This window comes from Methanolapillus millepedarum, assembly GCF_032594115.1.
Taxonomy (GTDB): domain Archaea; phylum Halobacteriota; class Methanosarcinia; order Methanosarcinales; family Methanosarcinaceae; genus Methanolapillus; species Methanolapillus millepedarum.
In genome coordinates this window covers 805,159-862,829 of the sequence record NZ_CP131060.1, presented here as the reverse complement: position 1 = coordinate 862,829, position 57,671 = coordinate 805,159, and the positions used below count along the sequence as shown (strand labels likewise).

Here is a 57,671-nt window from a genome sequence, read left to right as displayed (position 1 = left end):
AAGTGAAACAAATAGCGTTTTTTCGATTTTTTGACCGCAAAACTTAATATAGGGAATATCGTGAATGGCACTTAATTAAGCTTGGCAAACGTGTTTTGCGCAAAGTCTTTTGTTTTCGGTGATTCGCTTTCGAACTCAAAAATCTTTGAATCAAGCTTTGCCTTTTGGCAACAGGGGTCAAAACGATGAACACAAAAAGCCTTTTCATTGCATCCGTGCTGATTTTTGCACTTATTGCGACAGCGATGGCTGTCGAAAACGGAATCGCACGGGATAATTTGAAAGAGTTGAATGTGGCATTTGTCGGGTCAAATGACGCTCGTGACGTTTCCGGCGTTTCGATTGTGGCAAGACCGGCCGGTGAAATGAGCAAATCTTCGCCTGAAATGATTTCAACAGGCGGATTTGAAATACTTCTCGCAGCTGCCGGATTGCTTTTGGTTGTTTATTTCGTACGAAGATGAGAACTCAAATATATAATTGGTTCATCTGAAATGTTACGAATATCAAACATCAAACAAGTAGCAGCAAACAAGTTGGATTCTCAAAAACGATTCTGACGATTAAATTTATATATAAAAAATATATAAAAATATACGTTTGTTGAATCTTAAGTTTTTGATTTGAGATTTCAATTAAAGCTTTTGCATCTTTATTTTATTGAAATGAGTTTTATTTACACAACTCAACCGGAGTTGAAAGAACATGAAAATGAATACAAGAAACATATTCAGCATTTTGTTGATTTTATTGGTGGTGGCCGTTGCCGTCTCTGCAGCCGGCTGCACAGACCCTGCCGATAATACCACCCCGAACACAACGAACAACACAACGAACAACACGACCAATTTAACGATCAACCAAAGCATTGTTGTCGTCGACCCGGTTCCGGCCGGATTTGCTTTGCAATCCGGTGGAAAGGTTGTTTATTCTGACGACGAAGTTGGAACTGAGGACAAAGTCATCGGCTATCAAGCTGTTTATTCCTACACCTATTCCAACAACACAACATCCAATGCTTACTTAACCGTTTTTGAATGCGCGAACGCAACAGCCGCAAACGGTTATGTTCAAGAAATGATTGACGACAACAACGCCAAATACGGCAACCAAAGCAATGTCACAACCATTACCGTGAACGGCCACAACGCTACGCTCATCACCCGCGCCGTGACCGATTCCACCAATCCGGTTCGCTATGACATTTTCTGGGCCAATGACAACTATTTTGTCGTCGTAAACGGACCGCTTGCTGATTTGAACGCCATGGAATCCTTGGCCAACGCATCCAAGCTTTAAGTTCTTGAATTTGAAAAAAGAGACTGAGGCGGAAAAATTCCGAAAGGAGTTTTTTACGCCTCTTTTTTTTGATTTAATGTTGTCGAATTTGAGTTTTATCTTTTTTATTTATGTATTGAATCTTTTTTTTAGTTTTCTGCATTTGATTCTTTCCACTTGATAAATTCATAATACATGGAGATGGTGACTTCGGAAATTATTTCTCCTTCTCCGTATTCCTCGAACAAATACCCTTGATCATTTTTTGAAAGATTACAAAACCATTGAACTAAATTTTCAGGCGCTTGATTTATAATTTTTTCAAAATCTTCATTCTTTTCTAATTCCATCAATTTCATACACTCATCATAAATAGAATAACAAGAGCCCGGAATTTTTTTGTCGGTTCCGTACTTTTCTTCAAACAAATCTAATTCTTCTTCGGTTAAATCTTGAATTCTGCGAACGATTTCTTCAAATAATTCTTTACTGATTGCCCCATTGCTGTCAGTTTTTATTTTTGGTGACTTCAATTCAATCAATTTACGACCTCCTTTTTTGAAATAACTTCTCTTTCTAAATCATAAAGTTTAAACAATTCTCAATATTTTCTCGGGTAATATTTAACTCTTTTCTTTTTTTGAGAATTTCTATGCTCTTAACACAATATATTTTATACAAAACAAGATCCTGAGGAAGTTTCACCTTTTGAATTTTTTGAGTCTTATTCAATTCATAAATATTGGTTGTAAAGCCGACCATGTCAAATTTTGTTTCCGGGGCGATTAATTTTAAGATTTGATCGTATATTGCAGCGTTTGAAAAATATTGGGTTCTTTTGCTCATGAATTCTGTAAAAATCTTAAAAAATAATATTTTGTTATTGGTGTTATCTAAGTCCAGATATCCGGCATTTTCAATTTTTACAATAATTATGCCAAATTCTTCTTTGAATATGTTATACATTTCTTCGCAAATCGATAAGTCTGATTCTGAAATATATTTTTTTAATTTTTCGTTCGGCATTTTATAATACGTTTTTCGGAGCATCCACCAAGCCGCAAAAGTCTCATTGTCATAAAAATAAACGCCTTTCCCCAAATGCAATTCTTCACCCGTTGATATTTTGAAATTATTCTCTAAAATATCCTGCGCATGAATCTTTTTTGTGCCGTGATACAAAAAGCCATTATAATACTGAACCGGATTGTTTTCAATTTCGTCAAAACCAAATCCGGCGCCGTTTGAATTCGGATAAGTTTTTGCCGGCATTGCTTTCGTTTCTGTTATTTTGGTCATTTTTTCTATTTTCAGTTCTGCCATGTTTCGCACCTCATTTTGTTGGGTCAGGCAAAACTGAAAACATTATTAAAGAATTCGATTTGATTCAAATGGCATGGTTTTTATAGAACATCCACTTCTTTTTTGTCTTTGGTTTATTTCGTTTCATTTATATAGGATTATTTTTAATTAAAAAAGCAGATAATTTTTGCTCGGCAGCATCTTTAAATTGCCGAATTATCACAAAAAACCAGGTGAGATTATGGACAAACAAACGCAAGATGTCTTAGAACTTCTTGAACAAAATGCAAAATTAACGCCGGAGGACATTTCAGAAATGACCCGGATCCCGCCCGAAGATGTGAAAAAGATGATTCAGTCTTTGGAAGCGGCGGGCGTCATACGATACTACAAAGCCATTATTGATTGGGACCTTGTTGAAAATCCGTATGTCTACGCGTTTGTCCAAATCAAAGTTTCATTGGAACGCGGACACGGTTACCAAAAAATTGCGGACCGGATCTGCAAATTCCCGGAAGTGCGCTCCCTTCGCTTACTCTCAGGCGAAGACTATGATCTTGAATTCATGGTCCGAGGACGTTCCATGAAAGACGTCGCTTTTTTCGTCTCCGATAAAATCGCAACGCTCGGGCAAGTCCAAAACACATCCACGCACTTCATTCTCAAGACTTACAAAGAAGACGGCATTGTCATGGAAGAGCCGGAAGAATTCAAACGCCTCCATGTTTCATTTTGAGGGGATTTTCTATGAAACAAAACCAATCTTATTCCTCCAATCCATCCACTCCATCCCAACAAAAAATGGATTATTCCAAATTTATTACGCACAGCATGTCGAAAGTTCCGCGATCAGGCATTCGGAAATATTTCGACATCGCCGAAGGTATTGAAGATGTGATTTCCTTAGGTGTCGGCGAACCGGACTTTGTGACGCCCTGGCACATTCGTGAAATGTGCATTCACTCTATCGAAAAAGGAGAAACGGCTTACACTTCAAACTTCGGCCTTTTAGAGCTTCGGGAAGAAATCGCAAAACGCTACAAAAACGATTACGGTCTTTACTATGATCCGAAATCCGAGATTTTAGTGACAACCGGCGTCAGCGAAGCGGCAGACCTTGCTCTCCGTTGCCTGATCGATCCGGGAGATGAAGTTTTGGTCGTTCAGCCGGCTTACGTCTCTTATGTGCCGCTCATTTATTTGGCCGGCGGCGTTCCGGTTCCGGTCAATACAAAACTCGAAAACGATTTCCGGGTAACGCCGGAAGATCTCCGCCCGAAAATCACCCAAAAAACCAAAGCCATCGTTTTCAACTATCCGAACAACCCGACCGGCGCCATTATGACTCGGAAAGATTTTGAGGCCATCGCCGATGTTATCATCGAACATGATTTGTTTGTGATTTCGGACGAAGTTTACGAATGCATGACCTATGAAGGCACTCACGTTCCGTTTACCGCTCTTGAAGGCATGAAAGAGCGAACCATTCTTCTCAATGGTTTCTCAAAATCTTACTCCATGACCGGATTCCGTCTCGGTTACGCTTTGGCTCCGGCTGAAATCATTTCCGCCATGATGCTGATTCACCAGTATTGCATGCTGTGCGCTCCGGTGACGGCGCAAATCGGTGCGATTGAGGCTCTCAAAAACGGCCGGGAAGAAATGCTTTCCATGATTCGGGAATTTGACCGCCGCCGCGTTTTAATCGTTGACGGATTTAACAAACTTGGTCTTGACTGCTTTGAGCCCAAGGGTGCTTTTTACTCATTCCCGTCGATCCGTTCGACCGGGCTCACATCCGAGGAGTTTGCTGACCAATTCTTCGCCGAGAAACATGTTATTACGATTCCCGGAAATATTTTCGGAGATACCGGTACCGGACATATGAGATGCGCTTACGCCGCTTCACGGGATGATATTAAAGACGCGTTAGGCCGTTTGGAAGATTTTTTGAACAAAAAGAAATGAAAGGACAATTGATTCTTTTTATCTTTTCATTTTTCTTCTTTCGTTTTTCTTTTTATTGAGTTGCCGGCCGCTTACAACTCTGATTGTATCTATTTTCAGATTCGATTGCATCTGCTGTTGACCGTTCCGATTGCATCTGCTGTTGCTATTTTACAGTTTGCATCTACTTGCTACTTTGCCAATCTATTTCATGAAATCCAATTCAATCAGACGCGAAACGCGTCTGATTGAATCGGGAAGGTTTGCTTGAAAGTTCCCAAAAATGAGGATTGATTTTGTTTGAAAGTTTCCAAAAATAAGGATTGATTTTGTTCGAAAGTTTCCAAAAACGGGGAATGATTTTGTTTAAAAGTTTTCAAAAATGTGTCGCCATAACGCGCGCGGCGTTCGTCCGAAAAAAACAACACGCAGCGACCGAAGGGAGCCGTTCGCGAAGCGAACTTCTTGGAAACAGACTCCCTCCGCCTTTGAAAAATTCCGAGCGAAGCGAGGAATTTTTAAACGAAACTTGGCGCTAACTTGCTGCACCGCCCCTGAAAAATTCGCGCAGCAAATTTTTTGTTGAAACGTTAACTTTAATATGATAAATTTACTGTAACATTTGAGAAATTATGGAAATTGGGATAGAAGTTATTGTTATTGCTCTTTATTTGATACTGATGTTGGTTGTCGGGTTTTTGACTCAAAAAGTCGGTACCTCCTCGTCAAAGGGATATTTGGTCGCAAACAGAAACGTTGGCGCTCTGTTAATCGGCGGAACGATTTTTGCAACATTCTGGGGCGGCGGCACCGTCATGGGTGGCGCAGGCGCTGCTTACACATCTTATAACCTCGGCACCGTTGCAGATCCCTGGGCATCCGGTGTTACCTTAATTATCATGGCCATTTTTATGGTTCCGATTCTTTTGAGTATGAAAATTGGAACACTCGGTGAAATGTACCGCATCCGCTTTGGAAAACGCGGCGCTTATGTTGCTTCTATCCTTTCCGTTCCCACACTCATCGCCTGGACCGCCGTTCAAATGGTGGCCATCGGCAAAATGCTTTCTCTTTTTATCGGTATGTCTCCGGCACTGAGCATGATTTTGGCCGGCGGCATCGTCATTATCTATACCTATATGGGCGGCATGCTTGCAGTCATTTGGACCGACAACATTCAGGCAGCTATCATTATTTTGGGGTTGATGGTTTTAATTCCGTCTTCCGTCTGTTATATTGCGGCCGGCGGCAATTCCGATTTCACGGTTAACTTAGATAACCTGGTTTCCGGACTTTCGATTGTCAAAGACAATACGCCAAACGATTTTTGGACGCTTTTCCCATCGTCTGATCCTGACCATCCGAGCGGAATCACCCGGACTTTGAAAGGGTTTCTGGTTTGGATGGCGGCTTGGTGCGGTATGGGTCTGGGAAGTCTCGCATCACTGGATATCACCCAACGCGTTCTTTGCGCCCGTGATGAAAATGCTGCCCGCGGCGGTCTTTTAACAGGATCAGCCCTCTACTGGGTTGCGGGCTTAGGTCCGATTTTTATCGGCCTTTTGGGAATTGTGATGACGCAGCTTGGTATTTTCTCAAGCATTGAAATCGGAATCTTATCAAACGATGCCGAAGTTTTGGTACCGCTTTTGGCCCAAAAACTGCTCCATCCGCTTCCGATGGCCATCTTCGTCGGGTCGCTCATGGCGGCTATCATGTCCACGTCCAGTTCTACCATTTTCGCGTCGGCCGCTGTGATTTCAACCGTTCTTTTCCCGGGATCTGTCGGCAACAAAGATTCTTCAGAATCCATTTTAAATGACAAAAAGGCTATTCGAATGACGAAGTTTTTGGTGGTCATCATCGGTGTTTTCTGTATCGGTATCAGTTTTTTGGCCGTCAATCTTTACGATTTGATGATTTTCGGCTTTACGCTCCTCTTTGCCTGCCTCTTTTGGGTGGTCGTCTGCGGCCTCTTTTGGAAAAAAGCGAACATTCCGGGCGGCATTGCTTCCATGATTGTCGGAATCAGCTTTTCCATCTTGGGTTGTATCTACTTATCCGTTCAAGCCGGAACGATTGTGATCGTGCCGGACGATTCTACCTGGGAAATTTACTTCACGTTTGTCCCATGGATTTTCTCCGGATTGGCAATGTTCATCGTTTCTATGCTCACGCAAAAGTCCCATCCGCCGCTTCCGCTGACAGATTCCGATGGTAAAGTACTCAAGTGGCCGGAACTTGAAGTCAATCTTGAAAAAGAGAGAAGCGAATTATAATCACGTTTAATGAAAATTAACTGAATGGAATTCATCCGAATCTGTTTTTTCAGATTTGGATTTATATTTTTGTTTTTCATGTTTTGTCTGCTGCTTTTGTTTTTGCTTTATTTTTTATTTTTGTTTTTATTTTTGCTTTGTTTGGTTTTGTTTTTATTTTTTTAAATTTTATCTTTTTTAAATTATGCACCATTTATACTTATCGATTTTGAAAAAAAACGAAGCGATATAAACCTCCAAATTATTTCCTTCTTTGCAGCAAAAGCCGGCTTGTTCAGCTGCAAAATGAAACGAATTCTCAGAGATTCGTTTTTACAGGAGGAATCTACAATGAAAAATTCAAAAATTTTACTCGGAAAAGCACTTCTGGTTGCCTTTCTGGTGTTGTTTGCTTTGACCGGGTCGGCTGCGGCTAAAACCTGGACAGTCGGTGGAAATGCACCCGATTTTTCAAACTTGGCACAGGCGGCTTCCAATTCGAGCGTTTCTGACGGTGACATTTTACTCATCCGTCCGGGAACCTATGCGTCAACCGCCAATATCAGCGTCGGAAAATCCATTACAATTTCCGGCGAAGATAAAGAATCCGTTATTTTGGACCTGGGAGGCTTTTCAATCCTTCCGAAAAAAGAAGGATTTGTTCTTCAAAATGTGACCGTTTTCAACGGCTCAAACGGCATCAACTTGCAAACCAATGCAACCGACGCGGTGATCAAAGATTGTATTTTTGACGGACTGACACATTCGGACGGCATCAAGCTGTTCAAAGACAATGTCACATTTCAAAACAACGTTGTTCGAAACATGAGCGGGTTTACAAACGCCGTTTATGTGAAAAGCAACGATTCAAAAATCATCGGAAACACCATTTCCGGACTTTCGGGTGCCGGAAACACCGCCCGAATTCTTTGCGTTGAAAACTCAAGCAACGTTCTCATTGAAAACAACAAAATCCAAAACAACAATGGAGAAGCTGTCCGGCTTTGGCGCGTTGACACACATGACGTCGTCATCATTCAAAATACCATTTCCGGAAATTCTCAAAAAGGAGTTTATCTGTACAATGTCGGTGAAAACAATTCCATTTTCTTAAACGATCTCCATAGCAATAACAAGAATGTGGACGTTTACGGAACCGCACCGGCAATTGTTCATTTTAACGCTTTGGACAGCATGACTTTGTCGTACGGCAGCAACAGTTGGACCGGAAAACCCGGCAACTATTGGGGAAGCGACTATTCCGGCGCTGACGCCAACGGCGATGGTATCGGGGATTCAGCTTGCGCGATTTTGACCCGATACAGCGACCAAAATCCGCTCTTGCATTCGATCGGATCCTACACGATTGGAACCGGTTCCGGCAGCGGAGATGATGGCGGGGACGACGGCGGAGACGATGGCGGTGGCAGTGGAACCGGCGGCAAAACAAGCGGTTCCATTTCATTAAACGCAACCATTGTTCCATCTCTTTCCGTCTCGTTCTCCATCGATTCTTTGGACTTTGGCGATTTGTCCGTCGGGCAAACGAGCGCGCCCAAAGAAATGATTATTACGAACAGCGGAAACTGCCATGTCATTGTCACGGCTGAAGTAACTGAATCTTCCGATTCCCTTTACAAGAACGGAATTTGGATTGACGACGAATTCTGGTCGGATTTTGAGAAAACAATTTTAAAAGGAACCAGTGAAACCAGCCATGTTGTTTTGAAAGTTCCGTCCGATTACGTAGACACCGGAAACCGGGAAGGAACTTTGATTATGTGGATTGAAGCTTGCTGATTCGAAAATTGGTTCAAAAATTGGTTCAAAAATGGATTCGAAAATTGATTTGAAAATTAATTTAAGAATAGATTTTAAAACAGATTTTAATCCGTTCTCCATTCGCCATCCCTTTTCAATAATTAAAAATTAAACTCAAAAACAAAAGGAGGAAGTCAACAAAAAATCGACAATAAATCCATAAAATAACTCCAAAATTTGTCCAGAAATCAGTGTGAATCAGAACCGATTTTCCAAATACGGTTCTGACTTCACATCTCTCAAAATATCATATTAATCATATCGATTTCAATTCCGGGTCATCCGCAATGAACAAAATGTCCAACTTTTCATTGAATTTTTCCGCCGCCAACTTTTGAATCTTGTCCCCCAGTTCTTCCATCCCCGGATTTTCGGTTGCGTAGTGTCCGGCGTCAATTAAAGTCATATGGCCGCGTTCCCGAAGCACGTCGCTGTGCTTCAATTCGGATGAAATGAACGCGTCTACATTGTTTTGTTTAGCAATCTCCAAAGACGTTTTGTTAAAACAGCTGCCACCGCAAATGAGAACCTTTTTGATGACGTTGTCGCCGGCGTATACCAAATGCGTTTTCAGACAAGCGGCCACAAATTTTGAAAACTCGTCAGCGGATTGCGCCGGGACGTTTCCGATAATTCCCGCATCGCAACGCTCACAATTTTTCAAACCCAGACGGTTTGCTAAAACGGAATTGATGCCGCCGTCAGCATCATCGTAATTTGTATGCATCGCGTAGACGGAAATGTTGTTGTCAAAAATAATTTTTAATTTTTCCGCAAGCGACTGATTGATGATGTTGACCGCGTGAAAGATCGGCGTGTGATGGCAAATCAAAATGTCAGCTTTAAATTCCGCCGCTTTTTTAAGTACGTTTTTCGTGACGTCAAGCGCAACGGCCACACGGCGGATTTGCCGGTTCTTTTCATAAAGCAAGTCAATAACAAGGCCGATTCGCCCGGCATCAAAATCATGGGCCAATTCAGGTGGCGCAATGGTTTCTAAAATTTCCGTCAAATCTTTCTGATTCATAAGGAAGAAAATGTCTGCATCCTTTAAATAGAAGATGACAATATTCATGCACACATCAAATCCATTAAAAAGAATAATTTTTAATTTCAATATCATTCAACTCATTCATTTCAGGAATCTTTATGTCACCGCCGCCCGCTACCTCTCAAAAAGTCAAACACGACGTTAAGAAAAAAAAGAATCTGGCAAAAATGCGCGCCCGCGAGCAGCAAAAGTCGGTTCAAAAAATGGAGCAGAAAAACAATGCGGTTACCTTTGAAATCATTTTTGCCGGCCGTTCCAATGTCGGCAAATCCACGCTTCTCAATAAATTGACCGGTCAAAACGTGCGGACCGGAAAACGCCCGGGTGTAACATTAAAGCCGATTCATCTTTATTTTGATGATTTCCTCATTACCGATATGCCCGGATTCGGTTTTATGTCGGGCGTCACCAAAGAAAAAGCGGAAGACGTTAAAAATAATATTGTCCGTTACATCGAAGACCATGCCGGACGGATAAAAATGGCGGTTCAAGTCATCGACGGGCCGGCCTTTTTGGAAATTGTCGAACGATGGGACGCGCGCGACGAAATTCCGATTGATTTGGAACTTCATTCTTTCCTGTTGGAAATGAATATTTTGCCGGTGGTGGCCGTTAACAAAATGGACAAAGTCAAAGAAGAGGAAATCAATGACATGCTGGACCAAATCGCTCTCAAATTCGGCTATGCGGCGCCGTGGAAAGAAAGCGGTCTTTTGCTTGCGCCTGTCTCCGCCCGCGACGATCAAATCCGCCCGCTGACTTCGACTTTAAAAAATGAAATCCACAAAATGAGACGGGACGATTTATTCAAATATTTCAGATGACAGATATCAATTGGACAAAATAGGTAAGGGGAAATAGATGGCAGATATATTTGAAGTTTCTAAATTAATTTTAGCCGAAGGACCGGTATGCGACCACTGTTTGGGCCGGCAATTCGCGAAGTTGTCCACGGGGCTTTCCAATGACGAACGTGGAAAGGCAGTCAAATTGTTTTTCGCGATGGAAGGCGACCGCCTCTTTAAAGAAACCGCGGACCCCGCTCTTCTTGAAGAGTTGGCGCCCTCGAATGCAAATGCCAACAAGACGCTCTTTGCCGCCAAAGCGCGGACGGATCTGCCGGCGCAGGAGAAGTGTTGGGTTTGCGGCGATATCTTCAAGAATTTGGATTTTTGGGCGGATATGGCGGTCTCAAAACTGGACGGCATCGATTATTCGACGCTTTTGGTCGGCACCAAATTAAGCGGTCTTCTCAGCGAAAATGAGGAAATTTTATGGGAAGCATGCGGGACGGCTTACGCCGAACAGCTGAAGAGCGAGCTGAACCGTGAAATCGGAAAAATTATTTCCAAAAAAACCGGGAAGGATGTCGCCTTTTCCAATCCCGATATGATGATTACATTTGACATCGCCAAAAAAGAAGTGCAAATCGATGTGCGTTCCGTTTATATTTATGGACGCTACTTGAAATTGGTGCGCGGAATCCCGCAAACCAAATGGCCGTGCCGAAAGTGCGGCGGACGCGGTTGCGACAGCTGTGGCGGGACCGGCAAACAGTACCAAGAATCCGTCGGCGAGCTTGCAGGGCTCCCGCTCCTGAGTTCGAAATATGCAGAAGCGTATGATGTTGTTTTTCATGGCGCCGGACGGGAGGACATCGACGCGTTGATGCTTGGAACGGGGCGGCCGTTTGTCATGGAAGCCAAATCTCCCAAGCATCGACAATTCGATTTGGCGGCACTGGAAAAAGAAATCAATGATACAAACGCCGGAAAAATTGAAGTACACGGCCTTACCTTTTGCGGCAAAGATTTGGTGGAGAAGTTAAAAGGTGAAAAAGCAAAAAAGACGTACCGCCTTAAAATCCGATTCGAATCGCCGGTGACGGAAGATCATTTAAATCATGCGCTTTTGCAGCTTCACGAGACGGAAATCAATCAAGACACGCCCAACCGTGTGCTGCACCGCCGGGCGGATTTGTGCCGCAACCGGACCGTTCATACCGCTATTTTGGAACAGATGGGCGACAAAAAGAACAGAACCAACAATCCGAATCCGGCGGAAAACAGTGTGGTTGAAAGCTGCGTGGCTTATGTTCGAATTTTTTGCGACGGCGGACTTTATGTCAAAGAATTGACTTCCGGAGACGAAGGAAGGACAACGCCGAGCATCGCGGGACTTTTGGACGTCGGCGCCAAAGTGGAAGAATTGGATGTCATCGATGTTGATTTGGAGGCGGCGGATTAATTCCGGAAATGAATTTTTTTCCGGTCTTCTCAGCATCCGATTTTATCTTGTTTGGATTCTCTTGTTTATCGGATTTCACACAATTTAAAAATTTATATGCCTTTTAAAAACGGTATATTTATTAATGTTGGATGCTATTGTTCATTCCTTCCTGTCGATAAGCTTAATATATCAAAATATTTATTCATGGGTAAAGTTCCAATTTAAATGACGACTTAAAATGAATTAATTTGATGCGCAATTTAAATTTAATTTATTCAAAATCAATATTTACCGAACGATTATCGGACAAATAAACCGTTCTTAAAGTTATTTAATTTCACAATCACAAATTCAATTTACAATTACCAATTTTCGGAGGAAAATTAAATGTCATCAAAATCAAGCGGCGAAAGACGCTGCACAAGATACAAGTTAAAGAACTCGATTCGCGAGAGAGGAACTTCTGCGCCGAGCCGCGCCATTCAGGAATTTGAAGACGGTCAAATGGTTCACATCGATATTGACGCAAGCCTTCAAAAAGGCCACCCGAACCCGAAGTTTCAGGGTTCGACCGGAAAAGTCATCGGTCAGAGAGGCCGTGCCTATGTTTTAAGCGTCAGAGATGGAAATTCCATGAAACAAGTCATTTCCCTTCCTCAGCACTTAAAACCGCAGAAATATTAATGGCGAATATTAAAATTAATCAAAATTCCGGAGCGCTTAAATGATTGTCAAAGAAGTTCTGAATGAGGAGTTTTTAACCTTGGCGGAAGTCAAGGAAATGCTCACCCAAATTATGGAAGAACGGCGGGAAGAGAGTGACGAAGAACAAGTTTACGAGTTCAGAAAAGCACTGTCTCACGCTGAAATCTTTGCGAAATTGAGCGCCGATGACGCGAAAGAACTGGTTGGAAAACTTCTCGAATTTGAGAAAATGAAGCCGGTCATCGCTGTTCGAATCACGGACATTTTGCCGCAATCGCGCGACGAATTAAGATCAATTTACGCCAAAGAGAAATTCACGCTCAAAGAAGAAGAATTGGACGCCATTTTAGACGCCGTTCGGCAATATCTGTAAGCCCGCTCTTTTTCCTTTCTCTTTCTTTTCCCTTTTTTCTTTTTTGATCCGGTTCGTTTGTATTGTTTACATTTTTATGTTTTGTCCATTCTGTATTCCGTTTTTGAAAGAGGTTTATGCCCTTCTTTTGGGAACCATTATATCTGAGTAGTCTCTATTCATTTCATCTGAATGATTAAGGTGATTTTCCATGAAAAGTAACGATTGGCCGGAAGTCGGCGATTATGTGGTCTGTAACGTCATGAACGTGACAGATTTTGGCGCTTATGTCGAGCTTGAAGAATACAAAAACAAAGAAGGATTTATTCACATTTCCGAAATCAAAGCCGGTTGGGTGAAGTATGTCCGCGACTACATTCGCGAAGGGCAAAAGGTTGTTTGTAAGGTTTTAAACATTGACAAAAACCGCGGTCACATTGATTTGTCTTTAAAGGATGTCAACGAACATCAAAAACGGACAAAAATTCAGCTGTGGAAAAACGAACAAAAAGCGGAAAAATGGCTTCAAATCTCGGCGGAATCCGCCGGTTTTGGAAATGACAGCATCGAAGATCTTTACTATTTCTTTGTTTCCGAGTTCGGAAGTGCTTATTCAGCCTTTGAGGAAGCCGCTGTCAGCGGTGAATCTGTTTTTGACGGCATGGGCATTGATAAAAAGATGACGAAATCCATCGTTCATGTCGCTCGTGAAAATATTAAAGATGCGTTTGTCGAAATCGCCGGCTATGTGGATTTAACATCCATGGCTCCAAACGGCGTTGAAATCATTCGAGACGCTTTAAAAGCAGCGGCAGAACTCGATGAGCCGGATGCGACCATTGAGGTCACTTATGTCGGATCTCCGCGGTACAGAATCCGTGTTGTTGCGCCGGATTATAAAAAGGCGGAATCCGTTCTGAAAAAAGCGTCGACAAATTCTATTAAATACATGACGGAAAACGGCGGAAGCGGCATCTTTAACCGGCACATTGAATCGGTTAAATCCTAATCGGAATCGTTTTAATTTTTTGCGGCAGATATATTTAAATAAAATATAGTTATAAGAATGATTTAAGATTATATCTCTTATTTAATATTCCGAAGTTGGTGTATTTATATTGGGGTCTTATCATTTGAAATATAATTTTAAAACATCTGCAGCAATGCAAAAATATGGATTATAATCTGTTCCGAGCACTTCCAAGGTCGTGATCGTTTTGGGAAAAAAGATTCTGAAATGTTTCAATTGTGGACGATATACGCTTTTGACCGGTTGTCCGGATTGCGGATTTGTTTGCCAAAGTCCGAAACCCGCAACTTATTCTTCGAATGACCGCTATGGAAAATATCGCCGTCTTTATCGGGCGTATCAAAGAAACAGAAAAGAGGACGTCAATCGATAATTTCCGCCGTACAAGACACTTTAATATAAAAATATTTTAATATTATTTAGAATATTATATAATATAGTGTACGGACTGATGAATGATTTTATGCCGTGTATTTCGAAGTTGTGTCAGAGATTGAAATGCACATCAGATGCCACTTAATGCATCATTCGGAGGATTTTTTTATGAAGGAAAATATTGTTGTTTACCATTATGAGCAAGATGTTTTGAATTTAACAAATCCCGTCATGATTGTTGGGCTTCCCGGGGTTGGTCATGTCGGCAAGTTTGTGGCGGACCATTTGGTTGAAGTTTTGGAGTCTAAGAAAATCGTGGATATTTATTCGGCCCACTTTCCGCCTCAGGTCATGGTTGAAAAGGACAGTACCATCAAGTTGGTCGGCAATCAAATTTATGTTGCCCGCGCCGGTCATTTGGATCTTTTAATTTTGGTTGGCGACTCCCAAAGCTCGGACACGTCCGGCCACTACAATTTATGTGAACTTTACATCAACATTGCCGCTAAATTCGGTGTCCGGCGGATTTTCACATTGGGCGGATATCCGACCGGCATGGTAAATTCGGAAGATTATGTCATCGGCGCTGTCAATAATCCGCTGATGATTGACAATCTGTCTCAAAAAGGGATTGAGTTCAAACCCTCCGAGCCGCCGGGTGGAATTGTCGGAGCTTCCGGTTTAATTTTGGCTTTTTCTCAATTTTGCGGGATTGACGCCGCTTGTTTGATGGGAACAACTTCCGGATACATCGCCGACCCGAAAAGTTCCAAAATCCTTCTTGAGAAGTTGTCTAATATTCTTGAAATTGATGTTGACTCAACCGCTTTGGATGAAAAAATCCGTGAAATGGAGAAAATTGTCGAAAAGCTCAAAGACTCCGCCGTTGGCGAAGACGGGGATTATGATGAAGGCAGCGGTCCGTATGAACCGTCTGCAGACGATGATTTGGTTTACTTCGGCTAAACGCCGAAAACCATTCTTTCTCTTTCCTTTCGTCTTCTCTTCCTTTTTTCTCTTTTTAAAAGCGCTTTTCTTTGTCGGTTTGGAAAGGTGGTATTGACGCTTTTGGAAAGTTTTCCATAAACTCAAAACGAACACAATAAAATGAATTTATAAAACTGTATCTGAAAATCAATATGCCTCAGGACTCATAGGGTTCATCACCGATTCAGAAAAGCTTGTCATCATCGGCATTTGATTTTCAATTGATTAAACTTTTATTCAACAATGGCGCCGGTGTTCGCCGAACGTACCATTCTTTTATATTTTCTCAGGTAGCCCGTGGCCGGTTTTTCAACGATATCCGGCGTTTTTCGCCGTTCTGTCATTGTTTTTTCATCGACTTTCAAATTCAAAATCCGGTTTTTGATATCGATTTCAATAACATCGCCGTCTTTTACAAACGCGATCGGGCCGCCTTCCGAAGCCTCCGGAGAAACGTGGCCGATGCACGGGCCGCGGGTTCCGCCGGAAAAACGTCCGTCGGTGACAAGCGCGACTGATTCGATTAAACCAAGGCCGGCAATCGCGGCGGTCGGTGACAACATCTCGCGCATGCCGGGTCCGCCTTTGGGTCCTTCGTAACGGATGATGACCACATCGCCGTCCTTGATTTTTCCCGACATAATCGCCGTCATCGCTTCCTCTTCGCCGTCAAAGACACGCGCCGGACCGGTGTGCTTCATCATCTTTTCACTCACCGCCGCTTGTTTGACAACACATCCATCCGGCGCCAGCGTTCCTTTGAGAACAGCGATGCCGCCTTCAGCGTGAATCGGATGATCGACGGTTTGAATGATTTTTTTGTTCAGTTTCGGGTTCGCTAAAACCAGATTTTTAACGTTTTCACCGATTGTTTTTCCGGAGACGGTCATTTCATTTCCTTTGACGCGGTCGCCGAGGCGTTCGAAAATGGCGTAAATGCCGCCCGCCCGGTCAAAATCAACCATGAAATTCGGACCGGCCGGCCGCAAATAAATCAAATGCGGCGTGCTTTTGCTGAGGCGGTCGAAATCACCAAGACCTGAGTTAATGTCAAAAGCGTGTGCAATGGCCGGCAAATGAAGGGCTGTATTGGTACTGCCGCCAATGGCCATATCGACCATAATCGCGTTTTCAAAAGAATCCTTGGTGACAATTTTTCGCGGGGTGACACCGGCTTTTACCAGTTCGACAATCCGCTCTCCCGATTCTTTTGCAATCCGAATTTTTTTAGCGTCCACCGCCGGCGCCGTTGCGCATCCCGGAAGGGAAAGTCCCATCGCTTCAGCGATACACGCCATTGTGTTTGCGGTAAACATGCCGGCGCAGGAACCGCAACCGGGGCAGGCACAATCTTCGATGTTTTTAACTTGGGCTTCCGTGAATTGCCCGCTTTTTGCGGCGCCCACAAATTCAAATGTGGAAATTAAGTCTTTGGATTCGTCATCGGTAAATCCGGGCATCATCGGACCGCCGGTCACCACAATGGACGGAATATTCAAACTGCCGGCAGCCATCAAGTGCGCCGGAACAACTTTGTCGCAGGACGGAATTAACACCATCCCGTCAAATTGGTGCGCCTTGACCATCACTTCAATTGTGTCTTGAATCAGTTCCCGGCTCGGCAGCGAGTATTTCATACCGGTGTGCCCCATGGCAATCCCGTCGCAGACGCCGATCGTATGGAATTCAAACGGAACGCCGCCCGCATTTCGAATGCCGGCTTTGACGGCGTCGGCGATTTTGTCCAGATGAGCGTGTCCGGGAACGATGTCGTTTTTGGAATTTACCACCGCAATAAACGGGCGTCCCATTTCAGAATCCGTAATCCCGAGCGCTTTTAAAAGAGACCGGTTCGGAAGCCGCTGCGGTCCTTTTTTTATGTTGTCGCTGATCATTTTGTCCACCAAACATGATTTTTTGAAGAATTAAATTAAAATTAAAGGAAATTGAAGTTAAAATTTAGATTGAAATTTAGATTGAAATAATAAATGAAACTAAAACGGATGACAGAATGTCATTCATAAAAAATGTAAATATAAACCGTTCTATAAAAGCATTTAGAATATTTAGATTAAATATGAAATGTAGTGGTTATTAATTCTAATTTACTATATCGTAATATCGTATATTACGATATAGTATATCTGCAAATAATATTACAGCAATTGTGTTTGCCATAATAAGACGGCTGCAATGCTGTGACCATTTGCCGACTGGCGTGGAAAAATCCAAAAAAAGTATTTACCGGATTGCCGACAGTATGTTCCGGTTTTGGTACCGTTTTATTCCGTCCAATATGAATGCGGTTGCCGGCGGAAACGGAAATATCGTTTTTGAAAAAATAGTTGAGCCGAATTTGAATGATTATATGGGCGGCATTTTTGAGCGGATGTGTATCGAATATTTGAACCGAGCGAACGGGTCAGACCTTCTCCCATTTTCTTTCTTTGAAATCGGACGGTGGTGGGGAAGTGACCCGAAACGAAAGATGCCGATTGAAATTGATATCGTCGCATTTTTCCGGCCGGAGAATAAGGCGCTTTTTTGCGAATGTAAATTCAAAAATGAACCTGTAGACACAGATGTCTTGGAACGTCTTGTAGAAAACAGTTTGCTTCTTGATTATGAAAACAGATATTACTGTTTGTTTTCAAAATCTGGGTTTACAAATCGGCTGAAAAAAAACAGCTCGAAAGATACAATTTTAATTGATTTAAAAAAAATGTACGAGTGATCTGATATCAATATTGTCGGAGCCATGATTTGAACGCCAAATGCATCCGTTCTCATCATGGCACCGTTTGTTTGATTTCATTTCCAATTCGTCTTCAATTTTGATTCGTTTTCAATTTTGATTTGTTTTCAATTTTATTTCATTTCTTCAAAGTCTCCCGGTCTCCAGCTGCCGTCAAAAGCCGGTTGTTCCGGTCCGTAAATGCGGAAATAGGAGAACCAACCCTTTCCGGGAGTTGTTTTGATCCACTGTTTTTCTTTTCCGGCCGGCGCTTTCGGCCCGAAATACAAATCAACGGAAGTTCCCTTAAAGTCTTTTAGTTCAAACAAAGAGCGTAAAGCCGCTTTGTTTTGATCTGTTGCAATTTCACTGCGTGTGTCATTGTCATAAATCGTTACTGACCAAAACAATTTTTGAGGAACCGGTAACGGCACAGTCAATTTGTATGTTTTGCTGCCGTCCAAATAAGTTCCCTTTTTGTCTTTTGCGCCCAGCCAATACAAAGATCCCGCTCCGGGAGACCGGTTAAACATCGCCGGTGATTCAATTTGAGCTTGGTAAAACCACTTTTCCCGGGCATACAAGTCTTGATAGTTTTCCGTATCAAACGTGCCGTTTTTGTCTCTTAAAACAGCCCATTCCCACTGCCGGTCTTTCCAAACCACGCGTTCGGGGCGGCGGTCGGCGAATGACTGAACACGCATGATTGCGTTTCCGGTTTTTGCCGCCTTTTCAAGAATTGATTTCATACGCGCATCCGGCATGAATTTTTTTCCTTTTTCAATTCCCAGCTCCGCCAACTCTGCATACATTGTCCGGTAAAGGTCATAGGCCGGCTCGTCGTTGATAATTTCAGCCAGTTTTTCCCAGTATTTGATGTTGTTTTCCCACGGAACCAGTGTGAACTCGACACCCTTTTTGTTTAAACTCACCCATTTTGTTGCCGTTTGATCTGCCTGTTTATTTAACGGGTAAACTTTGATGGATTTCATCAATTCTCTGGCACCTTCCATATCGCCGTTTTGGGGTAAGGCTCTCACCAACACCAACACTCTGTTTGTGGTTGACTTGCCGGTGTAATATCCGGAAGGAACAGTTCCTTTATATCCGGGAGGCAGTATTACGTGTTTTCCGCCTTTGCCTTTGTCCGGTCCGGGCATTCCGATGTCCATGACATGCAATTGGTTCAAATCATTGGCCGCCGACATAATCGGTCCGGGAGGTAATTCCAAAACCATCGGGCCTTGGCTTAAATCCAAGCAAATTCCTGAATAAGGCGTGTCCGAATTCGCCGTCAAGACGAATTGTTCCGGTGTACCGTCGAGAAGCGCAAATATTTTGTTGGGGACAACGCCGTTATCCAAATTTCCTTTCCACACAGCGTAAATAGAAACTGTCGGATAAAAGAATCGGTAAGCCATAATTGCCCGATTGAGGTCGGCGTCATCATATGCTTTTTGAATGGTCTTTGCGGTCGGATACCCGTTCATAAATTCATAATCTTCCAGCTTTCCCGCAGATTCGGATTTTGATTGATTCGTATTCATGTGAATTCCTTTCATAGGTGTGTTTCATTATTTTTAAAAATGACCAACTCATCCGTAAAATATGAAATGACAAGTTGTTAAAAACAATATATATTAATTTATTATATATATCGTTTTTCATAATATTTAAAATATTAATTTTTAAAAATAATATTTAAAATATTAATTTTAAAAAATGACATTTGATAACTCCCCATAAGTTTTGAAAACGAGATCAACAGAATCAGTTCCGGAAAGTTATCCGAAAAATGTTAATTTAAAAACTTTGAAAAAATTCTAAATTCATTGAAAATTCTAAAATTCATTGGCTCGAAAATTTATTTTTTCATATCATCAATTTCTTCTTCTACTTTTTCCTTTATTTCTTCCGTTTTCTCTTCGTCGCGCATCTCTTCTTCGTTTTCCAGTTTGGCTTGCTCTTCCCCGACTCGTTGCACTTTCGTCAAAATACTCTTGTTGTAAGCGTTCATAACATCTTTTCGGGTGATGATGCCGACCATTTTCTTCGGGTTGGATTTCATGACAACCGGAAGACGCGCCACATCGTTGACGACGATTCTGTCCGAAATCACATCCAATGTCTCAAACGGGTAGGCGACAAGTACGTCTTTTGTCATAATGTCTTTGATAAATTGCTTACTTCCGGGGTTTCCGGGCTCGATTCTTTCCTGCATGTCTTTCACGGTCACAATTCCGGTGAGTTCGCCGTTTTTATTCACCACCGGAAATCCGGTATGTTTGCTGCTTTGGATCACGGCGTACAGTCCTTCGATTGTGTTGTCTTCGGAAACCGTCTGAACATGCGGGCGCATGGCGTCTTTGACCACGATGGATTCCATCACATCGACTTCACGGCCGCCGCGAATGGTATAACCTTTTCTTTTGAGCATTTCCGTAAAGATGGAATCCGGATTGGCAGCGCGGGCGATTGCGTTGCTGAGAACGCAGGCGAACATAAACGGTAGAATCATGCTGTAATCCTGCGTCATCTCAATCAGAAGAATGATGGCGGTAAACGTGGAATTGGATGTTCCGGCAAAGACAGCGCCCATGCCGGCGAGCGCGTACGCGCCCGGCTGAACGGTCAATCCCGGAATGAACAGTTCGCATACCATACCGAAAGCGGCGCCGAGCATCGCGCCGACAAACATGGACGGGACGATAGAACCGCCGGCACCGCGGGAACCGATCGTGAATGAAAAGGCCAAGGTTTTCAAAACAACAAGGGCCAAAAGAAGAGCGATGGAAAACGAAAACGGGTCATTCACAACTTCTAAAATCACGTTGTGGCCGAGACCGAAAACTTGCGGGTAAAAAAGACCGACAAGGCCGACCAAAAGGCCGCCAATGGCCGGTTTTAAATATCCCGGAACTTTCAGGTCGGTGAACCGCTCCCGGATAAAATAGAAACACTTGATGAAAAAAATAGACACAATTCCCGCAATAATACCGAGAATCGGAAACAGCCAGATTTCTTTAAACGGATTGAGAAGAGCGTAATTCGGAAAACTCATGGTGTCCGTTCCGAAAAAAACGTTAAAGACAAATGTTGAAAAAATGGATGAAATGACAATCGGGATAAATGTTTTGGCTTCGAGTTCTCCATATATGACTTCGACAACGAACACGATTCCCGCCAAAGGCGCGTTAAACGCAGCGGAAATTCCGGCGGCGGCACCGCAACCCAAGTAAGTCCGAAGGCTTTTGCCGCGCAGGTTAAACACTTTGGTGACGAACGATCCGACTCCGGCGCCCATTAAAACACCGGGCGCTTCTTTGCCGGCGGAACCGCCCGTTCCGATGGTGATCACGGACGCAAACGCTTCCACGATCGCATATCTCGCTTTGAGTTTTCCGCCATGAAGCGCCGCCGCTTCAATCACACTTTCGACACCGTATCTTGTTTTAAGGAAATATTTATTGAGAAGGCCGACAACAAGTCCGCCGAGCATCGGGATAAAAATAATGCACCAGCTTGGGATTCCGAAGATTTCAAAAACAGAATTTGTACCGAAAAACGTATTCGTCAGATCATGCAAAAGAAGAGAATAAATGCCGATGAGAACACCGGTTACGATTCCGATAACAATGGCGATGAGCGCGGTTTTGACGTTTGGCGTATAATATTTCGTGAAATATTTTTTAGAAGATTTCCGAAAGGCAATCATCCGGTCCGCCACAGATTTCTTTTTTTCATCAAACCCCGAACCGACATATTCCGACAAAAGAACCAACCAACATCTTTTTTGAATCAGGAAACTTCATTTTTATAAATTAAAACGAACTAAAAGAAGATAACGAATAATCAAATTTTGTTTATATTATATAAAAATAATCCTTTCAATGACTGAAAGTTTTCATAATTTTTCATATTTGAAAACGGATGACGAATGTGAAAAAATAAAAATAAATTCGATGAAATACTGAATTTGAAATGCTGAATATTAGCGACGGTCTAACAAGTCCTCCAAATCTTCTTCGGAAAGCCCGTCCGCATTTCCGGTTATTTCTAACTTTTCCGTTTCCGCTTTACTTTCATGCATTTTCATTTCTGTTTCCGGCTTTTCACCGGTGCTTTTTGATTCAACTTCCAGGTTGCTTTCAGCGTTTTTCATTTCCGCTTTTGTTTTGCCTTCAATGTTAACCATGTCGTTTTCTTTCAGATCGATATTTTGCGCGTCGCTTTCCGTCACATTAATTCGCTTCGGCTCGCGCTTGTCCAAAAGCGGGAATATTTCGGCTTTGGCGTATTCGACCGCTTTTTCCGTACTGTCAAACAGATAAACTTCTTTTTGACGAACATGTTTTTCAAAATTTTCATTTCGCATCAAGTTCTTTTTGACGACCGTTCGAAGACCGGTGATGAGCACATATCTTTTTTCACGGTGTCGGCTTTCAATGAAATCGTTGAGCCGGGTGATAGCGGTGGAGTCGACATAAGGGACAAAACGCATCCGGATGATGATCACATCTTTTTTCGTCGGCAAAATCGCGTTGACTTTGTGGTCAAAAACGTTCATAGCCCCAAAGAAAAATGGTCCGTTAATGGTGTAAATGGCCAGCTTGTCTTTGTATTGATCGTTCAGGCTCATGATTTCATGAATCCGGTCGTCGGAGTCGTGTTCTTCAACCGTTTCGATGCTGGTTGCTTTTGTCATGTCGTAGAGGAAATTCACCATGGTGAGCAATATTCCAACTTCCATGGCCAAAATCAAATCGGCAAACACGGTCAAAAACATCGTGATGAGGAAAATGGCCGCTTCAAACCGGTCATTTTTGTAAATCAGTTTTAATTCGTGGAGATTAACCATGCGGGCGCCGATGCAAATTAAAATCCCGGCGACAAACGCTTTTGGAATATAAAGGGCAAGCGACCCGAAAAAGATCATGAAAATTAAAATGAAAAAGGCGTGCATCATTCCGCTGGCTCTGGTTTTTGCGCCTTCGCGGATATTGACAACGCTTCTGGAAACAGCAGCTGTCGATGGCAATCCTCCGAAAAACGGCGTCACGATTTTGGCGATTCCCTGGGCCATCAGTTCGCGGTCGCTGTTGTGTTTGGTGGCGGTCATTGCGTCACAAACGACGGCGCACATCAGCGATTCAATCGTTCCTAAAAGGGCAAGTGTCACAGCATAGGGCAAGACGTCGCGGGCGAGTCCGAGCGTAATATTAAAAAACGAAAAGGTCGGCAGTTTGGTCGGGATAGCGCCGATTGTTGGGATATCCAGGCCGTAGAAATAAACCAAACAAAGAGAGATTACCAACGCCACAATCGTTGGCGGTATAGAGGACAGGTATTTCCGGTTTTTGGTGAACCGGGTCATATAAAGCATAATGATGGCGGTTCCGATGGTGATGAGTATCGCGATAATGCTGGCGTCGTCAAGGTGTTGCAAGACGTCAAACAAGGTTTGAAACGCGTATTCGTGAATCGGAAGGGATAGTCCAAGAGCGTTTGGTATTTGTCCGAAAACGATGAGAAGGCCAATGCCGCCGGTAAATCCGGCCATGATTGGCAGCGGCATAAATTTCGCAATTTTACCGACTTTGAAGATGCCGAGAAGAATTTGGATGACGCCGGCCAAAAGAGTGGCCAAAAAGAGTCCTTCCATTCCGTATTTCGTCATGGCGGCCAAAACAACGACACCCATCGCGCCGGTCGGTCCCGTGATTGAATATTGTGAGCCGCCGAGCAACGATCCCAAAAAACCGGCAACAATCGCCGTATAAACGCCCATGTACGGCTCAACACCGGACGCGATTGCAAAACCGATCGCAAGCGGTAAGGCCACAATCGCCGTAATAAAACCTGATTTCAAGTCGAAAACAAATGATTTTTTGACATAATTGGCGGCACGGCTCGGGAGGTTGTTGATATTGTTTTTCGATACGTTTTTTGTTTCGGGCATGACTTTCACGATTCGGAAAATAGATGGAAGATATCGAATTCGAATTTAAACAGAATGTATTCAAAGAGGTTTGATAATGTTTCTTAATTCAATATTAATTTATTGGTAGATATAAATATAGATTATTTTGTATAATACTCGTGAGTGAATTATTTTTCTTTTGGTGTTGTGCTTTTCAAAAAATTGATTGTGAATCTTCCATCACGCGTTAAACATATTTTTTTTCGTCTCCCGTCTATGTTTTCTTTTGTTACAAGTCCCCACGATTCTAAATTGTCAGTCCAATCAGTAATCATTTTTCTTGAGACATATCTTTTTGTTATGTCTCCTTTTTTAACCGGTTGATATTCCCCTTTCACAGTTTTATTTCCATGCTTGTATCCTATATATTCGAGGACCTTTTGCATTTCAGCTTCTTTTTTTTCCTGTTTATTTAGGAATGATAAAATTGTGGAATAATTTGGATTTCGCTCTATATCTTTTAAATGAATTTGAGGCCTTTCAAAGTTCAAAATTTCAGGGTCTTCTCTTTCTTTATTTTCACCAATATAATAACAATCTCCTTCTATCCAAATCGAAGCATAAAATAAACACAAAGCAAGTGGTTTTGGTCCGGGTGTTATGTTAAACATAAATTTATAGTCTTTATATTTTGAATATATTTTTAGAAATTCATCCATCACTTCATCGATTGTTATTTTTTTTAAATCTACTCTTTCTGCTTCTATTCTGTTTTCCTGACACATTTTTATTGTATTAACAATGGTATCTTCAACACTTTTTTCTGTATTTTTGGACAAATCATTGAATATTACAACCCGATGAATTGGATATTCTTTTTGAGCTTCTTGATATGTCTTCAGTAATGCATTTCCTGCGCACATTATGTGAATATGCGGGCGTTTCTTTTCAGTCATGCCGTTTCCAATGTTGCCATTATATTTAATGATTTATTTTTTTATTATATTGTTTATTTATCTAATAAAATGTTAATTCTTTTTATAAATTGTTTATAAAAATTATAATATGTTTTCAAATCCTTTTACGGATCATGAACTCAAAAATACGTTCAGCGAATTGGCACATCACCTCAAGATGTAATTACAAGTGTCAATTTTGTTTTGCTAAAGAGGTGCGTACAGAACTTAGAGATGAAAAAAAGCAGGAGGAAATTATTCGAACGCTGAGAGATATTGGAATTGAAAAGCTCAATATTGTCGGCGGTGAACCGCAAATGCATCCGGATTTTGACCGAATTCTTCGTTTGTCTAAAGATTATGGGTTGACAACGACGCTTCAGACGAATGGTTCCTTTTTGACGCCGAAGAATGTGGATTACATGGCCAAATATCTGGATTGGATCGGTCTTTCTATTGATTCCGGAATTGAAATGACGGAGCTTCAACTTGGAAGAGGACCTGGAAATCATGTGAATCATATCAAAAAATGCTGTTCTTGGATTCACTCCACCGGAGTAAATTTGAAAATTAACAGTACGATCACATCCCTGAACTGGGATGAAGATTTGCATGACCTGATTAATGAGTTGTCCCCTCATAGATGGAAAGTTTTCAGAACCCTCATTTTAGAAAATGAAAACGCTCACGCAAAATATCTTTGTCCGACTGATGAAGAATTCCATACATTTGTGCAAAATCATTCAGATATTGTTCTCCGGAATGGTGACCGTCCGGTTTTTGAAGATAACGAAGACATGATTGGAAGTTACTTAATGATCAGTCCGGACGGGAAGCTCCAAACAAATATCAATGGGCGGCTGGAGTATTTTAATTTCGAAAATATAATAAAAATGAATAAATTAAATTTTATAGATATAAAAAAATATTTTAGGAGGGGTGCAATATATGAATGGCATGTGTAAACAATCTGCGAATATATCTAAAATCTATTTGTTGAATGTCGGAATTTCAAAAGAACATATTGAAAAGACAATTTTGTCTCTCAATATTGAAAATGTTATTCTTTTTTCTTCCGTTCAAATGAGAGACGATACGATTTCTTATGCCGGTCATTTAAAAGAAATCGGGTTGAATGTTTTGGATATGGTTTTTGTTGATCCGTTCACAGAGAAATCTGTGGATGAGATGATCCAGTCCATGCTGAGAATTGTTGATCAATATCCATCAGATGATATTGAGATTATCGCCGGCCTGACGGGAGGTACGAATTTGATGGCAATTTCCTTGGGAATTGTTGCTTTTATCAAAGGGCTGAGATGCAATTATGTTCTCAACAAGGATGCGGATTTCATTATTTCCATTAATACTTTTGAGAAATTGAGTCCGGAAATGACACTCATAGACGTTGAGTCTTATTTTAAAGGGGGATTTTGATGGTAGATGCCTTGTATTATGCCGGTTTCGGCGTGAGTGATCGTGAAGCTTCGAATATGAAAGATAGAGCTTATTTGACGTTGAAAGATCGGGAATGGTATTTGAAAAAAGCAATTGACAAAAGAACAGATGAACAATACAAATTTGTATATTCTGTTGAATCTGTGAAATTTGAAGTTGATATTGATGAATTCGAAAAAATTCCAATTCAGAAATTGAAAAGCGCAAATAAAGAATTAGATATTATAAATTATTATCCGGAGAAGGGTGTTATTCATGTTAAAGGACGTTTACCACTCGAATTGAAATATCCTGACAAAAACGGCAAAATTGTATCATACAAAATTTCTGATTCCGATGTTATTGAAACGACATTAATGGATATACAAGCTTATGTAGAATCGGAAGAAGAAAAAAAATCTTCCGATGAAGTGACTGAAAAGATATTAACTCTATTATATTCTGAATCCGGTTCTGTTAAAGATGGAAAAGACTCTCTTAAAGTCCGCTCAACAAACGAAAAAAAAGAGACGCTGACACTACAAGGATATCCAAAAAACTGGATTTTGGAAATTAAAGCTGATGTCTATCAACTTCTAAAACAAAAGGAATCCATTCAAAAATTGTTGGCGATGCCACATCCATACCATCGACCTCTCATTAATTTGCTTTTGAAAAGAGAACATGCTCTTTGGACGGACATGTCAAATAAGAAAGTGAAAAAGTGGAATTTTTTAAAGGATTACGACGGTTCTGACGAACAAAAAAGGTTTGTTGAAACAGCTTTGAACTCTCCGGATTTTTCGATATTAGTTGGACCTCCCGGCAGTGGAAAAACAGCAACTTTAATCGAATTAATCTCCCAATTGATTGCTGAAGGAAAACGCATTTTATTGGTTGCGTCGACTCATATCGCTGTTGATAACGTTTTGGAAAGAATCACTGAAAAGTCTTTAAATGAAAAATTGGGCATTATTCCGATCAGAATCGGAAGAGAGGAAGCAGTTTCAGAGAAAGCTTCTGAGTATCGTTTTGAATCTATTGTCCGCTCGGAAAAAAACAGATGGTTGAAAAAGCTGGAAACAATTTCATCCCAAGGAAAATTTGAACCATATGAGGAAGAATTGTATCAAAGTTTAAAGGGAAATGATGGTGATACGGTCATAAAAAATGTGATATTGGATACATCAAATCTTGTCTGTGGGACAACCTTTGGTATTTTACAAGCGCCAATGATCAAGAATAAGGACAGCCATTTGCCGCCATTTGATGTCATGATTTTAGACGAAGCATCAAAAACAACATTTCAGGAGTTTTTGATTCCGGCATTACATGCAAAGAAATGGGTCATTTCAGGAGATCCGAAGCAATTGGCACCCTACGTCAACAGCGACTTTTTGTCAAACAGTTTGAGATTCATTTGTGAAGAACTTAAATTTAATTCAGAATTAAAAAGCATTTGTTTAGATGTCTTTAATTCAAGAAGCCGATTTGGCGACGAATCCCCCAAATCACTTTCTTGTAAAGTTGTAGTATTGAATGAAGATTATCCTTATTTTGACCAAATTCGAAAGCAAATTCAGTATTTGGAAAAATTAAATGAGCTCCCGTTAATGGTTGTTATAGATGAACTTCCAATTCCTGAAAGTACTATTCAAAAAATTCTGGTTTCAAAGGTGGTTTTTGTCAAACAAAGTTTGTTTAATCAAATACAAAATTTTTTACCCCCTTTCTCGGAAATCACCGGCATTAAAGATATTTCCATTTCAAATTCCTGGTATTATCAACGATATTATTTTGAAAAAAATGGATGGAATATGTCGGATGGGTCAGATAAAGAATGGGAAGAAGAAATTGTTTGGAGACTTTCTCGAATGTATGAAATGAAAAGTTCAGAATATGAACAAAAATTCAATCAATTAAAGAATGATATCGAGTTGCTTCTCCCAGAGTTCAATATTGATGAAAATAATTGTAAAGGTAAACTCAATAAATCAATACTTGATATTCAAAAAATGGAAATCCCATCTATCATTGATTTGTTGATTCACGGATTTGGGAACAATGATGAAAAATCCAAAAATGTCATTCAGCATGCAGGATTGCCTGAGGATATTTTGGAAAATCGTCTTGTGGAGTTAAGTTACCAGCACAGAATGAATCCGGAAATATCCGCATTTCCACGAGAAAATATCTACGAAAAAAAAGCTCTCAATGACGGAACGGAAGTAAAAAAGAGAAAAATTTGCGAGATTGGAAATTATTCTTCCCATTCTTTTATTCGAGATTGTACTCGCAAAGAGAAAGATGGGAATGTCAATAAAAGTGAAGCAGAAGCAATTATGGGGGAGTTACAAACAATTAAAAAATGGGCAAAGGAACACCCAAAGAAAGATGGTAGCCCTTGGAGTGTTGCTATTTTGACATTTTACAGAAAACAAGAGATGCATTTAGTAAATTTGATGAGAGAAGAGTATAATGGAAGTAAAAATTTTTATTTGGTTGATTTCAACCTGGAAGTAACTGTTGCAAATGTTGATCGTTTCCAAGGAAATGAAGCAGATATTGTTTTGTTATCTTTTGTCCGGTCCGGTAAACGTGTTGGATTCTTAGATAACAGAAATAGGTTAAATGTTGCTATCACTCGCGCTCGGCATTATCTGATTGTTTTTGCAGATAAAAGCTCTTACACAAAACGTAAAGATATTTTAGGAAAATTTATACAATCTTTAAAGGAACCGATTCAATGGAGATAAAATCATGACTGAGTTAACACTTACCCACAAAATCGAATATAATCTTTATCGTGCAGAAATGGAAATTAACGAACCGGCAGAAGACCGGGAAAAGGATATCTTACCATTCTTAATGTTTGTTAACCATAGAAAACATGTTGATGAAGAAATTGTCAATTTGGAGTATTTTAAGATGGAAAAGCCTCAGCATCCTTACGGCAGAAGAATGTTAGCGATGATGGAGGAGGAGTACAAACTGATTGAAAGAGAGAGATCTATGTTTCGTTTGACTGGCTCTTCAGAGGAAATGGTAAAAACAGGAAAGGTAATGCTTCCACACAGGGGAATTTATGAAATCACCGTCTCAGATGATCGCATATTTAAGAATTCAGTTATCGGGTGCTTGCCTGACGAATTTAGCATCAAAAAGGATCTCCAAGAAATGAGGTCCAGAAAACCGTTTAAAGAACCAATGGATAAAATCGTTTCTATTCCAAATGTTAATCATTGGAAAAACACAAAAATTGTTCTCCCTCTTCAAGGAGAAAAAGTCATAGAGGTGATGAATGTTTTGGAAAACGGATGTGGGGGAAAAGTAGGTCAGCCAATCACCGTCAAAATTGTTGTTAACGAAACCGGATCCAAAGCAACCATCATTCAAGATAAGGATGGTGACAAAAAGGGTAACAAGAAGGAGGAATTTTTCCAAAGCAATTTTTCCATTGAATATAGTCAAGTTGTGGGCGCATTGGCAGAACTGAACGGGTTGAATCCTCCTAACGGTCAATTCATTTGCTTTACCGAAGCCCTCCTGGATCAGGTTTCCGGGTCGTTGACAATGAAATTGAAAGGCGGGGATTTTTCTTTTGGTGACTTTGGAACCTATCGCATTTCAGATGTTGATAAGATTCAAGTCGCTCCCTTAGATTATCGGGCAGCTGCTGCTTGGGTTGAAAGAGAGGTTCAAAATGAAATTAAAAAAGCATACGTGACCAAAGAATCGTTTAATAAAATTATTGAAGAAAAGATCAACAGTGTTTGTGCTTCTTCAAAAAAATTATCCAAAAAGAGTATTTTGAATCGCGTTTTGGATTATGAAAAATTTATAGAATTTCAAAAGACAAAAGAAATTTCCGAAAGGGACGATGTTTTTTGGCATACAGTTACGGTATCGGATTTGAGTATGGAATGAGGTGATTAAACATGGCTACAGAAATGAAATCTTTAGATACAGAAATAAAACCTTTAGAAATTGATGTGAAAAAAAATAATTCCGGTGAAAAAATCAATAATATTTGGATATCAACAAGTCAAAAAAATATGAATTTGTCATCTTTTAAACCCGTAGAATCAGAGACAAGGAAATTGTTTCTGACGTCACAAAAGAAAAACTTGGATCAGATTCTTGCGGCTTACGCAAAAGATGCAATGGATACTATTTGTGTTTCGTCTTATTTAATTGAAGACGGGCTGTTCATGGAAGCGCTCATTGACGCATCCCAAAGAGGTGTTCGAGTCTATTTGTTGACAGCTCGCGAAGAAGAATTAAAGGCTGAGAAATCTGAAGAATTTGACGGGACAAACAAAAAGGAAATTATCGAAGCTCATAAACGATTACTGGATAAATTAGCCGGAAAAGTGTTGGTTCGCACATCACCCCATTTCCATGCAAAATTTGCACTTTTTGATCCGAAAAGTTACAATCCAAAAGGTATACTTTCAACTTGCAATTTTACAAAAAGTGCCATGAGCGGAAGCAACATTGAATTGGCGTTAACTTTGAATGAAATTGAGGAAATTCCTTCCTTTTTTGTTCAATTTATAGAAGGATTTTGGAATGAAGCCGAACATGAAATGATTCGAGCTGATAAAACACTTCATCCTGTTTCGTTGTCTTCCCGTCAAAAGATCAATATTCAGGAAATAACACACCCATGTACGTGCAAAGAAATGAATACACTTCAAGAGACTCTTATTCGTCTGATTAATTTATCTGAAAACGAATTAATTCTGTCTTCATGGAGTTTTAGTAAAGATCACAAATGCATGACCGAAATAAAAAAGGCCATCAAAAGAGGCGTTCGTGTCAAAATTTTGTGTCGGGAAGATTCTCTTGAATCTTTAATGGAACTGTCGTCAATGGGTGCGGAGTTATATAATTTTTCGACAAGAGTACATTGCAAATTCATAATTTCAGACTCGAAAAAGTCTATGGTTATGACTTCAAATTATTCTAAATTAGGGTTAGATTCCGGATTTGAAGTCGGCATTTTATTAGATGAAAATGAAACAGACATGTTTAAAAATATGGTTGAAAAATTGATTTCCCAAAGAAAAAATGAGTTTAAATCAAGTATTGAACTTGAAAAAATCCCCTCCGGGGAACACACTTTAATTCAAGTCGATTCAAAAGGCGGACCTCAAAGACTCAAGGTTGAAGATAAAATCGTAATTTCCGATAAAATGGAGGTAAATCTTTCTGATCTTCGAAAAATCATGGATAATAAACAAAACCAAGAAGAATTCGTCAAGAAAAATCTCTCTATTCAAGAAGATACTAGATGTAAAAAAATGGAGGGGAAAATAACTCTTGTTCCACAAAAATTCTCTGAGGAGAATGTTCAATTTATTGAGAAAACGAACGGGGTCGTAAAAGTAAAGTCTAAAAGCGGATCTTCCTTTTTGGTTTCAAATTGGGAAGATTACGAGAAGGTCAGCAAACTTGGAACAAAAATCTCTTATGCAGATCAAAGTTTTATTGATTCAATCATTCGGAAACAAAAAGATGAAGAAGTAAAAAAAGAAAATGAACGAAATAAACAACAAAATAAGGTCAAGTAACAATTTTAATGAATATTCTGAATATCAATCAATCCTTTGAATTGGTTGATTATTCAACTTTAATTTTTTGAATTATTCTTATATACTATTACTTGAAGTAATAACCCATTATGCAGATTCCTACGCCGGAAGATTTGAAAAAGAAGCGGATTGAACTCGGTTTGACGCAAAGCGATTTGGCAAAGCGCGCCGGAGTCAGCCAGCCTTTGATTGCGCGCATCGAAATGAGCGATGTTGATCCCAGGCTTTCGACCGTCGCGAAAATATTGGCGGCTTTTGAAGAAGCCAAAAAGGAGCAGCAGATCGTCGCCAAGGATATTATCAGTTTTCCGGTGATTCAGGTGCGTCCCAACCAAGCTCTTGAAGAGGCGGTTATGATTATGAACGCGCACGGGATTTCTCAACTTCCGGTCATTGAGAACGGTGTTCCGGTCGGCAGTTTGTCGGAAGGCGCTGTCGTTCGGACGATCGCGATCAAAAAATCGCTTGCCGGAATGATTGTTTCGGATTTGATGGAAGAGTCGTTCCCGACGGTTCCGCAAACCGCTTCCGTTTTAACCGTTTCGCATATTTTGGAACGAAGCCCGGCGGTTTTGGTGATGGAAAAAGGTATTGTCACCGGCGTGATTACCAAAAGCGATATTATGAAAATTATCAACGGGTGACTCCGTTTTTAATCATTTTTTACCGCAAAAAATTTTTACCGACGAACAAAACACTTTTACAAAAAACGCTTTTGCAAAAAACATTTACAAAAACCAAATATTACAAAAAACATTTACAAAAAACAGTTTTTACAACAAAAAATAAATTCCAGTCGTTATCCCAGTATTTTCAAAAAATAAATCAGGTTGTTTTTATGAGTATCAGAACAGATGAAAAGCTTTTAATGATGCCCGGTCCGGTAACTGTTCCTTCCCGCGTCTTGCTTGCCATGGCAAAACCGATGATTAACCATCGCGGCAAAGAGTTTTCCGCGATGTACGGCGAAATTCAATCCGTTTCCGCCGAACTTTTCAACACCAAAGCGGACAACATTTCCGTCATCTCCGGTTCCGGAACCGCCGGCATGGAAGCCGCCATCGGTTCTTTAAACAACAAAACCGACAAAATTTTGGCGATCGACAACGGAAAATTCGGTCAACGCTTTAAGAAATTGGCCGGCAAATACGGAACCGTCGTTCCGCTCGAATTTGAGTGGGGACAATCGGTCGATTTGGGAAAAGTGGAAGAAAAATTAGAAGCCGGCGACATTAAATCCATCGCGATGATTCACAACGAGTCTTCCACAGCCATTCGAAACCCGGCGCCGGAAGTTGGCAAATTAGCCAAAAAATACGGCGCTTATTTCATTTTGGATGTTGTGTCCTCCCTTGGCGGCGATACGATTTTAATGGATGAATGGGGCGTTGACATTGCCGTCACCGGTTCTCAAAAGTGCTTGGCGGCGCCGCCGGGACTTTCTATTGCCGCCGTCAGTGAAAAAGCGGCCGAGGAAATGAAAAATATCACCACCCGTCCGTATTACCTGGACCTTTTGGCCTACAGAAACAGCGCCACCAAAGAACTCAAAGAAACACCGTATACTCCGGCCGTTTCCTTATTCTATGCGCTTCAAGAGGCGCTTCGTATGGTCAAAGAGGAAGGGATTCAAAACAGAATCAACCGCCACTATTTAATGACAAAAGCTGTTCGTGATTCTATGGCGGCAATCGGTATTGAAATGTTTCCGACGCTCAATCAGTATAGTGCCTATTCCAACACGGTTTCCGCCATGAAAGCGCCGGCCGGCGTTGACGGCGAAGAGATTAAAAAAGCGCTTGGGAAACGCGGTATTATCATCACCGGCGGTCAAGACCATCTGAAAGGCAAAATTTTCAGAGTCGGATCCATGGGGGCAACCACACCGCTGAATATCATGAACACAATGACGGAACTTGAATTTGTCTTGTTCACATTGGGCGTTATCGAATCCACCGGCGCTGTCGATGACTTTGCCTCGGAAGCGATGAAAGATTTGTATTAATACGTATTTAATATGTCATCCAATTAAAAATTTAAAATCGGTTTGAATGTTCTGTTTTTGAATATTCAAATCATTTCTTTTCCATTGACATTTTCTCTTTATTTTTTTCTTTTTTCTCTTTTTCTTTTTTCCGTTTCTTTTTTTCCGTTTTCTTTGTTTATCTGTTTCTTTGTTTATCTGTTTCTTTTTTTCTGTTTTTTTATTTTTCTGCCGTTTTATTTCATATTTTCTTTCTTGTCGGACGGTATCTCGATTGTATAATAAATATTCCAAAATCGAACAAATTCTCTTCTTTTTAAATATTTTATAAATCTATATATTTGAAAGAAATATAAAAAGTTATTTATTTTGGAAGTCCGTTTCATGAATTAAGATAAATTCGGAGGCAGACGATGGATGAAAATTACTATTTGAGATTTCCTTCAATTTTAAAGGGCGCGCTTATTGAACGGACCGTCACATTCGGGGATGATGTTCAATTTAGATATGAGCCGATTTTAGCGTACCGTGTTATTAAGAGAGAGCATGGAAATGAAATGTCGGTTCACCGCAGCGATTTTAAATCAAAAGTTGAAATTTTAAAAGAAGAAAGGCGCGGGGGAAACGTGGATGAGAACAATATTTCCCATTACAGTTGTTCTCTCTTTCAGGACTTGGAAATATTAAAGACAGTTATGCGGTTGCCCGGGCCGTCGCGAAAAATAATCCAAGGATTTGTCACCGACTCTTACGGCCCATGTTTGATGTCCGACAGTCATGTTGATTGGTGGTTATTTGAACAAGCCGATCCGTCTTTTGAATTCGAGGTGTTCACATGAAAAATATTTACTTCTCTCTTCCAAAAATCGGATATTTATATTTGGAAAAAGTTTTGGTTGAAATTGATGTCCCGCCTTTGCTGTTTGTCTGTAAAGGAGAACAGAATGGTTTGTATTTGTGTGTTTGTACGGATTCCTATAAGCCGCCCTATGAATATTTGGCGGTTGAAACAACAGAAGAGCTTCTTCTTCAAATGCTCTGTAACAAAATCACCATGTATGACGCTTTCAAACAGTCGCCGAAATCCGTGGCTTTTAAAATTAAGGAGGGCGAAGATTTCCGAAATGATATCATCAATTTGGTTCAAATCCATGAAATTTCGGACGAAGATTTACCGCAGAAAGGCGCTTTCTTTGAAATAAAGACGGAATACATTAAAGAGTATATTTCCGAATTGCAAAGATGCAAAGGAAAACATAATGTTTATCCATCTCCTGATGGAAAAGAAACTCCGGCGATTGTTGCTGAGAATCCGGTTGCGTATCGAAAGTCAAAAAATGAGAAAAAACAAAAGTCAAATCGGAGATAATTGTGATTTTCCGGGTTAATAATAATAAGATGAAATATGAGAAAATGGTGAGAAAAATAAAACTAAATTGAAAAAATAAAAATAATAAATTGAATAAAATAAGGAAAATAAACAAAAATGAGAAAAAGAGAAAATAAATGAGGAAACTTATTCATCTCTCTTTTATTTTATTTTTTCAAAATTTCAATGCTTCCGTCACTTTTTCCGATAACGACTTCATCGACATTCATGAAAAGGCCGTGTTCGACGACGCCCGGGATTTGTGAAATTCGGGCAGCCAATTCTTTCGGATTTTGGATTTCTCCAAAATCGCAATCGATCACAAAGTTGCCGTTGTCAGTAATAACCGGACCGTCTTTTTTGGCGGCGGCGCGTAAAACCAGTTTTCCGCCGAGTTCTTTTAATTGCCGGACAGCCAGTTCTTTTCCAAACGGCATCACTTCAACCGGCACCGGGACGGATAAAACGTCGGCTTTCTTTTTCGGGTCGGATACCACCACAAAACGTTTGGCGGACATCGACACTATTTTCTCGCGCGTATGCGCGGCGCCGCCGCCTTTGATGGCCATCAAGTTTTTGTCAAACTGGTCTGCGCCGTCAATGGCAATCGTCAGCTCAGGCATTTGCGCGAGCGTTGTCAGCGGCACGCCGGCTTCAATGGCGATGGCTTCCGATTGATATGATGTCACGACGCCGACAACATTGAGTTTTTCTTCCCGAATACGGCGGCCGAGTTCTTTAATTGTATAAGCGACGGTGGACCCGGTCCCCAGACCGACTTTGTCTCCGCTTTTGACAAGAGACGCGGCATAAATGCCGGCGGCTTTTTTTTCCGGTGATTCTTGAGTTTGATTTCTGTCCGACATAAAAAACACCTGTCTGCATTATGGGGAAAGTCTTTTTCTGTCCCGCGGGAACAAAACTGCTTCACGAACGTTGTCAAGTTCAAGCATGGTCATGACCAATCGTTCGCAGCCGACACCAAATCCGCCATGTGGCGGCATACCGAACTGGAACGGTTTGAGATAGAATTCAAAGCTGTCGACATTGAGTCCTTTGGAACGGATTTGGTTGCACAGCACATCGTAAAGGTGCGCGCGCTGAGCGCCGGAAGAAAGTTCCATGGTGCGGTGCATCATGTCAAAACTGTTGGAAATTTCAGGGCGGTCTGCGTTCGGCATCGCGTAAAACGGCTTGGTTTTGGTCGGCCAAGCGGTAATGAAATAATGAGATTCGCCGGTTTTGTTGAACACATATTCCCCGAAGAGGTGCTCGGCTTGTGTTCCGATATCGTCTCCAAATTGCATTTTTGTTTCAATTTCCGGAATTTCGTTGTTGATGATGTCCAAAACGTTCTCATACGTATATTTTTTAAACGGCAGTTTGGGGATTTTGAGGGTCACGCCCAAAATTTCAAGGCTTTTTGAACATTTTTCGGAAACATCTTCATAAACGCGAACAATCATTTTTTCCAAAATTTCCATGACATCTTCATGGTCGGCAAAACTCATTTCAATGTCAATAGATGTGGCTTCGTTGAGGTGTTTGCGGGTGTCGTGCTCTTCCGCTCTGAAAATCGGTCCGATTTCAAAAACACGGTCGAATCCGGACGCCATCAGCATTTGTTTAAAAAGTTGCGGGCTTTGGTTGAGGAATGCTTCCCGGTCAAAATAGCTGATCGGGAACAGGTCTGTTCCACCTTCCGTTGCGGCCGCCACGATTTTTGGAGTTGACGTTTCCATAAACTTGTTTTCATACAAAAATTCACGGATGGATTTCTGCACTTGGTTGCGGATTAAAAAGATAGCGGTTGATTCTTCACGCCGAAGATCGATAAAGCGATTGTCCAGGCGCGTGTCCAGCTCGGCGTCCACTTTTCCGGTGGTGTCCATTGGGAGCGGGGATGCCGATTCGTTGATTAAGGTAATCGTGGACGGAATAATCTCATAACCGTTCGGCGCTTTCGGCTCAGCCTTGACAATACCGGTTACGGAAATGACCGATTCGCGGGATTGGCGCTTGGCGGTATCCAAGAGCTCAGCGTCTGTTTTTTTCTTGACCATTGTGATTTGAGCGCGGCCGGAGCGGTCACGTAAAACGACGAAACAAATACCGCCAAGGTCGCGGATTTCGTGAACCCAGCCGGAGAGAACAACGGCTTTTCCGTCATCGGTTGCCGGGTTAATTTCTGAAACAAAATGTGTTCTGAGATTTTGTAAAGACATAATGCCACCTGAATAAAAGAAATCATTCATGAATCAAAATTCTGTCAAACCAAGTCTAAAATTAACTTTTAAATTGATTTTAAATGAATGGATACAAGTGAATTCAATTAATTAAATGTAATGATTCGGTAAATTAATGATTCGATAAATGTCATGATTCAGTTGTTTGGAAATTCAGAAATATGGTAAATATAAATAAAATGAATGCTTTCCATTCAAAAATAAAATGAGATGAATAAAAAATGGAAATGGAGCAATATTACAGCCTGATTAACTTTGTGAAATTTCAGCATATTCTGCTGTTGTTTATTCTATTGGCGCTGGCTTACCTTTACATTTTTGCGATTTAAAAATACTTTTTTGCAGAATTAAATACTTTTTTCAAGCATTTTGCAGGCCTGGCAAATTGAATCGTTGCACGGCTCTCCGCAAATTTCACAGTTGCGGATATCTGACACTTCAAGCCCGGCAGCCAGCAGCGGCACCATATTATCAAAACCGCGGACCAGGGAGTATTTCGTTCCCGGATGGTTGACTTCAAAACCGTTGAGCATGCGGCGGACTTCTTTTCGAAGGGCGCCAAATGAGTGCGGGCAGGATGTCAGTTCCATCGGCAAGTCGTGAAGGTAAGCATAAAGCGCGATTTCTTTTTCGGGGATTTTCCGAAGCGGTTTTACCCGTACGATAAATCCGTCGAGTTCGTTTGCCGCTGAAAAACGGACCATTCGTTCGACATCGCCCCGGAAATGATTCAGCATCACGGTTTGCGCTTCGTCGTCCAAATTGTGACCGATGACTAATTTTGTTGCGCCGATGTCGCGGGCAACGACATTTAAGATCTTTTTACGAAGGACGCCGCAATAACTGCAGGCGCCAAGTTCTTTTTTCTCGTCCCCGAAATGGTTTTCCATCAGCTTTTTTTCCGATGTGATGTCGTCCATTGTTTTTCCGTATTCTTCCCGGAATGATTTGACGATATGTTCGATGCCGAGACGGGCGGTGAGTTCTTTGGCGCGCGCGATGGATTCATTCCGGTAGCCGGCAATGCCTTCATCAATCGTAATCGCGACAATCCGAATGTCCGGACGGTTTCCGAATATTTTGTGCATCAAAAGAAGAGCGACCGAGCTGTCTTTTCCGCCGCTGAGCGCGACGGCAATCACATCATTTTTCTTAATCGGATAGCGCTGGCGAAGCGTCAGTTTGGCTTTGCGTTCCAAATCCTCATAGAAATGTTTTTCACAAAGGTGAAGGCCGGAATACGGCTGATAAATGATAGACGGCGTACTGCATTTTTTGCATTTGATGGTCATGGTTAATCTTTGTTCTTTTTTTGAGTTTTTGAACGGGCAGCCGGTTGGTTGGCAGATTCGGATTTTAAAATTTACCGCCGTTTTCACATTTAAACTTTATGATTTTGAAAATTTCAAATAATTTATATCTAAACTTAATATTTTCGGATTTATGATTCCCGGTGTTTTTTCTGATTTGTTTTCCATCTTTTTCCCGATATTCTGCTTGCTGTTGTGTGTGATTTTCGGCTGGGTTTTCGGTTTTTTTTCGGGAATGGTTCCCGGAATTCATGTCAACAATTTTGCCGTTCTTTTGGCAAGCGCGGCCCCGGTTCTTTATGTGTTCGGGCTTTCGCCGGTCACGGTTTCTATCATCATTTTGTCGTGCGCCGTTTCTCATACGTTTCACAACATTATCCCGGCAATCTTTTTAGGAGCTCCGGGAGAAGATACGGCGCTTTTGGTTTTGCCCGGCCACCGTCTTTTGCTGGATGGAAAAGGACCGGCCGCCGTTCGTTTATCGGCGATGGGAAGCGCCGGCGCCGTTTTAGCGTCTCTTGTCATCATGATTCCGACGGCGGCCTTTTTTTATGCCGCGTACCCGTACTTGCAGCCGTACATGGGGTTTGTTCTGTTTTTTGTGATAATTCTGATGGTTGCGACCGAATATTCCTTTCAAAAAAAAGTTGCGGCTCTCTTTGTTTTTTTGGCGGCCGGATTTCTCGGAGTCATCGCATTTCGTTTTGAAGATACGGGTATTCTTTTATCTCCTGTATCGTTTCTTTCAAATTCGGGCGCCTCTGTTTTAATGCCGCTTTTGTCCGGACTTTTCGGAGCTTCGCAAATGATTGTCAGTTTTTTGACAGAATCCGTGATTCCCGATTCGAAAAATTCAGTGGAGACATTTCCGCAAAACAAGTTTATCAAAGGTGTTTTTAACGGGACGGTCACCGGGGCGCTGGTGGCTTGGATTCCCGGTGTTTCGTCGTCTGTTGCGGCGATTATTTCCGGATTTTTCATCGGCAAAAAGAGTCGGAATACCGGAAAAAATGAATTGGTCGATATAAAATCAGGTGGCAATGAATCTGATGGTAATGAATCTGATGGCAATGAATCCGATGGCAATGAATCCGATGACAATGAATCCGATAGCAATCGGTCGGATGACGGCGGACCGGAGGCTCTTGACTCTTTTGAAAGAAACGCGTACATTGATTCCAAAAATGAAGAAGAAAACGACGCGAAAGAATTTATTGTGACGGTTTCCGCGATCAGTACAGCCAACGCCATTTTCGGTCTTTTGGCGTTGTTCATTATCGGAAAGACCCGAAGCGGCGCCGTTGTTTCCATGAATCAAATTTTAAACGCCGCGGGGATTTCGATTGACAGCAATGTGTTTGCGGCCGGCAATTTAGAACTTTTCTTTTTGTTTTACATCACCATTCTCCTCACCGGTTTTTTGTCTTACTTCTCCACGATTCGCGCCGGAAATGTTGCGACCGGGTTTTTGAAAAAAATCAATTATCGAAAAATTTCTTTGACGGTGATGGTCTTTCTTTTTGTTTTGGTGTTTTTATTCACCGGATTTTACGGCGTGATTGTTTTTGTTGCGGCAACATTCATCGGGTTTTTACCGATTGTTTTGAAAGTGAAAAAATCAAATTTAATGGGCGTTATTTTGTTTCCGGTCATGCTTTATTTTTTCGGATTCCGGTAAGTAAATCGGGGGAAAGAAACACCATTAAACTTTAATATCAAGTTGGCTAATGATTCTATCGGAATTATTGATATCATTCCAATGTAACGCTTAAAAATAAAACCAGAAAAATATTAAATTAATCGACAAAAGTCATCATTAGAAAATACCCGAAAGAGGGAGGATTTACTGAAAAATGAGTGCAGGAATGTGTCCGGTTTGCGGTTTGCCTGAAGAATTGTGTATTTGCGAGGAAGTTGCAAAAGAGCAGCAACGCATTACCGTTAAGGTGAACCGGCGAAGATATGGTAAAGAAGTCACCATTGTAGAAGGCCTTGACCCCAGTGAAATTGACATTCATGATCTTGCAACATATTTAAAGTCGAAATTCGCGTGCGGCGGAACAATCCGTGACAGTACGATTGAACTTCAAGGAAACCATATCGGGCGCATGAAAGACGTGCTGATGCAACGCGGTTTCAGCGCGGACCAAATCAAAGATTAATTTTCAATTAATCTTTCATTTCATTCTTTTTCTTTTAATTGTTCTTCCGTTATTTATTTTCCGCTTGCATCTTCTGTTTTCTATTTTCCGTTTGCATCTTCCGTTTTCTATTTTCCGTTTGCATCTTCCGTTTTCTATTTTCCGTTTGCATCTTCCGTTTTCTATTTTCCATTTGCATCTTCCGTTTTCTATTTTCCGTTTGCATCTTCCGTTTTCTATTTTCCGTTTGCATCTTCCGTTTTCTATTTTCCGTTTGCATCTTCCGTTTTCTATTTTCCGTTTGCATCTTCCGTTTTCTATTTTCCATTTGCATCTGCTGCTTCCAATTCTGCTATCTTTCATCGAAATCCGAGAAAATCAAACGCAAAGCGTTTGATTTTTCGGGGTGGTTTGCTTGATTTTCTCAAAAAGCGGTCATTTGGTTTGCTTGATTTCTTCAAAAAGCAGTCCCTTGCTTTGTCCGATTTTTCAAAAAATCACCCCATGTTTTTGAAATCCAAAAGAAAATGTGTCGCCGTAACGCGCGCGCAGGCCGCCCTCTAACAGAAAAACAGAAAACAAAAATCAGAACGAATCCAACCGCATCTGAACCGCTCGGTTGTGAAGCAATTTTGTTGCCGCTTCCCATTGCGTTCTTGGCGTGATAATCCGTTTTTCCATATCCGCCAGCGCTTCTTCTTTTGTTTCAAAAACAACTTTGTTCTGAACAGCAGCTCTGGCAGCTTCCCGGACGACCCAAACGCCAAGCGGCGCCCAATAGTTTTGATTGATTTCACGGACGGCGAAAATGAACGCTTGGCGCTTGATGGATTCCAAATATTCCAGAATGGACAGCCGTGCCGCGTAATAACCGCCGGTCAGGTTCGAATATTCTTTTTTGCCGTAAAAGTCCTCGTGGTCCTGCGCAATGTATGTGCCGCCGCCGTTCCAAACCGACTGTGACATCCAAATTTCCAGGATTTCAAACGAAAAACTGCCGGGAAGAAGCATAATCTCAAAACGGTTGCCGAAAATTTCGCCGGACAAAAGCGTGATTTCCCGAACGTGCGGATAATCCTTAATGCGCCGGATGAGTTCTTTTCCGGAGGTGTCGTCAACAGCCGTAATCGACCAGCGCGTCGGAACCAGCCGCCGGTCGCGGCCGAGAAGGCCGATGGACATCAATCTTGTAATTTGTTCACTGGAAATGTTTCCGGAGTAAAGCTCAAGAATCGCGTCCTTTGAAAGCGCGTCCGTATCATAAACAATCCGGTCAACGGCATTTGGAACTTTCGGGTTTTCCGTGATTTGAAAATCTTTGACTTGACCCGACGGTCCCATCGGCATCATCATGCTGTCAAACTTCAAATCGGCGACAACCGGCTTTTTAAACCACGCTTCCGTATCTACCGGACGCGCCGACAGCGCCAACTCCTGCGCTTTCATCAAAAGCGGGTTGTCGGTTTTGGCGTCGGCCGGCTTAAATGTCGTGTTGGCGCGAACAAGCGCGGTCCGCATGGCAATCACGTCCTGCATCCGAAGATCATGCCACTGCCGCGAATCTTCCAAAAAACCGGGATTTTTATTGATTTTTTCCCGAAGGACGGCGGACGCCTCGCTGATTTCCAGTTCCGGCAAATCCAAAGACGGCGGAATTAAAGGACCGGTCGATAAACTCGGGTAGTTGTAACTGCCGACAAAAACGGATGGCGGCGACGGACCAAAAACACTGGTCGTGTTCCCGATGGATTTGGCCACTTTCGCGTTGCTTTTAAAACGCTCCAAAATCGGACAAAAGGGTCGCCCGCAAAGACCTTTTCCTTTACATTGAACACATGTTCCTTCAGCCATCATAAAACCCGAAATGAAATCGTCAACGGTGTGAAATCAAAACGAAATGCGTATCAAATCATAAAACTCAAAAGAAAGCCGGGTGAAAGTAATGCGGCACAAGTCCGTCAAAATAAAAAATGAACGATGACTTTTTATTCATCGTCATCTTCGTTTTCCAAGCCCATCGCTGTCAAAAACCGCTTGACGACGGACTCTTCTACCAATTTTTGAAGCGTATGCTTGTCTTTGGCGGAACTGAAAACACCAAGCGGGATTTTCGCGCCGGCCGCTGTTGGATGTCCGCCCGCGTTTTCACCAAACGCTTGGCGCATGACGTCGCCCAAATGGACGCGGATGTCGTCGTTTCGAGCTGATACGTAAATGCTGTCCTCCATAATTCCGAAAATAACCGTCGTCGAAATGCCTTCCATCGTCAGCAAGTAATCCGCAGCTTGCGGAAGTGCGTCACGGTTGCGAATCGTTCCGACATTGGACAAAAGGCAGGTGCTGACCACTTCACGGTTGCGGATGGCTTCTCCCAAAACATCCAGCGTTTCCACGGACATGGACGGCGTTTCCACCTGCGTCAAAAGGTCGTGGTCCGAAAGCGGGTGGAGGAACGAGGCGGCGGCAAAGTCGGCCGATGTTGTGTTGCGGCGGAAATCGTTGGTATCGGTACGAATACCGTAGAGAAGGGCGGCAGCGAGCTCTTTAGAAACGGTAATGTCCATCTGCTGGAGATATTTTGTCAAAATCGTTGCGGAAGACCCGACATTTGTCCGGATATCCGAAAATTCAGCATTCGGTTCCGTTTCACCGTGGGGGTGGTGATCAATGATGATTCCGATATTCTTTCCGGCCGGAACGGAATTGTTGACGCCCGGGACCGAACAGTCGATCATAGCTAATTTGTCGTATTTGTCAAAGCTTTCCGGACCTGTAATTTTAACCATTTGAATGTCGAGAAGATTGATAAACGCTTTATTTTCATGGTGGCCGATTTTTCCGTCATACAAAATTTCGGCGTTGATGTCGTATTTTTTGGTAATTTCCATGAGCGCAAAACCGCTGGAAATCGCGTCCGGGTCGGGATTGTCGTGAAGAACAATGCCGAGTTTCATGCCGCGGTGGTCGTCAAGCCAAGATGCCAAACGGTTTCCGGTGTGTTTCGTTTCCATCATGTCCAAATATTCGGTAATGGTTCCCGAGACGATTTTGGGCGGGATAAACACATAGTTCGCGCCGGCCGCAATCATTTCTTCTCTTTTAAGACCGTCGGACGCGCGCGCGACAACCCGCACGTTTTCGGGAATCAGCGGCTTGAAATTGGAAATCGCCTTGGTGTTGGCATTATCGTTTGAGCTGAGCGCCGCAATACAAATCAAATTTTTAAAATCAATCACATTGACGAGTTCGGGGTCGGAAATGTCGTACAAAAGCGCGTTAAATCCTTCTTGACGAAGCGTTTCAACGCGGGTTTTATCTAAATCAATAATGGTAATCTCTTTATCATTTTTCCGCAGATCTTTCGCGACCGCAAAACCAATAATGCCGCCGCCCAAAATTAAATAGTTCGGCTTTGGTTTTTTAACACTTTCAACGTTTTTCGGAGCTTGAGCCATCGTAACTCACCTTTCCTGTAAATTTTGAATAGAATATCAGACTCACTTTATATAAATCAAAATCAATAAATGTGATACCTAAATTTTGCCGTCTTCTATTTAAATCCATTTATTCAATTATTCTTTTTTTGTTGAAAACGGATTTTTTTTGAGACTTTTTCGGAATCATTGTCATTTTTGTCCTAAAATTTATTATTTTAAAAAGAGAATTCAAATATATCTTCGGTCAAGTAATGAATATTTTACGATTCAATATTCTTTTGATTTGATTTCAGACAGGGGCGAAAGTAAATGTTACGAGAAGCGATCACCGCATCCGAAATGAAAGCCATTGATCAAAACGCCGCATTTTGGGGAATGAATCCGTCGCAATTGATGGAAAACGCGGGCGCGGGCGTTTCGGAAGTCATTTTTGCCGGTTTGGCTCAAAAATCAAAATTAAATTCGAAAAAATCAAAATTATCAAATGCCACGCCGGTCGATTCAAATTTTGTCTCTGATTCCGGTTTTAATTTCGTTTCCGATCCGGCCTCTCAAGTTCCGGTCTTGTTTTTCGCGGGTCTTGGAAATAATGGCGGAGACACTTTTGTCGCCGCTCGTCATTTGGCCGGAAGAAGTATTTCGTCGGCTGTTGTTTTACTGGGCGACGAATCTCAAATCAAAACCAAGGAATCCGCTCAAAATTACGCGCTTCTTAAAAAAGAGAAACAGGTTCGGCTTTTTGAAATAAAATCCGAATCCGAGTTGGAAGATTTCTATGAGACTTTTGTCAAGAAAAACGATGCGTTAAGAGTTATTGTCGACGGCATTTTCGGAACCGGATTTTCGGGAACGGTTCACGGACTTGAAAAGAAGGCGATTGAAATAATCAATCTGCAAAAAGCTGAAACCCCGAATATTTTTGTGCTTTCGGTGGACATTCCGTCCGGAATGGACTCCCTCGCCGGGTTGGGTATTTCCGATGAAAAAACAATCGTTATCGCCGATGCAACAGTGACTTTTCATAAAATGAAAACTTATTTGGAAACAGCGGACGCCGTTTTGTTTTCCGGCAATGTCATCGTCCAGCCGATCGGTATTCCGTCGCCGGCTGAAGATTATTTCGGGCCGGGCGATTTGGGAAATTTGTATGTCCGGAATGCAAAAAGCCACAAAGGCGACAGTGGAAAAGTATTGGTTATCGGTGGCGGACCCTACACAGGCGCTCCGGCGCTTTCGGGAATGGCGGCATTGAGAACCGGGGCGGATATTGTGACCGTTGCCGTGCCGGCCGGTGCTTATGAAGCGGTTGCTTCTTATTCTCCCAATTTGATTGTCAAAAAATTATCCGGAAATGCGGTATGCGACGCTGACATTCCGTTTTTGTCGGAATTGATTGCGGCGCATGACTCCGTCATCATGGGTCCCGGAATCGGTACCGACCCTCAAACGGTTGCCGCTGTTTTGAAGTTGTTGCCGCTTTGCCGAAAGGTCGTTTTGGACGCGGACGCGCTGCAACCGGAAATCATGGACGCGGTTCAAACGTTGAATCGTCAGAAAGAACGGGAATATGATCTCATTTTGACGCCTCACCGCGGCGAATTCATAAGGATTTTTTCGTTTTTGAAAATCGATCCCGAAAAGGCCGAATCCGATTTGGAGAATACGGCGATTGATGTTTGTTCGGAACTTGGCGTGACGCTCCTTTTAAAAGGACCTGAGGATCTGATTGCGAACGGGCACCATCTTCGGAGAAATGTCACCGGAAACCCGGCCATGTCGGTCGGCGGAACCGGGGACGTTTTGTCGGGAATCGTCGGCGGACTGTTTTCAAAGAATAATGCGTTTGAGTCGGCCGGATGCGGCGCATTTATTTGCGGGTGCGCCGGAGATTCGGCTTTTTCCGAATTTGGAAATTCGTTGCTTGCGACCGACGTCATTGATGAAATTGCCGATGTTTTTTGTTTCTACGACGCCAAGAGACAAAAACGAAAGAATGCCGGAAACGAAAAATCTAAGAATAAAGAAGGGAAAACCAAAAAGAAAATTGAGACGAAAACCGAAAGGAAGACTAAAAAGAAAGTGAAAAACGGTCAAAAGGAAAGCAAAAAGGAAAAAAAGAACGAAAGTTTGAACAAAGAATCTGCCGGCCGGAAAGACAATTCGGACGAATCCAAAAAATCGAAAAATAGCGTTTCGGAACCGGACGACGGCCGGAAAAGTAAACTTATGGAAATTATGAAGAAAATAAAATGATTTTTTAAGAAAAAGCTTTTATGAGATGATTCAGTTCAGTATACCGTTTTTAGAATCGTTCTTTCTTATTTTACGATGACTATGTTTAGATTATATCCAAAAGAGGTTTTACATTGAAAATTATCGGCGGTCCGTCCTCCCAAGCGCTTGCCTGCCGCGTTGCGGCTCAACTGAATATCCTTCCAACCGTTACGAATTTTGAACGTTTTCCGGACAATGAGCATTACGTTAAGATTCTGGATGATGTTGCCGGCGACGATATCGTTATCATTCAAAGCACGACAACGGATTCCGATTTGATTGCGCTTCTCCAGCTGATTGACGCGTGCGGCGCGGCAAAATCTATTCGTGTTGTGATTCCCTATTTCGGATATGCCCGCCAGGATCAAATTTTCAAAGCCGGAGAAGCCGTCAGCGCGCGCGCCATGGCCAAAACAATTCAAGGGGTCGAATCGGTTTGGACCGTCAATATTCATAAAAAACACACGCTTGACCATTTCAATTGTCCGGCGAAAGATTTGGACGCATCCCCGCTGATCGGGAAATATCTCTCTGAATTACATCTCACCCGTCCTCTGCTGGTTGCTCCGGACAAAGGTGTTGAACAAATGGTTCGCAAAATGGCGCAAGGGTTGGATTTGGAATGCGATGTTTTTGATAAAACGCGTCTTAGCGGTGATACTGTTGTCATTCAAGACAAAAAAATGGATATCGTCGGCCGTGACATCATTCTTATGGATGATATGATCGCCACCGGCGGGACAATGGCCGAATCGGTGAAACTTTTGCGGTCAAACGGCGCCGGAGATATTTATGTCGCCTGCGTTCATCCGGTTTTGACTCGAAACGCCGTTTTAAGGCTTGCCAATGCCGGTGTCAAAGATATCATCGCCACGGATACGCTTGAAAAAATTCAAAGCCAAGTCAGTGTCGCGCCGATTATTGCCGATGAATTAAGAAAGGTTTGATCTTTTTTAAAATGTTGACTTAAATGAGTCAAAAATTTTATTTTTTTATTTTTTTATTTTTTGTCTTAATTTTTTTGTTTTAATTTTTTTGTTTTAATTTTTTTGGCCGTCCGACGAATTTATTTTTATTTGTTTCAAATTATTAAAATAATTATACTCCGCCGTTTTTTTGAATCTTTTTATCAGCAACTTTTATATTTCTCTAAAAGTATTTTCTCATATGTCAATTTCAAAGATTTTTTCCGCCAAAAAAACCGAAGTTAAAGACTCGGAACGCCACAATGAACAGCCGGAACCGCCGCAAAATCTGGAACGCTTTTTTGTTATTTCCCGCGACGATTCCAATTCCAAAGGCAAAACAAATTCTAAAACATCTTGGCCGGATGCCGATTCCAGCCGGGCAGCGCCTCAGAAAGTTTGGCCGGGCGCGGACGAGCCGTCGCGTCCCAAAGGGGCTTATACCGATATCCGAGAGCCGGTTGAAGATAACTATGCCGAAAACAAAGAGTGGCGGGACAGAATTCAAAAAGCGATTGCTGAGTCTGCGAAGCGAGATGGAAAATCCGCCGGCAAAAAGGGTTGGCCGGAAGCTTTTGTAAAAGATAAGAATGAAGCTGACTCGGAAGAAAAAGAAGCAGCTGAAAGAAAGGCCGCCGAAGAGAAGCAGGCCGCTGATGAGAAAAAAGTTGCTGAAGAGAAACGAGCGGCTGAAGAGAAACGAGCGGCTGAAGAAAAAAGAGCGGCAGAGGAAAAGAGGCAAGCGGAAGAGCGGAGAAAAGCTGAGGAAAGAAAGCTTGCCGAAGAGAAAAAAGCGGCTGAACAGCAAAGAATTGCGGAAGAAATCAAAGCTCGGGAAGCGGCCGAAAGAATCTATGCGGAAGAGTTAAAAGCGGCTGAAGAAAAAAGAAAAGCAGAAGATGCAAAAAAGCGGGCGGCTCAGTATGACGAATGGCTGGCGCAGCGGGAGCTGAACAATCAAAAGTGTGATGCTGAACTTAAAAAATGCGTTTTTGAAAAGCAAAAGAAAGTGGCGCAGGCAGAAAAATACGAGAAATGGTTGGCTGAACGGGAACAAAAAATCCGACAAGAAAACGATGACTTAAATCGGAAAATTGTTGCCAAAAAGAGGGCAATAGCTTACAGTATTTGGATTTTAGAACGTGAAGAGAGAATCCAAAAAGAAGAGGCTGAACTGAAAAGGTGCGTCTGTGAGAAGCAAAGGAAAGCGGCACAGGCTGAAAAATACGACAAGTGGTTCGCACAGCGGGAACTGAAAAATCAAAAGTGTGACGCTGAACTGAAAAAATCGGTTTGTGAGAAGTAGAAGAAAGCAGTGCATGCGGAGAAGTATGACCAGTGGCTGGCGGAACGGGAAAAGAGAATTCTGGCGGCTGACGTTGAACTGAAAGAATCTGTTGTGAAACGACAGAATAAAGAAAAAATGGATGAGCGAAACGCTCGAAATGCCGAAAAGTACGACGTTTGGTTGGTTGAGCGAAATTCAAAAATTCAAAAAGAAGATGAAGAGCTCAAAAAGTCTGTTTGTGAGAAACAAAAAAAGGCGCTGTTGGCTGAACGGTATGAGGTCTGGCTGGTACAGCGGGAACTGACAAATCAAAAGTGCGACGCTGAACTGAAAAAATCCATTTGCGAGAAGCAAAAGAAAGCGGTGCAAGCGGAAAAGTATGACAAATGGCTGGCGGAACGGGAACTGAAAAATCTGGTTGCTGAAGCCGAGCTGAAAAAATCCGTCTGTGAACGGCAGAAAATGGAAAAAATTGCCGAACGAAACGCTCGAAATGCTGAAAAATACGGTATTTGGTTGGCACAGAGGGAACAAAAGATTCAAAAATGTGACGCTGAATTGAAAAAATCCGTCTCCGAAAAACAAAAGAACGCCGGACTTGCGGAAAAGTATGACGCGTGGCTGGCCGAGCGGGAAGCAAAAAATCAAAAGTGTGACGCTGAACTTAAAAAGTCCGTTTTGGAGAAGAAAAAGAAAGCCGAACGGGCAGAACGGTATGATAAGTGGGCGGCAGAGCGCGATTTAATGAACCGGCAGAAAGATGCGGAAATTCAAAAGAAAGTGGCAGCGAAGAGAAAGGCGCAAGCTTATGAAATGTGGCTGTCCAATCGGGAAATGAAAAACCAGGAAGCTGACGCAAATCTTAAACAACGCGTTCAAAAGAAAAAGGAAGACGAAGAACGTGCTCATGCTTATGAAAAATGGCTTTTTGAACGAAACGAAAAGATAAAACAGGAAAATCAAAAACTCCAAGAAAAGATCGCGCAAACAGGCGAGAAGCGGCCGGATAAACCGCCGGTGACTCAACAAAAAGAAGATAAATCGAAAGCCGGCAGTTCAAAAGCCGGAACCGCGCAAGCCGGTCAGCAAACGGTGAACCCGAAAACAGTTGAAAAGCAAGTTCCGGAAACGAAATCTGTAAAAGAGGATACGAACTACGGCGAAAAACAGTCGGTTGCCGGGAAAGCGGTGGCTCAGGCGGCAGTTCAATCGGCAGTTCAACCGGCGATTCAATCGGCAGCTCAACCCGTGATTCAACCGGCAGTCCAATCGGGAACGCCGGTCACATCTGAACATAGTGAGTCCGACGAAGAGGATTTGGAATTCGTTAAAAATCTTCAAATTCTGAGAGGCGAAAAGAAGAATTTAGAGGCCTTAAGGCAAGAAAATGAGCATGGAAAAATCGAGTTTAAAAATATTGATAAGAAATTTATGGTTTAAAGTTAATTATTCAATCTATTCAATTTGATGTCAATTCATCGTCATCATAATGTATTAATCAAAAAGAAGGTCAAAAAATGGCAACATTGAAAATGGCAACGATTTGCGGGCACACAAATACGGTGACTGCGGAAGCAAAAGGCATGGAAACACACGTCGTCATTGAAACGACATGTCCGAAAATTAAGAAGTGGGGGACTGATTTTTCGATTCCCATGGAAGACATCATGGACATTCAAAACAAAACGCTGGACGAAAAAAGAAAAGCTTGTACATTGACGCCGACTTGCTTTGTCCCAACGTTGGTCATGAATACCGTTTGGATGGAAAACGGCATGATTTCCAAAAGTTTGGTTAAAAAAATGGGCCACATGGACATTGAATATATTGAGTAAAAATAATAAATATTGTAAATATTGAATAAAATGACTCTCCATTCACTCTACATCGCCGATTCCGCCGTTTTCATTATGGGGAACTGCAACATCCCGTATTCCAAAATGATTTCCATTCCGAGCGTTGAATCTGAAATCCGGAGCGCTGACGCTCTTTTAAGGTTTGACATCGCTAAAGCCGAAGGGCTCCGGATTGAGGCGGTTGATTCTATTTTTTTGACCGAAATTAAAAAGCATGCGGAGCAGACGCGCGACATTAACGAATTGTCAAAAACAGATCTGGAAATTTTGGCAAAGGCACTCGAATACCGGGAGCAAGCCATTCTTTTGACCGACGACTTCGCCGTTCAAAACGTTGCTGTCCGGCTTGATATCGCGGTCTTGCCGGTCGCGCAGCGAATCATTAAAGACAATATCGTTTGGCAAAAGCAATGCACCGGCTGTTTCAAATATTTCAAAGACGGAGACGAGTGTCCGATTTGCGGGTCGCCGCTTCGAAAACGAATGAAGAAGAGGTTGAAAAAGAAACCGATTTCCAAAGAATCCGGACCTGAAAGTTCAATGTCGATATTTGCATCCAATTGTAAAACCGGTGAATATGACGAGGAATATGATGCAGAATGAGGAATGCGATAAAGATTAAAAGGCGATAAAGATTGTAATGAATGATGCCGGGCAATGAAGTCATGGACGTGAAATGAATAAGCGGAAGGAAGATAAATACATAAATGTTGACGTCATTGAATCATCATCATTTTCATTTTATAAAATTCCGGAGAAAGGAATATGAAAAATATTGAAGAGTTATCTCAAAAAGCGGATGAATTGCAAAAAAGCGGCATGACAACCGGCCAAATCGCGGATGAATTAAACATTTCAACCGAAACCGTTGTCTGGCTGTTGACCAATAAAAAGCCGGCCGCCGACGGAATCATTCCGAAGGATGTGTCCGTTAACTGGAGCAATCTCGGTCAAAACGCAACCCGTCTCCGTTGCACGGCTCAAATTCTTTGCGATATGGTGATGATCGAAGCTGCCAAACAAAAAGAATACATTGATGTCGTCATCGGTGTCTCTTCCAGCGGCGTTCCGGTGGCCAGTTTTATGGCCAATGAAATGGAATCCGAGTTTTCCGTTTATTATTCCAAGAAAGGAAAAATTCAAAAAGAAGACACCGGCGCCAAAGGAACGTTTTCCCGCAACTTCTCAGACATCCGCGGCAAGAATTGTATCATCGTCGATGATGTCATCACCACCGGCGGTACCATAACGGATGTGATTGCGCAGCTGCGCGCCACCGGCGGCAAGCCGATTGCCGTTGCCGTTCTTGTCGATAAAGTCGGTTTTGAGGAAATCGAAGGCGTTCCGGTCCGTTCCATGATGAGGATTACCCGTCTCGGATAAATTCCAAAAAACAGTTTCGAAAAGTTTTAAGTATCAGAAACTGTTCCCTTTCTTTTTTTCACGTTAATTTTTTGTTTTATGTTAATTTTTTGTTTTATGTTAATTTTTTGTTTTATGTTAATTTTTTGTTTTATGTTTTTTGAATTTGTTGTAAATCAATTCGGTTTTTCATCGCAAGGTTCATATATGGATTTATTCGTAATGGTATGTCCATAACGGCGGATAGAAGAATTTGATTTTCAATCAATTCTCATTATTCTCATCGCATGGTTTTAGAACTCTCACAAAAACCATGTTTGATCGTTTCATTTAACGGACTTATTAAATGAAACAATAAATGAAAAATTCAATCCCTAAACTATAACAACAATATAATCTACATATTTTGTAAAATTCCAGAGGATTTATCATGAGATGGCAAGGCGCATCCAAGAGAACATACACCGGCGGAAAAAGAATTGCCGGAAGAAGCAAGAGAAAGTTTGAAATCGGCCGCGAACCGGCGGAAACCCGCATCGGTCCGAGCAAGAGCAAAAACATCGCTACCCGCGGCGGTAACAGAAAAGTCAGATTATTGAGTGAACAATTCGTGAACGTGACGGACAAAAAAAGCGGAAAAACCATTCGCGCAACCGCACAAACTGTGACCGGAAACCCGGCCAACAAACACTACGTCCGGCGTAACATCGTGACCAAAGGAACCATCCTGAAAACCGACAAAGGACTTGTCAAAATCACAAGCCGCCCGGGACAAGATGGCGTCATCAACGCTGTTTTATTGGATGAATAAAATTAAAAGCATTGATTGCTTTTGATTTTTTTCTTTTCTCCTTTTTGTTTTGTTTCTGTTTTTTCATTTCCTTTGTATACTTCTGTTTTTTATCTTTGTTTCATTTCTGTTTTTTCTGTTGTCACATTCTTGATTTTGTTTTTTTGGTTTTAAATCGGCATCAACGGATTTTTGCGGCAGAGTAAAAACGTTCTCATTTTTCATTGTTTTGGTTTTTTTATGGTTCGGAAATATTTTTATTCAAATAAAATCATGTGATTGTGGTGAATTTATGAGTTCCTCTCAACGGTTTGTTTCTTACTTTATCATTGCAATGATTGTTTTATCCGCATTTGCCGGTCTTCTTGCGCCGGCAATAGCCGCATCGTCTTCCAACTCTACCGGCACAGCGCCGGTCAATACAACGTCCAACACACCATCCAACACACCACCCAACTCTTCCTCGGGTGGAAAATGTGTTTACGTGTATGATGTTAAAGTCTCGAAAAACCCCGGTCTATTGGTGTTTTTGGAACCGGTCAACAAAAGGTCTGTCACTTCTGAAATGGCGAACATCACCCGGCTTCCGGCCGGATTCTCTTTAATGGCTCTTCGTCCGGTTGATGCCGATGAATATTTCCAAAACCGGACTCTTCCGGGCTTTCAGGGAACCTATCAACACACAAATGGCGGAAATGTGTATGTGACGGTTTACGAATTTGAATCCAATGGAAATATCGGCGCCGAAGAACTCAAAAAAGCGTTCATTGAAAGATACCAATCCGATGAGGGAATTTCAACTGTTGACATCAACGGCCACCATGCGACCAAAGTTTCCAAATACATTTTGGCGCCCGGAAATTTCCGCTACATGTACTTCTGGCCGCAAGATAACCTGTTGGTTATTGTGGATGGAAATGTCGCGGATGACAATTTGATTCGAAGCATCGCCGACGCTGTCAATATTGATGCTGCCGGCAACAGTACGGCAAACAACAGCACAACGCCGGCGCCGATTGTCGCCAATAAATAAACAAATAAATAAACAAATAAATAAATAAAAAGAACCGGTCAACAAAAAAACGGAAAAAAGCATCATGGCAATTCATTGGTTCCCGTTCTTCAAACTTGAAAAATGCGCACATTGCGGAAAATGTATTTCCGCGTGTCCGCATCACCTTCTTTTTCAAAAGCAAGATGATAACGATCCGAATCTTTTTGTCCCGAAAATCACCGATCCACAACTTTGTCCGGTGAATTGTTCAAAGTGTGCCGGATCCTGCGCTTACGGCGTGATTGGAATTATCCGTCCGGCAAAACCGTGTGATTGCTGTTCATTTTAATCCAAAAATAGATCCGGTGAAGTTAATCGAACCGAGAAAGCCGCCCCGCAAAATCTACCGCAAAAATTCCTCGCTACGCTCTGAATTTTTCAAAGGGCGGGGGGAGGCTGTTTCCAAAAAGTTCGCTGTGCGAACGGCTCCCTCCGGTCGCTGAAAACTTTGGGAACTGTCAATTTAGAGCCAAGCAAACCGCCCCGCAAAATCAAACGCTTTGCGTTTGTATTTTGCGGATTTACACAGACAGACACATTCCGATTAGCAGTTTGCAGTACTGGATTGTGCTTGCTGATCTGATGTTTCCGGTTCTGATTGCACCTACAGTTCCCGATTTTTATTGCACCTGCTGTTTCCAGCTCTGGTTGCACCTGCTGTTTCCGATTCTGATTGCATCTGTTGCTTACTACTTTCAATTTGCATCTGTTGCTGCTGTACCCAATTCATTTCATCGGAATCCGAATAAACAGATGCGATACGCATCTGTTTATTCGGGGTGGTTTGCTTGAATTTTAAGAAAAGTGTATCGGTGGTTTTTGTTTTCTCTATAAAACGACCCGATTATTTTTGGCTCAAAAAGAAAATGTGTCGCCTTAACGCGCGTCCAGCCGCCTTCCGCCCCGCAAACCGGCGCTCTGCTTTTGAGTCTCACATCTTTTTCATCTTTAGATAGCTTCAACTGCATTTGAAGTCAAATAAACGTATATATAAGACGGTGTCCTTTTTCCTATCACATCCTCCGGCGGACGCTGTCTCAAAAACAGACCTGTTCCGATACGGAGAAAAAGAGTTGAGGAAATTTAAAAAAAGAATGAAGAGGTTCTTTTATGAAACACATGAAATTATCAACATTGGCTATTTTGGGCCTTGTTTTGATCTGCTCGCTCGGCATCAGCGGATGCCTGTCCGGCAACAATCAAACAGGCGTGGCCGACGAGGTCGGAATGGTTCCGTTTACCTCCGAAAAACAGATGCAAGCATACTTCTCCGGAAACTTTTCCGGCGATTCATATTATGGACGTGATTCGTTCGTTCGCACCGGAATGGTGATGGAAGAAGGCTCTGTGGCAGGAACGGGAGCAGTGAATAACACCGGCATCATCAGCGTCTCTAACAATACAACGCCGGCGTCGCCATCACCGATTTCTATGGACTTAAAATCAAACGACATGTATTATGATACGGACGCCGGTTCGGTTGACCGCGTTTCCGGAACCAACGTTCAAGTCCAAGGCGTCGACGAAGCTGACATTGTCAAAACCGACGGCAATACAATTTATTACACGCCGCAGGTTTGGTATCCGACCAACATGACGCTGATCAATAACACTTACGGTAGCTACTATCAATATGAAACATTCCAAACCACATTTACCATCGACGCTCTCCCGCCGGAGACAGCTGACATCATTTCAAGCATTGGCGCCGGCGGCGATCTCTATTTGGTCAACGACACACTCATTGTCATCAAAAATGAGGCGCTTTCCGCGTACAACATTTCCGATCCCTCTCAGCCGGTATTGGTTTGGAACGAAGAACTGGACGGATATTACAGAGACTCCAGAATGATTGACGGGAAACTCTACATGGTCGTTCAGAAATATGACCTAAACGGTGATGGCCCGATTGTTTACATGGACGCCAAAATCGATTATAACCGCTGTTACTATCCGGTCGGCCCCTCAATTATCCACCCGTCCACCGATACAACCTACTTCGTCTCCGCCGTTGATATTGGAAACGGACACTTTGGCGACACGGTCGCTTTGATCGGATCTTACGACTCCCTACTCTACGCTTCCGGAAACAACTTGTACTTGACCAATTACTTCTATCCGGACACAACCGCGATTGAACTCCAATTTATTCAAGAGCACGGTTCCGAATATTACCCGCAAGAAACGATGAACCAAATCAACCGCGTGATGGGAACCGATTATTTGAGTGAATCCGTTAAATACAACGCCGTCATGGAAGCCGTCTATAGCTACATAAAAACACTGACGTCGGAAGAACAGGAAAACTACTACAACAGCTACCAAAAGGCTTACTCCGCCTACTTGATGGATGCGATCAAAGACAAGGAAACCACGACGATTTCCAAAATCAATTTGGAAACTTTTGACGTGACCACCGGCACCGTTCCGGGAAGAATCAACGACCAATTCTCCATCGACGAATATGACGGATACCTCCGCGTGGCCACAACGGTCGGAAGCGGCTGGTTGACTCGTGATGAGCAGACCAACGGCGTCTATGTCCTTGACAGCAACATGAAAACCGTCGGGCAAGTCACCGGTCTCGCGCAAGGAGAACGCGTTTACAGCGCCCGTTATGTCGGCGACCGCCTCTACTTGGTCACTTACAAACAAATCGACCCGTTCTTCGTGGTTGACTTGAGCGACCCCCAAAACCCGTCCGTTCTCGGCGAACTCAAACTTCCGGGATATTCGACATATCTTCACCCGATCAGCGAGAACTTGGTGGTTGGGCTCGGTTATGCTGACGACTGGAAGATGAAATTGACGCTCTTTGACGTGACCAATGTGAACAGTCCGGTAGAATTGGACAGTTATACGTTCAGCAATTACAGCCATTCTTCCGCCCTCCATGACCACCACGCCTTTATGTGGGACGCTGACAGAAACCTGCTTGTGCTTCCGACTTATGAACACGCTTACGTCATGGAAATCAAAGACGGAAACATCAGCATGGTCAAAGACGATGTTCACAAAAACGCAACCGTCATCCGGTCCGTCTACATCAACAACTATCTGTACACTTTCTCGGACAAAGAAATTCACATCCTGAATCAGGACACCTGGGAATTGGTCAAAAAGATTTCAATCCCGCAGCCAAATTATCCGGAAAACATGTACAGGCCGCATCCGGTGTCGTATTATTAAAAAGTGAATGCGTCGGATAGAAAAATGCAATAAAATGTAAAAGTAAAATCAAGTTTGAACCGGCCGGAATAATCCGGTCGCTTCCTTCTTTTTCGGTGTCAATTTTTTGATTATTTGTTTTTTGTTTTTGAGTGCCGTTGCGCGCGTTAGAACGATACCTGTTCTTTTAAGTTAAAAACCGATACAGTTTATTCATTTTAATAAATCGGTTTTAAAATCGCATTTTATTTATTTTTTAAATAAAATACAATTTATTCTTATAGAGTCAAAGTTCTATCTATTCTATTATAATTTTAAAGTGAGGCAGGGATAACTCTATGAAATTGATTCAAAATAGAAATAAAAATACAATCAAATTTTCTATATTGATCTTAATTCTGTTTTCTTCTGTTTTGATGGGGGGCTGTTTATCCGAGCAACAAAATGG

52 protein-coding genes are annotated in these 57,671 nt (G+C 42.1%); 36 read left to right on the top strand and 16 right to left on the bottom strand.

Annotated features, from left to right (window positions below):
- Positions 1 to 185 precede the first annotated feature (185 nt).
- Both MsAc7_RS04065 and MsAc7_RS04060 read left to right on the top strand, forming a co-directional pair.
- Positions 186 to 464, top strand: coding sequence for a PGF-CTERM sorting domain-containing protein (locus MsAc7_RS04065; protein WP_338103309.1), 279 nt, complete (start codon positions 186 to 188; stop codon positions 462 to 464).
- 241 nt (positions 465 to 705) lie between these two features.
- A complete protein-coding gene (locus MsAc7_RS04060; RefSeq protein ID WP_338103308.1) occupies positions 706 to 1,299 on the top strand; it encodes a hypothetical protein in 594 nt (197 codons plus the stop codon).
- A 128-nt stretch (positions 1,300 to 1,427) separates the two neighbouring features.
- Here MsAc7_RS04060 and MsAc7_RS04055 read toward each other — a convergent pair whose 3' ends face one another.
- Positions 1,428 to 1,820, bottom strand: a complete 393-nt coding sequence (locus MsAc7_RS04055) for a hypothetical protein (protein ID WP_338103307.1) — start codon at positions 1,818 to 1,820, stop codon at positions 1,428 to 1,430.
- Positions 1,821 to 1,854: 34 nt separating this feature from the next.
- Entirely contained in the window at positions 1,855 to 2,601 is a 747-nt protein-coding gene (locus MsAc7_RS04050) for a hypothetical protein (RefSeq protein WP_338103306.1), read from the bottom strand.
- A 220-nt stretch (positions 2,602 to 2,821) separates the two neighbouring features.
- On the opposite strand from MsAc7_RS04050, the gene MsAc7_RS04045 reads away from it, so the two are divergent.
- The 4 genes from MsAc7_RS04045 to MsAc7_RS04030 all read left to right on the top strand — a co-directional run bounded on the left by MsAc7_RS04045 (position 2,822) and on the right by MsAc7_RS04030 (position 8,585).
- On the top strand, positions 2,822 to 3,316 hold the full coding sequence (locus MsAc7_RS04045; protein ID WP_338103305.1) for an Lrp/AsnC family transcriptional regulator: 495 nt from the start codon (positions 2,822 to 2,824) through the stop codon (positions 3,314 to 3,316).
- A gap of 11 nt (positions 3,317 to 3,327) precedes the next feature.
- On the top strand, positions 3,328 to 4,548 hold the full coding sequence (locus MsAc7_RS04040; protein WP_420847461.1) for an aminotransferase class I/II-fold pyridoxal phosphate-dependent enzyme: 1,221 nt from the start codon (positions 3,328 to 3,330) through the stop codon (positions 4,546 to 4,548).
- 611 nt (positions 4,549 to 5,159) lie between these two features.
- On the top strand, positions 5,160 to 6,806 hold the full coding sequence (locus MsAc7_RS04035; protein WP_338103304.1) for a sodium:solute symporter family transporter: 1,647 nt from the start codon (positions 5,160 to 5,162) through the stop codon (positions 6,804 to 6,806).
- Between the two features lie 330 nt (positions 6,807 to 7,136).
- A complete protein-coding gene (locus tag MsAc7_RS04030; protein ID WP_338103303.1) occupies positions 7,137 to 8,585 on the top strand; it encodes a right-handed parallel beta-helix repeat-containing protein in 1,449 nt (482 codons plus the stop codon).
- Positions 8,586 to 8,862: 277 nt separating this feature from the next.
- Here the strand turns inward: MsAc7_RS04030 and MsAc7_RS04025 are convergent, their stop codons facing one another.
- Positions 8,863 to 9,723, bottom strand: a complete 861-nt coding sequence (locus tag MsAc7_RS04025; RefSeq protein ID WP_338103302.1) for a Nif3-like dinuclear metal center hexameric protein — start codon at positions 9,721 to 9,723, stop codon at positions 8,863 to 8,865.
- A gap of 137 nt (positions 9,724 to 9,860) precedes the next feature.
- Between MsAc7_RS04025 and engB the strand changes: the two genes are divergently transcribed.
- The 7 genes from engB (at position 9,861) to MsAc7_RS03990 (ending at position 15,314) form a co-directional block, all read left to right on the top strand.
- Positions 9,861 to 10,481, top strand: coding sequence for a GTP-binding protein EngB (gene engB, locus MsAc7_RS04020; RefSeq protein ID WP_338103463.1), 621 nt, complete (start codon positions 9,861 to 9,863; stop codon positions 10,479 to 10,481).
- Positions 10,482 to 10,518: 37 nt separating this feature from the next.
- Positions 10,519 to 11,904: a tRNA pseudouridine(54/55) synthase Pus10 gene (locus MsAc7_RS04015; RefSeq protein ID WP_338103301.1), complete on the top strand. Its 1,386-nt coding sequence runs from the start codon at positions 10,519 to 10,521 to the stop codon at positions 11,902 to 11,904.
- Between the two features lie 369 nt (positions 11,905 to 12,273).
- Positions 12,274 to 12,570 (top strand): 50S ribosomal protein L21e, encoded by a 297-nt coding sequence (locus tag MsAc7_RS04010; RefSeq protein ID WP_338103300.1) that lies wholly within the window; start codon positions 12,274 to 12,276, stop codon positions 12,568 to 12,570.
- Positions 12,571 to 12,610: 40 nt separating this feature from the next.
- Positions 12,611 to 12,964, top strand: a complete 354-nt coding sequence (locus tag MsAc7_RS04005; protein ID WP_338103299.1) for an RNA polymerase Rpb4 family protein — start codon at positions 12,611 to 12,613, stop codon at positions 12,962 to 12,964.
- 190 nt (positions 12,965 to 13,154) lie between these two features.
- Positions 13,155 to 13,952: a translation initiation factor IF-2 subunit alpha gene (locus tag MsAc7_RS04000; protein WP_338103298.1), complete on the top strand. Its 798-nt coding sequence runs from the start codon at positions 13,155 to 13,157 to the stop codon at positions 13,950 to 13,952.
- 199 nt (positions 13,953 to 14,151) lie between these two features.
- A complete protein-coding gene (locus MsAc7_RS03995; protein WP_338103297.1) occupies positions 14,152 to 14,346 on the top strand; it encodes a nucleolar RNA-binding Nop10p family protein in 195 nt (64 codons plus the stop codon).
- A gap of 170 nt (positions 14,347 to 14,516) precedes the next feature.
- On the top strand, positions 14,517 to 15,314 hold the full coding sequence (locus MsAc7_RS03990) for a proteasome assembly chaperone family protein (protein ID WP_338103296.1): 798 nt from the start codon (positions 14,517 to 14,519) through the stop codon (positions 15,312 to 15,314).
- Positions 15,315 to 15,568: 254 nt separating this feature from the next.
- Here the strand turns inward: MsAc7_RS03990 and ilvD are convergent, their stop codons facing one another.
- On the bottom strand, positions 15,569 to 17,230 hold the full coding sequence (gene ilvD, locus MsAc7_RS03985; RefSeq protein WP_338103295.1) for a dihydroxy-acid dehydratase: 1,662 nt from the start codon (positions 17,228 to 17,230) through the stop codon (positions 15,569 to 15,571).
- A 311-nt stretch (positions 17,231 to 17,541) separates the two neighbouring features.
- Here ilvD and MsAc7_RS03980 point away from each other — a divergent pair, with 311 nt between their 5' ends.
- Positions 17,542 to 18,069 (top strand): DUF234 domain-containing protein, encoded by a 528-nt coding sequence (locus tag MsAc7_RS03980; RefSeq protein WP_338103294.1) that lies wholly within the window; start codon positions 17,542 to 17,544, stop codon positions 18,067 to 18,069.
- Positions 18,070 to 18,203: 134 nt separating this feature from the next.
- On the opposite strand, the gene MsAc7_RS03975 is transcribed toward MsAc7_RS03980, so the two are convergent.
- From MsAc7_RS03975 to MsAc7_RS03960, 4 genes are all read right to left on the bottom strand, one after another.
- Positions 18,204 to 19,616 carry a DUF1254 domain-containing protein gene (locus MsAc7_RS03975; protein ID WP_338103293.1) on the bottom strand — a complete coding sequence of 471 codons (1,413 nt, stop codon included), beginning with the start codon at positions 19,614 to 19,616 and terminating at the stop codon, positions 18,204 to 18,206.
- A 317-nt stretch (positions 19,617 to 19,933) separates the two neighbouring features.
- Positions 19,934 to 21,841, bottom strand: a complete 1,908-nt coding sequence (locus tag MsAc7_RS03970; RefSeq protein ID WP_338103292.1) for a chloride channel protein — start codon at positions 21,839 to 21,841, stop codon at positions 19,934 to 19,936.
- A 219-nt stretch (positions 21,842 to 22,060) separates the two neighbouring features.
- Positions 22,061 to 24,028: a SulP family inorganic anion transporter gene (locus MsAc7_RS03965; RefSeq protein ID WP_338103291.1), complete on the bottom strand. Its 1,968-nt coding sequence runs from the start codon at positions 24,026 to 24,028 to the stop codon at positions 22,061 to 22,063.
- A 149-nt stretch (positions 24,029 to 24,177) separates the two neighbouring features.
- Positions 24,178 to 24,945 carry a hypothetical protein gene (locus tag MsAc7_RS03960; RefSeq protein ID WP_338103290.1) on the bottom strand — a complete coding sequence of 256 codons (768 nt, stop codon included), beginning with the start codon at positions 24,943 to 24,945 and terminating at the stop codon, positions 24,178 to 24,180.
- A 134-nt stretch (positions 24,946 to 25,079) separates the two neighbouring features.
- Between MsAc7_RS03960 and MsAc7_RS03955 the strand changes: the two genes are divergently transcribed.
- The 7 genes from MsAc7_RS03955 to MsAc7_RS03925 all read left to right on the top strand — a co-directional run bounded on the left by MsAc7_RS03955 (position 25,080) and on the right by MsAc7_RS03925 (position 33,984).
- Positions 25,080 to 25,910: a viperin family antiviral radical SAM protein gene (locus tag MsAc7_RS03955; RefSeq protein ID WP_338103462.1), complete on the top strand. Its 831-nt coding sequence runs from the start codon at positions 25,080 to 25,082 to the stop codon at positions 25,908 to 25,910.
- The gene (locus tag MsAc7_RS03950) at positions 25,894 to 26,382 is read left to right on the top strand and encodes a hypothetical protein (RefSeq protein ID WP_338103289.1); all 489 of its coding nucleotides are present in this window, start codon (positions 25,894 to 25,896) and stop codon (positions 26,380 to 26,382) included. The genes MsAc7_RS03955 and MsAc7_RS03950 overlap by 17 nt, the downstream gene beginning before the upstream one ends.
- Positions 26,382 to 29,138, top strand: coding sequence for an AAA domain-containing protein (locus tag MsAc7_RS03945; RefSeq protein WP_338103288.1), 2,757 nt, complete (start codon positions 26,382 to 26,384; stop codon positions 29,136 to 29,138). Before MsAc7_RS03950 ends, MsAc7_RS03945 begins: the two co-directional genes overlap by 1 nt.
- 4 nt (positions 29,139 to 29,142) lie before the next feature.
- Entirely contained in the window at positions 29,143 to 30,309 is a 1,167-nt protein-coding gene (locus tag MsAc7_RS03940; RefSeq protein ID WP_338103287.1) for a hypothetical protein, read from the top strand.
- Positions 30,310 to 30,320: 11 nt separating this feature from the next.
- Positions 30,321 to 31,958 (top strand): phospholipase D-like domain-containing protein, encoded by a 1,638-nt coding sequence (locus MsAc7_RS03935; RefSeq protein ID WP_338103286.1) that lies wholly within the window; start codon positions 30,321 to 30,323, stop codon positions 31,956 to 31,958.
- A 110-nt stretch (positions 31,959 to 32,068) separates the two neighbouring features.
- Positions 32,069 to 32,623 carry a CBS domain-containing protein gene (locus MsAc7_RS03930; protein WP_338103285.1) on the top strand — a complete coding sequence of 185 codons (555 nt, stop codon included), beginning with the start codon at positions 32,069 to 32,071 and terminating at the stop codon, positions 32,621 to 32,623.
- Between the two features lie 194 nt (positions 32,624 to 32,817).
- On the top strand, positions 32,818 to 33,984 hold the full coding sequence (locus MsAc7_RS03925; protein ID WP_338103284.1) for a pyridoxal-phosphate-dependent aminotransferase family protein: 1,167 nt from the start codon (positions 32,818 to 32,820) through the stop codon (positions 33,982 to 33,984).
- A 15-nt stretch (positions 33,985 to 33,999) separates the two neighbouring features.
- On the opposite strand, the gene MsAc7_RS03920 is transcribed toward MsAc7_RS03925, so the two are convergent.
- The gene (locus MsAc7_RS03920) at positions 34,000 to 34,257 is read right to left on the bottom strand and encodes a hypothetical protein (RefSeq protein ID WP_338103283.1); all 258 of its coding nucleotides are present in this window, start codon (positions 34,255 to 34,257) and stop codon (positions 34,000 to 34,002) included.
- Between the two features lie 119 nt (positions 34,258 to 34,376).
- Here MsAc7_RS03920 and MsAc7_RS03915 point away from each other — a divergent pair, with 119 nt between their 5' ends.
- A complete protein-coding gene (locus MsAc7_RS03915) occupies positions 34,377 to 34,802 on the top strand; it encodes a hypothetical protein (protein WP_338103282.1) in 426 nt (141 codons plus the stop codon).
- Positions 34,799 to 35,332 (top strand): DUF6575 domain-containing protein, encoded by a 534-nt coding sequence (locus MsAc7_RS03910; protein WP_338103281.1) that lies wholly within the window; start codon positions 34,799 to 34,801, stop codon positions 35,330 to 35,332. The genes MsAc7_RS03915 and MsAc7_RS03910 overlap by 4 nt, the downstream gene beginning before the upstream one ends.
- Before the next feature lie 167 nt (positions 35,333 to 35,499).
- On the opposite strand, the gene rpiA is transcribed toward MsAc7_RS03910, so the two are convergent.
- The 3 genes from rpiA to MsAc7_RS03895 form a co-directional block, all read right to left on the bottom strand.
- Positions 35,500 to 36,198, bottom strand: coding sequence for a ribose-5-phosphate isomerase RpiA (rpiA, locus tag MsAc7_RS03905; RefSeq protein ID WP_338103280.1), 699 nt, complete (start codon positions 36,196 to 36,198; stop codon positions 35,500 to 35,502).
- Between the two features lie 18 nt (positions 36,199 to 36,216).
- Positions 36,217 to 37,557: an aspartate--tRNA(Asn) ligase gene (gene aspS / locus MsAc7_RS03900; RefSeq protein WP_338103279.1), complete on the bottom strand. Its 1,341-nt coding sequence runs from the start codon at positions 37,555 to 37,557 to the stop codon at positions 36,217 to 36,219.
- Positions 37,558 to 37,925: 368 nt separating this feature from the next.
- Positions 37,926 to 38,870 (bottom strand): TIGR00269 family protein, encoded by a 945-nt coding sequence (locus MsAc7_RS03895; RefSeq protein ID WP_338103278.1) that lies wholly within the window; start codon positions 38,868 to 38,870, stop codon positions 37,926 to 37,928.
- Positions 38,871 to 39,021: 151 nt separating this feature from the next.
- On the opposite strand from MsAc7_RS03895, the gene MsAc7_RS03890 reads away from it, so the two are divergent.
- Both MsAc7_RS03890 and yciH read left to right on the top strand, forming a co-directional pair.
- Positions 39,022 to 40,566 carry a tripartite tricarboxylate transporter permease gene (locus MsAc7_RS03890; RefSeq protein WP_338103277.1) on the top strand — a complete coding sequence of 515 codons (1,545 nt, stop codon included), beginning with the start codon at positions 39,022 to 39,024 and terminating at the stop codon, positions 40,564 to 40,566.
- A 175-nt stretch (positions 40,567 to 40,741) separates the two neighbouring features.
- Positions 40,742 to 41,050 (top strand): stress response translation initiation inhibitor YciH, encoded by a 309-nt coding sequence (gene yciH, locus MsAc7_RS03885; protein ID WP_338103276.1) that lies wholly within the window; start codon positions 40,742 to 40,744, stop codon positions 41,048 to 41,050.
- Between the two features lie 49 nt (positions 41,051 to 41,099).
- Here yciH and MsAc7_RS03880 read toward each other — a convergent pair whose 3' ends face one another.
- From MsAc7_RS03880 to MsAc7_RS03870, 3 genes are all read right to left on the bottom strand, one after another.
- Positions 41,100 to 41,363 (bottom strand): hypothetical protein, encoded by a 264-nt coding sequence (locus tag MsAc7_RS03880; protein ID WP_338103275.1) that lies wholly within the window; start codon positions 41,361 to 41,363, stop codon positions 41,100 to 41,102.
- 251 nt (positions 41,364 to 41,614) lie between these two features.
- Positions 41,615 to 42,883, bottom strand: a complete 1,269-nt coding sequence (locus MsAc7_RS03875; protein ID WP_338103274.1) for an Nre family DNA repair protein — start codon at positions 42,881 to 42,883, stop codon at positions 41,615 to 41,617.
- Positions 42,884 to 43,014: 131 nt separating this feature from the next.
- Positions 43,015 to 44,484, bottom strand: coding sequence for a DHH family phosphoesterase (locus MsAc7_RS03870; protein ID WP_338103273.1), 1,470 nt, complete (start codon positions 44,482 to 44,484; stop codon positions 43,015 to 43,017).
- Between the two features lie 291 nt (positions 44,485 to 44,775).
- On the opposite strand from MsAc7_RS03870, the gene MsAc7_RS03865 reads away from it, so the two are divergent.
- From MsAc7_RS03865 to MsAc7_RS03820, 10 genes are all read left to right on the top strand, one after another.
- Positions 44,776 to 46,719, top strand: a complete 1,944-nt coding sequence (locus MsAc7_RS03865) for an NAD(P)H-hydrate dehydratase (RefSeq protein ID WP_338103272.1) — start codon at positions 44,776 to 44,778, stop codon at positions 46,717 to 46,719.
- A gap of 113 nt (positions 46,720 to 46,832) precedes the next feature.
- The gene (locus MsAc7_RS03860) at positions 46,833 to 47,687 is read left to right on the top strand and encodes a ribose-phosphate diphosphokinase (protein ID WP_338103271.1); all 855 of its coding nucleotides are present in this window, start codon (positions 46,833 to 46,835) and stop codon (positions 47,685 to 47,687) included.
- Positions 47,688 to 47,907: 220 nt separating this feature from the next.
- Complete coding sequence (locus MsAc7_RS03855) at positions 47,908 to 49,011, top strand: hypothetical protein (RefSeq protein WP_338103270.1); 1,104 nt, start codon at positions 47,908 to 47,910, stop codon at positions 49,009 to 49,011.
- A gap of 9 nt (positions 49,012 to 49,020) precedes the next feature.
- A complete protein-coding gene (locus MsAc7_RS03850) occupies positions 49,021 to 50,433 on the top strand; it encodes a hypothetical protein (protein WP_338103269.1) in 1,413 nt (470 codons plus the stop codon).
- Positions 50,434 to 50,510: 77 nt separating this feature from the next.
- On the top strand, positions 50,511 to 50,828 hold the full coding sequence (locus MsAc7_RS03845; RefSeq protein ID WP_338103268.1) for a DUF6951 family protein: 318 nt from the start codon (positions 50,511 to 50,513) through the stop codon (positions 50,826 to 50,828).
- 30 nt (positions 50,829 to 50,858) lie between these two features.
- Positions 50,859 to 51,452, top strand: a complete 594-nt coding sequence (locus MsAc7_RS03840; protein WP_338103267.1) for an NOB1 family endonuclease — start codon at positions 50,859 to 50,861, stop codon at positions 51,450 to 51,452.
- Between the two features lie 162 nt (positions 51,453 to 51,614).
- The gene (locus tag MsAc7_RS03835; RefSeq protein ID WP_338103266.1) at positions 51,615 to 52,232 is read left to right on the top strand and encodes an orotate phosphoribosyltransferase-like protein; all 618 of its coding nucleotides are present in this window, start codon (positions 51,615 to 51,617) and stop codon (positions 52,230 to 52,232) included.
- A 409-nt stretch (positions 52,233 to 52,641) separates the two neighbouring features.
- The gene (locus MsAc7_RS03830; protein WP_338103265.1) at positions 52,642 to 53,022 is read left to right on the top strand and encodes a 30S ribosomal protein S8e; all 381 of its coding nucleotides are present in this window, start codon (positions 52,642 to 52,644) and stop codon (positions 53,020 to 53,022) included.
- A 271-nt stretch (positions 53,023 to 53,293) separates the two neighbouring features.
- On the top strand, positions 53,294 to 54,034 hold the full coding sequence (locus tag MsAc7_RS03825) for a hypothetical protein (RefSeq protein WP_338103264.1): 741 nt from the start codon (positions 53,294 to 53,296) through the stop codon (positions 54,032 to 54,034).
- Positions 54,035 to 54,098: 64 nt separating this feature from the next.
- Positions 54,099 to 54,344, top strand: a complete 246-nt coding sequence (locus MsAc7_RS03820; RefSeq protein ID WP_338103263.1) for a 4Fe-4S dicluster domain-containing protein — start codon at positions 54,099 to 54,101, stop codon at positions 54,342 to 54,344.
- A 315-nt stretch (positions 54,345 to 54,659) separates the two neighbouring features.
- On the opposite strand, the gene MsAc7_RS03815 is transcribed toward MsAc7_RS03820, so the two are convergent.
- Positions 54,660 to 54,821, bottom strand: coding sequence for a hypothetical protein (locus MsAc7_RS03815; protein WP_338103262.1), 162 nt, complete (start codon positions 54,819 to 54,821; stop codon positions 54,660 to 54,662).
- 344 nt (positions 54,822 to 55,165) lie between these two features.
- On the opposite strand from MsAc7_RS03815, the gene MsAc7_RS03810 reads away from it, so the two are divergent.
- The gene (locus MsAc7_RS03810; protein ID WP_338103261.1) at positions 55,166 to 57,244 is read left to right on the top strand and encodes a beta-propeller domain-containing protein; all 2,079 of its coding nucleotides are present in this window, start codon (positions 55,166 to 55,168) and stop codon (positions 57,242 to 57,244) included.
- Positions 57,245 to 57,671: the final 427 nt, after the last annotated feature.

Bases quoted from the DNA above. Each gene is read 5' to 3' on its own strand.
- MsAc7_RS04065 (WP_338103309.1), top strand. From the start codon at position 186: ATGAACACAAAAAGCCTTTTCATTGCATCCGTGCTGATTTTTGCACTT.
- MsAc7_RS04060 (WP_338103308.1), top strand. From the start codon at position 706: ATGAAAATGAATACAAGAAACATATTCAGCATTTTGTTGATTTTATTG.
- MsAc7_RS04050 (WP_338103306.1), bottom strand. From the start codon at position 2,601: ATGGCAGAACTGAAAATAGAAAAAATGACCAAAATAACAGAAACGAAA.
- MsAc7_RS04045 (WP_338103305.1), top strand. From the start codon at position 2,822: ATGGACAAACAAACGCAAGATGTCTTAGAACTTCTTGAACAAAATGCA.
- MsAc7_RS04040 (WP_420847461.1), top strand. From the start codon at position 3,328: ATGAAACAAAACCAATCTTATTCCTCCAATCCATCCACTCCATCCCAA.
- MsAc7_RS04035 (WP_338103304.1), top strand. From the start codon at position 5,160: ATGGAAATTGGGATAGAAGTTATTGTTATTGCTCTTTATTTGATACTG.
- MsAc7_RS04030 (WP_338103303.1), top strand. From the start codon at position 7,137: ATGAAAAATTCAAAAATTTTACTCGGAAAAGCACTTCTGGTTGCCTTT.
- engB (WP_338103463.1), top strand. From the start codon at position 9,861: ATGGAGCAGAAAAACAATGCGGTTACCTTTGAAATCATTTTTGCCGGC.
- MsAc7_RS04015 (WP_338103301.1), top strand. From the start codon at position 10,519: ATGGCAGATATATTTGAAGTTTCTAAATTAATTTTAGCCGAAGGACCG.
- MsAc7_RS04010 (WP_338103300.1), top strand. From the start codon at position 12,274: ATGTCATCAAAATCAAGCGGCGAAAGACGCTGCACAAGATACAAGTTA.
- MsAc7_RS04005 (WP_338103299.1), top strand. From the start codon at position 12,611: ATGATTGTCAAAGAAGTTCTGAATGAGGAGTTTTTAACCTTGGCGGAA.
- MsAc7_RS04000 (WP_338103298.1), top strand. From the start codon at position 13,155: ATGAAAAGTAACGATTGGCCGGAAGTCGGCGATTATGTGGTCTGTAAC.
- MsAc7_RS03990 (WP_338103296.1), top strand. From the start codon at position 14,517: ATGAAGGAAAATATTGTTGTTTACCATTATGAGCAAGATGTTTTGAAT.
- ilvD (WP_338103295.1), bottom strand. From the start codon at position 17,230: ATGATCAGCGACAACATAAAAAAAGGACCGCAGCGGCTTCCGAACCGG.
- MsAc7_RS03975 (WP_338103293.1), bottom strand. From the start codon at position 19,616: ATGAATACGAATCAATCAAAATCCGAATCTGCGGGAAAGCTGGAAGAT.
- MsAc7_RS03965 (WP_338103291.1), bottom strand. From the start codon at position 24,028: ATGCCCGAAACAAAAAACGTATCGAAAAACAATATCAACAACCTCCCG.
- MsAc7_RS03960 (WP_338103290.1), bottom strand. From the start codon at position 24,945: ATGACTGAAAAGAAACGCCCGCATATTCACATAATGTGCGCAGGAAAT.
- MsAc7_RS03955 (WP_338103462.1), top strand. From the start codon at position 25,080: ATGAACTCAAAAATACGTTCAGCGAATTGGCACATCACCTCAAGATGT.
- MsAc7_RS03950 (WP_338103289.1), top strand. From the start codon at position 25,894: ATGAATGGCATGTGTAAACAATCTGCGAATATATCTAAAATCTATTTG.
- MsAc7_RS03945 (WP_338103288.1), top strand. From the start codon at position 26,382: ATGGTAGATGCCTTGTATTATGCCGGTTTCGGCGTGAGTGATCGTGAA.
- MsAc7_RS03940 (WP_338103287.1), top strand. From the start codon at position 29,143: ATGACTGAGTTAACACTTACCCACAAAATCGAATATAATCTTTATCGT.
- MsAc7_RS03935 (WP_338103286.1), top strand. From the start codon at position 30,321: ATGGCTACAGAAATGAAATCTTTAGATACAGAAATAAAACCTTTAGAA.
- MsAc7_RS03930 (WP_338103285.1), top strand. From the start codon at position 32,069: ATGCAGATTCCTACGCCGGAAGATTTGAAAAAGAAGCGGATTGAACTC.
- MsAc7_RS03925 (WP_338103284.1), top strand. From the start codon at position 32,818: ATGAGTATCAGAACAGATGAAAAGCTTTTAATGATGCCCGGTCCGGTA.
- MsAc7_RS03915 (WP_338103282.1), top strand. From the start codon at position 34,377: ATGGATGAAAATTACTATTTGAGATTTCCTTCAATTTTAAAGGGCGCG.
- MsAc7_RS03910 (WP_338103281.1), top strand. From the start codon at position 34,799: ATGAAAAATATTTACTTCTCTCTTCCAAAAATCGGATATTTATATTTG.
- rpiA (WP_338103280.1), bottom strand. From the start codon at position 36,198: ATGTCGGACAGAAATCAAACTCAAGAATCACCGGAAAAAAAAGCCGCC.
- aspS (WP_338103279.1), bottom strand. From the start codon at position 37,557: ATGTCTTTACAAAATCTCAGAACACATTTTGTTTCAGAAATTAACCCG.
- MsAc7_RS03895 (WP_338103278.1), bottom strand. From the start codon at position 38,870: ATGACCATCAAATGCAAAAAATGCAGTACGCCGTCTATCATTTATCAG.
- MsAc7_RS03890 (WP_338103277.1), top strand. From the start codon at position 39,022: ATGATTCCCGGTGTTTTTTCTGATTTGTTTTCCATCTTTTTCCCGATA.
- yciH (WP_338103276.1), top strand. From the start codon at position 40,742: ATGAGTGCAGGAATGTGTCCGGTTTGCGGTTTGCCTGAAGAATTGTGT.
- MsAc7_RS03880 (WP_338103275.1), bottom strand. From the start codon at position 41,363: ATGCAAATGGAAAATAGAAAACGGAAGATGCAAACGGAAAATAGAAAA.
- MsAc7_RS03875 (WP_338103274.1), bottom strand. From the start codon at position 42,883: ATGATGGCTGAAGGAACATGTGTTCAATGTAAAGGAAAAGGTCTTTGC.
- MsAc7_RS03870 (WP_338103273.1), bottom strand. From the start codon at position 44,484: ATGGCTCAAGCTCCGAAAAACGTTGAAAGTGTTAAAAAACCAAAGCCG.
- MsAc7_RS03865 (WP_338103272.1), top strand. From the start codon at position 44,776: ATGTTACGAGAAGCGATCACCGCATCCGAAATGAAAGCCATTGATCAA.
- MsAc7_RS03855 (WP_338103270.1), top strand. From the start codon at position 47,908: ATGTCAATTTCAAAGATTTTTTCCGCCAAAAAAACCGAAGTTAAAGAC.
- MsAc7_RS03845 (WP_338103268.1), top strand. From the start codon at position 50,511: ATGGCAACATTGAAAATGGCAACGATTTGCGGGCACACAAATACGGTG.
- MsAc7_RS03840 (WP_338103267.1), top strand. From the start codon at position 50,859: ATGACTCTCCATTCACTCTACATCGCCGATTCCGCCGTTTTCATTATG.
- MsAc7_RS03835 (WP_338103266.1), top strand. From the start codon at position 51,615: ATGAAAAATATTGAAGAGTTATCTCAAAAAGCGGATGAATTGCAAAAA.
- MsAc7_RS03830 (WP_338103265.1), top strand. From the start codon at position 52,642: ATGAGATGGCAAGGCGCATCCAAGAGAACATACACCGGCGGAAAAAGA.
- MsAc7_RS03825 (WP_338103264.1), top strand. From the start codon at position 53,294: ATGAGTTCCTCTCAACGGTTTGTTTCTTACTTTATCATTGCAATGATT.
- MsAc7_RS03820 (WP_338103263.1), top strand. From the start codon at position 54,099: ATGGCAATTCATTGGTTCCCGTTCTTCAAACTTGAAAAATGCGCACAT.
- MsAc7_RS03815 (WP_338103262.1), bottom strand. From the start codon at position 54,821: ATGCGTATCGCATCTGTTTATTCGGATTCCGATGAAATGAATTGGGTA.
- MsAc7_RS03810 (WP_338103261.1), top strand. From the start codon at position 55,166: ATGAAACACATGAAATTATCAACATTGGCTATTTTGGGCCTTGTTTTG.